The organism is Deltaproteobacteria bacterium (assembly GCA_015233135.1).
Classification (GTDB): domain Bacteria; phylum UBA10199; class UBA10199; order JADFYH01; family JADFYH01; genus JADFYH01.
Genome location: JADFYH010000002.1, coordinates 57,672 through 115,150 on the forward strand (window position 1 = coordinate 57,672; position 57,479 = coordinate 115,150).

The 57,479-nt window shown below is 43.7% G+C and carries 60 protein-coding genes and 2 tRNA genes (2 of these 62 cut by a window edge); 23 read left to right on the forward strand and 39 right to left on the reverse strand.

The window, feature by feature from the left end; translation table 11 throughout:
- Window positions 1–199 carry the start of a hypothetical protein gene (locus HQM15_01005; protein MBF0491345.1) on the reverse strand. 353 nt of this gene lie to the left of the window's left edge, so only the first 199 of its 552 coding nucleotides appear in the window; the start codon lies at window positions 197–199; its stop codon lies off the left edge, out of view.
- A 151-nt stretch (window positions 200–350) separates the two neighbouring features.
- Between HQM15_01005 and HQM15_01010 the strand changes: the two genes are divergently transcribed.
- Both HQM15_01010 and HQM15_01015 read left to right on the forward strand, forming a co-directional pair.
- A complete protein-coding gene (locus HQM15_01010) occupies window positions 351–1,169 on the forward strand; it encodes a YcbK family protein (protein ID MBF0491346.1) in 819 nt (272 codons plus the stop codon).
- A gap of 11 nt (window positions 1,170–1,180) precedes the next feature.
- Window positions 1,181–2,044 (forward strand): DMT family transporter, encoded by an 864-nt coding sequence (locus HQM15_01015; GenBank protein MBF0491347.1) that lies wholly within the window; start codon window positions 1,181–1,183, stop codon window positions 2,042–2,044.
- A gap of 239 nt (window positions 2,045–2,283) precedes the next feature.
- On the opposite strand, the gene HQM15_01020 is transcribed toward HQM15_01015, so the two are convergent.
- The gene (locus HQM15_01020) at window positions 2,284–4,200 is read right to left on the reverse strand and encodes a GMC family oxidoreductase N-terminal domain-containing protein (GenBank protein MBF0491348.1); all 1,917 of its coding nucleotides are present in this window, start codon (window positions 4,198–4,200) and stop codon (window positions 2,284–2,286) included.
- Between the two features lie 182 nt (window positions 4,201–4,382).
- Between HQM15_01020 and HQM15_01025 the strand changes: the two genes are divergently transcribed.
- The 4 genes from HQM15_01025 to HQM15_01040 all read left to right on the forward strand — a co-directional run bounded on the left by HQM15_01025 (window position 4,383) and on the right by HQM15_01040 (window position 8,240).
- Entirely contained in the window at window positions 4,383–4,544 is a 162-nt protein-coding gene (locus HQM15_01025; protein MBF0491349.1) for a hypothetical protein, read from the forward strand.
- A 14-nt stretch (window positions 4,545–4,558) separates the two neighbouring features.
- Window positions 4,559–5,833 carry a hypothetical protein gene (locus HQM15_01030; GenBank protein MBF0491350.1) on the forward strand — a complete coding sequence of 425 codons (1,275 nt, stop codon included), beginning with the start codon at window positions 4,559–4,561 and terminating at the stop codon, window positions 5,831–5,833.
- 278 nt (window positions 5,834–6,111) lie between these two features.
- Window positions 6,112–7,887, forward strand: coding sequence for a hypothetical protein (locus HQM15_01035; protein MBF0491351.1), 1,776 nt, complete (start codon window positions 6,112–6,114; stop codon window positions 7,885–7,887).
- 140 nt (window positions 7,888–8,027) lie between these two features.
- Window positions 8,028–8,240, forward strand: a complete 213-nt coding sequence (locus tag HQM15_01040) for a DNA-directed RNA polymerase subunit omega (protein ID MBF0491352.1) — start codon at window positions 8,028–8,030, stop codon at window positions 8,238–8,240.
- Between the two features lie 2 nt (window positions 8,241–8,242).
- Here the strand turns inward: HQM15_01040 and HQM15_01045 are convergent, their stop codons facing one another.
- Entirely contained in the window at window positions 8,243–8,449 is a 207-nt protein-coding gene (locus tag HQM15_01045; protein MBF0491353.1) for a helix-turn-helix domain-containing protein, read from the reverse strand.
- 451 nt (window positions 8,450–8,900) lie between these two features.
- On the opposite strand from HQM15_01045, the gene HQM15_01050 reads away from it, so the two are divergent.
- Complete coding sequence (locus HQM15_01050; GenBank protein ID MBF0491354.1) at window positions 8,901–9,905, forward strand: hypothetical protein; 1,005 nt, start codon at window positions 8,901–8,903, stop codon at window positions 9,903–9,905.
- Entirely contained in the window at window positions 9,902–10,225 is a 324-nt protein-coding gene (locus HQM15_01055; GenBank protein MBF0491355.1) for a hypothetical protein, read from the forward strand. The genes HQM15_01050 and HQM15_01055 overlap by 4 nt, the downstream gene beginning before the upstream one ends.
- A gap of 194 nt (window positions 10,226–10,419) precedes the next feature.
- Here the strand turns inward: HQM15_01055 and HQM15_01060 are convergent, their stop codons facing one another.
- The 17 genes from HQM15_01060 to HQM15_01140 form a co-directional block, all read right to left on the reverse strand.
- Window positions 10,420–10,938 (reverse strand): adenine phosphoribosyltransferase, encoded by a 519-nt coding sequence (locus HQM15_01060; GenBank protein MBF0491356.1) that lies wholly within the window; start codon window positions 10,936–10,938, stop codon window positions 10,420–10,422.
- A gap of 86 nt (window positions 10,939–11,024) precedes the next feature.
- Complete coding sequence (locus tag HQM15_01065; protein ID MBF0491357.1) at window positions 11,025–11,642, reverse strand: M23 family metallopeptidase; 618 nt, start codon at window positions 11,640–11,642, stop codon at window positions 11,025–11,027.
- Window positions 11,603–12,298: a protein-L-isoaspartate(D-aspartate) O-methyltransferase gene (locus HQM15_01070; GenBank protein ID MBF0491358.1), complete on the reverse strand. Its 696-nt coding sequence runs from the start codon at window positions 12,296–12,298 to the stop codon at window positions 11,603–11,605. The genes HQM15_01065 and HQM15_01070 overlap by 40 nt, the downstream gene beginning before the upstream one ends.
- Entirely contained in the window at window positions 12,261–13,001 is a 741-nt protein-coding gene (surE, locus tag HQM15_01075) for a 5'/3'-nucleotidase SurE (protein ID MBF0491359.1), read from the reverse strand. The genes HQM15_01070 and surE overlap by 38 nt, the downstream gene beginning before the upstream one ends.
- Before the next feature lie 157 nt (window positions 13,002–13,158).
- Window positions 13,159–13,232, reverse strand: a tRNA-Pro gene (locus HQM15_01080).
- 5 nt (window positions 13,233–13,237) lie between these two features.
- Window positions 13,238–13,621, reverse strand: coding sequence for a MerR family transcriptional regulator (locus HQM15_01085; GenBank protein ID MBF0491360.1), 384 nt, complete (start codon window positions 13,619–13,621; stop codon window positions 13,238–13,240).
- A gap of 96 nt (window positions 13,622–13,717) precedes the next feature.
- Window positions 13,718–13,993 carry an integration host factor subunit alpha gene (locus HQM15_01090; GenBank protein MBF0491361.1) on the reverse strand — a complete coding sequence of 92 codons (276 nt, stop codon included), beginning with the start codon at window positions 13,991–13,993 and terminating at the stop codon, window positions 13,718–13,720.
- Between the two features lie 35 nt (window positions 13,994–14,028).
- Entirely contained in the window at window positions 14,029–16,416 is a 2,388-nt protein-coding gene (locus tag HQM15_01095) for a phenylalanine--tRNA ligase subunit beta (GenBank protein ID MBF0491362.1), read from the reverse strand.
- A gap of 41 nt (window positions 16,417–16,457) precedes the next feature.
- Complete coding sequence (gene pheS / locus HQM15_01100; GenBank protein ID MBF0491363.1) at window positions 16,458–17,519, reverse strand: phenylalanine--tRNA ligase subunit alpha; 1,062 nt, start codon at window positions 17,517–17,519, stop codon at window positions 16,458–16,460.
- A gap of 71 nt (window positions 17,520–17,590) precedes the next feature.
- Window positions 17,591–17,947: a 50S ribosomal protein L20 gene (gene rplT, locus HQM15_01105; GenBank protein ID MBF0491364.1), complete on the reverse strand. Its 357-nt coding sequence runs from the start codon at window positions 17,945–17,947 to the stop codon at window positions 17,591–17,593.
- Between the two features lie 12 nt (window positions 17,948–17,959).
- Window positions 17,960–18,160, reverse strand: a complete 201-nt coding sequence (gene rpmI / locus HQM15_01110) for a 50S ribosomal protein L35 (GenBank protein MBF0491365.1) — start codon at window positions 18,158–18,160, stop codon at window positions 17,960–17,962.
- Window positions 18,153–18,683: a translation initiation factor IF-3 gene (locus HQM15_01115; GenBank protein ID MBF0491366.1), complete on the reverse strand. Its 531-nt coding sequence runs from the start codon at window positions 18,681–18,683 to the stop codon at window positions 18,153–18,155. Before HQM15_01115 ends, rpmI begins: the two co-directional genes overlap by 8 nt.
- Window positions 18,684–18,821: 138 nt before the next feature.
- On the reverse strand, window positions 18,822–20,567 hold the full coding sequence (thrS, locus tag HQM15_01120; GenBank protein ID MBF0491367.1) for a threonine--tRNA ligase: 1,746 nt from the start codon (window positions 20,565–20,567) through the stop codon (window positions 18,822–18,824).
- 92 nt (window positions 20,568–20,659) lie between these two features.
- A tRNA-Val gene (locus HQM15_01125) sits at window positions 20,660–20,733 on the reverse strand.
- Window positions 20,734–20,896: 163 nt separating this feature from the next.
- Window positions 20,897–21,859 carry a methylmalonyl Co-A mutase-associated GTPase MeaB gene (meaB, locus tag HQM15_01130; GenBank protein ID MBF0491368.1) on the reverse strand — a complete coding sequence of 321 codons (963 nt, stop codon included), beginning with the start codon at window positions 21,857–21,859 and terminating at the stop codon, window positions 20,897–20,899.
- Window positions 21,860–21,880: 21 nt separating this feature from the next.
- The gene (locus tag HQM15_01135; protein MBF0491369.1) at window positions 21,881–22,846 is read right to left on the reverse strand and encodes a nucleotidyl transferase AbiEii/AbiGii toxin family protein; all 966 of its coding nucleotides are present in this window, start codon (window positions 22,844–22,846) and stop codon (window positions 21,881–21,883) included.
- A complete protein-coding gene (locus tag HQM15_01140; protein MBF0491370.1) occupies window positions 22,833–23,645 on the reverse strand; it encodes a transcriptional regulator in 813 nt (270 codons plus the stop codon). Before HQM15_01140 ends, HQM15_01135 begins: the two co-directional genes overlap by 14 nt.
- 413 nt (window positions 23,646–24,058) lie before the next feature.
- Between HQM15_01140 and HQM15_01145 the strand changes: the two genes are divergently transcribed.
- The 4 genes from HQM15_01145 to HQM15_01160 are packed head-to-tail and all read left to right on the forward strand — an operon-like array spanning window position 24,059 to window position 26,607.
- Window positions 24,059–24,394: a hypothetical protein gene (locus HQM15_01145; protein ID MBF0491371.1), complete on the forward strand. Its 336-nt coding sequence runs from the start codon at window positions 24,059–24,061 to the stop codon at window positions 24,392–24,394.
- Between the two features lie 14 nt (window positions 24,395–24,408).
- Window positions 24,409–24,903: a GNAT family N-acetyltransferase gene (locus tag HQM15_01150; GenBank protein ID MBF0491372.1), complete on the forward strand. Its 495-nt coding sequence runs from the start codon at window positions 24,409–24,411 to the stop codon at window positions 24,901–24,903.
- Window positions 24,900–25,805, forward strand: coding sequence for a class I SAM-dependent methyltransferase (locus HQM15_01155; protein ID MBF0491373.1), 906 nt, complete (start codon window positions 24,900–24,902; stop codon window positions 25,803–25,805). The genes HQM15_01150 and HQM15_01155 overlap by 4 nt, the downstream gene beginning before the upstream one ends.
- Window positions 25,806–25,845: 40 nt before the next feature.
- Entirely contained in the window at window positions 25,846–26,607 is a 762-nt protein-coding gene (locus HQM15_01160) for a hypothetical protein (protein ID MBF0491374.1), read from the forward strand.
- A gap of 188 nt (window positions 26,608–26,795) precedes the next feature.
- On the opposite strand, the gene HQM15_01165 is transcribed toward HQM15_01160, so the two are convergent.
- The 8 genes from HQM15_01165 to HQM15_01200 all read right to left on the reverse strand — a co-directional run bounded on the left by HQM15_01165 (window position 26,796) and on the right by HQM15_01200 (window position 32,357).
- Window positions 26,796–26,996 carry a hypothetical protein gene (locus tag HQM15_01165; GenBank protein MBF0491375.1) on the reverse strand — a complete coding sequence of 67 codons (201 nt, stop codon included), beginning with the start codon at window positions 26,994–26,996 and terminating at the stop codon, window positions 26,796–26,798.
- Window positions 26,989–27,384 (reverse strand): LapA family protein, encoded by a 396-nt coding sequence (locus tag HQM15_01170; protein MBF0491376.1) that lies wholly within the window; start codon window positions 27,382–27,384, stop codon window positions 26,989–26,991. Before HQM15_01170 ends, HQM15_01165 begins: the two co-directional genes overlap by 8 nt.
- Window positions 27,385–27,441: 57 nt before the next feature.
- Window positions 27,442–27,726 carry an integration host factor subunit beta gene (locus HQM15_01175; protein ID MBF0491377.1) on the reverse strand — a complete coding sequence of 95 codons (285 nt, stop codon included), beginning with the start codon at window positions 27,724–27,726 and terminating at the stop codon, window positions 27,442–27,444.
- Between the two features lies 1 nt (window position 27,727).
- A complete protein-coding gene (sppA, locus tag HQM15_01180; GenBank protein ID MBF0491378.1) occupies window positions 27,728–28,630 on the reverse strand; it encodes a signal peptide peptidase SppA in 903 nt (300 codons plus the stop codon).
- Between the two features lie 79 nt (window positions 28,631–28,709).
- Window positions 28,710–30,356, reverse strand: a complete 1,647-nt coding sequence (locus HQM15_01185; protein ID MBF0491379.1) for a 30S ribosomal protein S1 — start codon at window positions 30,354–30,356, stop codon at window positions 28,710–28,712.
- 119 nt (window positions 30,357–30,475) lie between these two features.
- Window positions 30,476–30,928 carry a DUF4442 domain-containing protein gene (locus HQM15_01190; GenBank protein MBF0491380.1) on the reverse strand — a complete coding sequence of 151 codons (453 nt, stop codon included), beginning with the start codon at window positions 30,926–30,928 and terminating at the stop codon, window positions 30,476–30,478.
- 10 nt (window positions 30,929–30,938) lie between these two features.
- Window positions 30,939–32,069, reverse strand: coding sequence for a rod shape-determining protein RodA (gene rodA / locus HQM15_01195; GenBank protein ID MBF0491381.1), 1,131 nt, complete (start codon window positions 32,067–32,069; stop codon window positions 30,939–30,941).
- A gap of 9 nt (window positions 32,070–32,078) precedes the next feature.
- Window positions 32,079–32,357 carry a DUF3467 domain-containing protein gene (locus HQM15_01200; GenBank protein MBF0491382.1) on the reverse strand — a complete coding sequence of 93 codons (279 nt, stop codon included), beginning with the start codon at window positions 32,355–32,357 and terminating at the stop codon, window positions 32,079–32,081.
- A 135-nt stretch (window positions 32,358–32,492) separates the two neighbouring features.
- On the opposite strand from HQM15_01200, the gene HQM15_01205 reads away from it, so the two are divergent.
- The 10 genes from HQM15_01205 (at window position 32,493) to HQM15_01250 (ending at window position 41,265) form a co-directional block, all read left to right on the forward strand.
- Window positions 32,493–33,254: a menaquinone biosynthesis protein gene (locus tag HQM15_01205; GenBank protein ID MBF0491383.1), complete on the forward strand. Its 762-nt coding sequence runs from the start codon at window positions 32,493–32,495 to the stop codon at window positions 33,252–33,254.
- Window positions 33,229–34,296: a dehypoxanthine futalosine cyclase gene (gene mqnC, locus HQM15_01210; GenBank protein MBF0491384.1), complete on the forward strand. Its 1,068-nt coding sequence runs from the start codon at window positions 33,229–33,231 to the stop codon at window positions 34,294–34,296. Before HQM15_01205 ends, mqnC begins: the two co-directional genes overlap by 26 nt.
- A gap of 10 nt (window positions 34,297–34,306) precedes the next feature.
- Entirely contained in the window at window positions 34,307–34,915 is a 609-nt protein-coding gene (locus HQM15_01215; GenBank protein ID MBF0491385.1) for a hypothetical protein, read from the forward strand.
- An 84-nt stretch (window positions 34,916–34,999) separates the two neighbouring features.
- Complete coding sequence (locus HQM15_01220; GenBank protein MBF0491386.1) at window positions 35,000–35,557, forward strand: hypothetical protein; 558 nt, start codon at window positions 35,000–35,002, stop codon at window positions 35,555–35,557.
- A 13-nt stretch (window positions 35,558–35,570) separates the two neighbouring features.
- Window positions 35,571–36,767, forward strand: coding sequence for an amidohydrolase family protein (locus tag HQM15_01225; GenBank protein ID MBF0491387.1), 1,197 nt, complete (start codon window positions 35,571–35,573; stop codon window positions 36,765–36,767).
- The gene (locus tag HQM15_01230) at window positions 36,767–37,378 is read left to right on the forward strand and encodes a DUF421 domain-containing protein (protein ID MBF0491388.1); all 612 of its coding nucleotides are present in this window, start codon (window positions 36,767–36,769) and stop codon (window positions 37,376–37,378) included. The genes HQM15_01225 and HQM15_01230 overlap by 1 nt, the downstream gene beginning before the upstream one ends.
- Before the next feature lie 53 nt (window positions 37,379–37,431).
- Window positions 37,432–38,478: a phosphoribosylformylglycinamidine cyclo-ligase gene (gene purM, locus HQM15_01235; protein MBF0491389.1), complete on the forward strand. Its 1,047-nt coding sequence runs from the start codon at window positions 37,432–37,434 to the stop codon at window positions 38,476–38,478.
- Between the two features lies 1 nt (window position 38,479).
- The gene (locus tag HQM15_01240) at window positions 38,480–39,118 is read left to right on the forward strand and encodes a phosphoribosylglycinamide formyltransferase (protein MBF0491390.1); all 639 of its coding nucleotides are present in this window, start codon (window positions 38,480–38,482) and stop codon (window positions 39,116–39,118) included.
- Window positions 39,119–39,168: 50 nt separating this feature from the next.
- A complete protein-coding gene (locus HQM15_01245) occupies window positions 39,169–39,735 on the forward strand; it encodes an outer membrane beta-barrel protein (protein ID MBF0491391.1) in 567 nt (188 codons plus the stop codon).
- Between the two features lie 12 nt (window positions 39,736–39,747).
- Window positions 39,748–41,265: a hypothetical protein gene (locus HQM15_01250; GenBank protein MBF0491392.1), complete on the forward strand. Its 1,518-nt coding sequence runs from the start codon at window positions 39,748–39,750 to the stop codon at window positions 41,263–41,265.
- Between the two features lie 157 nt (window positions 41,266–41,422).
- Here HQM15_01250 and guaA read toward each other — a convergent pair whose 3' ends face one another.
- Both guaA and guaB read right to left on the reverse strand, forming a co-directional pair.
- Window positions 41,423–42,961, reverse strand: a complete 1,539-nt coding sequence (gene guaA, locus HQM15_01255; protein MBF0491393.1) for a glutamine-hydrolyzing GMP synthase — start codon at window positions 42,959–42,961, stop codon at window positions 41,423–41,425.
- Window positions 42,961–44,430, reverse strand: coding sequence for an IMP dehydrogenase (guaB, locus tag HQM15_01260; GenBank protein MBF0491394.1), 1,470 nt, complete (start codon window positions 44,428–44,430; stop codon window positions 42,961–42,963). The genes guaA and guaB overlap by 1 nt, the downstream gene beginning before the upstream one ends.
- A gap of 93 nt (window positions 44,431–44,523) precedes the next feature.
- Here guaB and HQM15_01265 point away from each other — a divergent pair, with 93 nt between their 5' ends.
- On the forward strand, window positions 44,524–45,093 hold the full coding sequence (locus HQM15_01265; protein MBF0491395.1) for a hypothetical protein: 570 nt from the start codon (window positions 44,524–44,526) through the stop codon (window positions 45,091–45,093).
- Here HQM15_01265 and HQM15_01270 read toward each other — a convergent pair.
- The 9 genes from HQM15_01270 to infB form a co-directional block, all read right to left on the reverse strand.
- A complete protein-coding gene (locus HQM15_01270; protein MBF0491396.1) occupies window positions 45,034–46,242 on the reverse strand; it encodes a hypothetical protein in 1,209 nt (402 codons plus the stop codon). The two genes, HQM15_01265 and HQM15_01270, sit on opposite strands and share 60 nt — an antisense overlap.
- Window positions 46,239–47,156 carry a protein kinase gene (locus tag HQM15_01275; GenBank protein MBF0491397.1) on the reverse strand — a complete coding sequence of 306 codons (918 nt, stop codon included), beginning with the start codon at window positions 47,154–47,156 and terminating at the stop codon, window positions 46,239–46,241. The genes HQM15_01270 and HQM15_01275 overlap by 4 nt, the downstream gene beginning before the upstream one ends.
- Window positions 47,157–47,199: 43 nt before the next feature.
- The gene (locus HQM15_01280) at window positions 47,200–49,641 is read right to left on the reverse strand and encodes an N-6 DNA methylase (protein MBF0491398.1); all 2,442 of its coding nucleotides are present in this window, start codon (window positions 49,639–49,641) and stop codon (window positions 47,200–47,202) included.
- A gap of 9 nt (window positions 49,642–49,650) precedes the next feature.
- On the reverse strand, window positions 49,651–52,206 hold the full coding sequence (locus HQM15_01285; protein MBF0491399.1) for a DEAD/DEAH box helicase family protein: 2,556 nt from the start codon (window positions 52,204–52,206) through the stop codon (window positions 49,651–49,653).
- Window positions 52,207–52,551: 345 nt separating this feature from the next.
- Window positions 52,552–54,939, reverse strand: coding sequence for a sodium-translocating pyrophosphatase (locus HQM15_01290; GenBank protein ID MBF0491400.1), 2,388 nt, complete (start codon window positions 54,937–54,939; stop codon window positions 52,552–52,554).
- A 94-nt stretch (window positions 54,940–55,033) separates the two neighbouring features.
- The gene (gene truB, locus HQM15_01295; protein ID MBF0491401.1) at window positions 55,034–55,966 is read right to left on the reverse strand and encodes a tRNA pseudouridine(55) synthase TruB; all 933 of its coding nucleotides are present in this window, start codon (window positions 55,964–55,966) and stop codon (window positions 55,034–55,036) included.
- Window positions 55,953–56,321 (reverse strand): 30S ribosome-binding factor RbfA, encoded by a 369-nt coding sequence (rbfA, locus tag HQM15_01300; GenBank protein ID MBF0491402.1) that lies wholly within the window; start codon window positions 56,319–56,321, stop codon window positions 55,953–55,955. The genes truB and rbfA overlap by 14 nt, the downstream gene beginning before the upstream one ends.
- 2 nt (window positions 56,322–56,323) lie before the next feature.
- A complete protein-coding gene (locus HQM15_01305; GenBank protein ID MBF0491403.1) occupies window positions 56,324–56,611 on the reverse strand; it encodes a DUF503 domain-containing protein in 288 nt (95 codons plus the stop codon).
- Window positions 56,608–57,479 carry the 3' end of a translation initiation factor IF-2 gene (infB, locus tag HQM15_01310; protein ID MBF0491404.1) on the reverse strand. 1,723 nt of this gene lie beyond the right edge of the window, so the window shows 872 of its 2,595 coding nt (coding positions 1,724–2,595); its start codon lies off the right edge, out of view; it ends in the stop codon at window positions 56,608–56,610. Before infB ends, HQM15_01305 begins: the two co-directional genes overlap by 4 nt.

Sequence of the window (57,479 nt, forward strand, 5' to 3'; positions counted from 1 at the left end):
AAAATTTTTCAAGCGGGGGAAAAACCAAATCCATCAAGACAAGGAGCAAACCCAAAGAAACGGAGTACCATAAAGGTTGTCGAAGAAAAAAAATGGATTTAAATTCAAGCAAACCATACTTCACTTGAAAAAATACCAACGGACTGAGAAGTAGTATTCCAACAATAAAGGAAATGATTATTTTTTTGAGTTTTCTCATTCTTTATAAATACGCAGAGCCACCCATGAAAGCCAATAAAAAACAGATTTCTCTACGACTTCTCATCTTCTCATTTTTCTTCCTTTTCTCACTTCCCTCCTCCCACTTCCTTCTTCTCACTCCCCCCCTTTCTCTTTACGCCTCACCCCTCATGCCTCACGCACCCCCCCTGCCCCACGATGGGAAACTACGCCTCTACAATTATTATCTGGGTGATTTTTTAGAAATTCAATACGAAGACCAAGGAGAACCTATTCCGGAAGCACTCGAAAAAATAAATACCTTTTTAAGGTCCCGTGACAGCGGGATCAGTACCCCCATCGACCTCAATATTTTAAGACTGGCCGATCATCTGCAAGATCATTTTAAAGTCGATACCGTCGAAATCATTTCTGCTTTTCGAACCAGGGAATTCAATAATAGCCTCAAAAACACAGGCCACAACGTCAGCCCGGTCAGTTTTCACACTCAAGGAAAAGCCCTGGATATCCATTTGGATGAAATAAGAGAAGAAACTCTAAGAGATTATTTACTCTCTTTAAAACTGGGGGGCGTAGGTTATTATGGCCCTTTGGATTTCGTGCACATGGATACTGGGCCTGTACGCGCTTGGAGTGAAGGGTCGGAAAAAAGTAAACGCAAGTTGATTGGGGTGCTAGAGCCCAAAGCAGAGTGGCAATTAACTTCGGACAAGAATGAATATTTATTGAATGATGTAGTTTTACTCCATTGGAATACTTCTCCCTCCCCTTTGACGGGGGAGGGCCGGGGAGAGGGTGAACAATCACTTAAAATAACACTTCAACATTTTTTTCGCGGCAAGTGGGAGAATGAAAAAAAAATGGAATTCGAACCCTCTTTTAAACTGGAAGCCAAAAATCTGAAAGCGGGCAAATATCGTATTCTATTTGCTTTAAAGGATGATTCTAAAATTTACTCCAGCAATGAATTTTACGTAAAAAACAAATAGATTAACCACACATGAACCTTCCCCAACACAAACTGCTCAAAAATGGAATCTTCTGCATGCTGCTTTCTTGCGTCTTTTTTTCCTTCATGGGTGCCTTTGTTAAAATTGCACTGCAACGGGTGGGTGTGGGTCAGGCAATTTTTTGTCGCTCCATTATTACAGCAAGCATCCTGGCTATTTTCATGTTCAAAAATAAAATCTCTTTTGTGGGCCAACATCCTCTATTGCTTTTGGGTAGAGCCTTGGCGGGATTTACGGCCTTAAGCCTGAATTTTTATGCGGTCTCCAAAATCCCTTTGGGAGATGCCGCCATTCTGAATCAGACTTCACCCATATTTGTCGCCCTGCTTTCAGCATTCCTCTTGGGTGAGAGGCCCAGCGCTTATTCGCTCTTTCTGAGTGCCGTCTCCTTGCTGGGGGTGGTACTGATTATCAAACCCGTCTTTAGCCATTTGAACATTGCCTACGTCGCCGGTTTGCTGAGTGGTTTTATGGCGGCGCTGGCTTATCTATCCATTCGACAACTGCACAACACCGATTCTTCGTTTACCATGGCCATGTACTTTGCGGCGGTGAGCAGTGTTTTTTCATTCCCCTGGATGCTGCATCATTTTAGCGCTACTTTTCCCTTCATCTGGATATTGCTTGTTTTATCTGGATTAGCGGGCACCTTGGGACAACTTTTTCTAACCGTCGCCTACAAATACGAAGAGGCCTGGGTAATTGCACCCATCAACTATAGTGGTGTTTTATTTTCTTTTTTGTGGGGGATCTTTCTCTTTAAAGAAAGTCCGGATTTGTATTCGCTGATGGGGTCTGTGCTTATTATTGTCTCTTGTATTCTGCTGACACGAAGACCTTCCCCTCTCCCTTGAGGCATAGGTATCTACACAAGTCAGCAAGATACTAATTTTGTTACTCTTGCTGATCCCTCCCCTTAAGCTAAGGGGAGGTTAGGAGGGGTTATGAAAGATTTTGCAAATTAGAGAAGCCCTGAATTTTGCAAGGTTTTCCATAACTCCCCCAACCCCCTCTTAGCTTAAGAGGGGGCAATACCAAAAGATGTGTAGATACCTATGCCCTTGAGGGGAGAGGGTCAGGGAGAGGGTGAAACTCAAATATTCTTTTTAATATAATCCGCAATCCGCAGCGAAAAAGCCATGATGGTCATTTGAGGATTTACTCCCAGAGAAGTGGGAAAGATGCTGCCATCGCTAATGAACAAATTGTCCATCTCGTGAACTTTTCCAAAAGAATTGACGACCGAATCTTCCGCCTCTGTCCCCATGCGGCAAGTGCCCAAGGGATGAAAGGCCAGCACCTCCATATCCTTTTTTGTCACTTCCAATTTTTCAAAAATTTCCAGGTCCGCTCTGCTTTTCAAGACAGGCATGGGATGGAAGGGCGTGTAAACTTCTTTTGCGCCCGCTTCAAAAAAAAGCCTGCACAAGAGGCGAGTACCCTGAATGAATTTTTTCACGTCGCTTTTTATCAGGTTATACAAAACCATCGGATAATCTTTGGGGCCCAAATAAACACTGCCTCGCGTGTCATCGCTAATCATGAAACCAAAACAGGCCAGATGATCGAATTGCTCCATCACCGTTTTATGCTCAAGCCCCATCAACAAGATGGAAGGCCCTCCGATGGGAGGAGTGAAAATTCCTTCAAACATGATGCCTTGGTCATTGTAGTCTTCACAATAGTAGCTTTGTGGTACTCCTTCCCAACCCCGCACTTCCTCTTCAAATAAAGCGAAGGCCTTGCCCGCAGGATGCAGCGTTAAATTCTTACCCACCTCGGCCAAATTCAACTTTGATTTTTTGAGCAGTACAGGAGAAAAAATACTGCCGGCAGCAAGCACAAACACCTTGGCCTTCACTTTGACCATGGCCCCTTTTTCAGCCGTCAGAGGATCTACAAATTGTGCCCGCACTTCCCGCACCTTTCCTTTCTCATGAACAATTTCTTCCACTCGACATTGAGCCAACAGGCGAGCCCCTTGTTGCAGGGCCTGAGGAATGAAGTTGAGTTGCACACTTTGCTTGGCATCCGTGGGACAACCTAAAGTACAAACACCACTTCCCTCGCAGTTAATCACATTTCGAAGCAGAGGCTTTCCCTGCATGCCCATTTTTTGAAAACCGCGCTGTATGATTCTGGCGCTATTCCCTAAAAGATGTTCGGGCACGGGGGTCACATGCAGGATAGACTCAATTTTTTCAAAATAAGGCCGCAAACCCTCGGATGAAATATCTTTCAGGTCATATTGGGAATTCCATTTTTGGATCACTTTATCCGGTAGGCGAAAACAGGTCCCGGAGTTGATGGTCGTGGTGCCCCCCACGCTACGTCCAAAAGGTAAAAGGACAGGAGGAAGACCCAAGGCCGCAAAGAGACCCGACTCCCTCCACATCTGACTGATGCGCTTTCCAATAGGCTCTTTAAAATCATTCAGATCATAACGCCCACCTTCTTCCAGGATCACCACTTTCAAACCCTGGGCACTCAGTTCGGCAGCTAGAGGAGCTGCCCCTGCGCCTGAGCCAATCACGCACACCTCGCAATCGAGGGATAAATCTTTATCCGAATGAAGAAGCACATTCTCGGAATGAAGTGCGGGAGAAGCGGGAATCCGCGGCTTTTTAAGATAAAAACCCAGGGCCTCTTCTACCTTTTTTTGGCTGTAATATTGAGAGATAATTTTGGCTTCCAGCAGTCTGAAAAGGATCTTTTTGGGATAAAAATGAGAATAATAAAAAGATTGGACAACTTTTTCTTGCTGAAGAGGCTGAAGTTTTAAAAAAGGTTTTAAAAATCGAAGCAGCCCCCCCCACTCCAGCCATTTTAATCCAAGCCTGAAGGACTGTTGCATAGTGGCTTGGCAACACTGAAGAGATCTCTCCAAAGAATCGACGAGTTGTAAATCTTCACAGCAAAAGGGAAGTTTCTCTGTCTTGGGAATCAGCAGATCCACCAAAGCCTGAAGTATTTTTCTCTCCTTTGACTTGAATTGAAAGAGTTTACTCATAATTGAATATCCCCGAAAACGTTCGAAAATCGAACCCCCGTTTTATTTTCAGACATCTTGATTATGAGCGATTCTTTTCAAGATCTCAAATATTATCTCCTAATCTCTATGGAATAATTTAATTAATCAAAAATTAACATTGTTTAACATTTTTTGGCATCGCTTCTGCATTTTCCTCGGGCATGGAAACTACACAAAAAACAAGGTCACCCAGTGACAGCCAAAAAATAGTTCAAAAACTTCATAAAGAGCTGCTGGAAGGAGTAAAGCGCGGCGAATTTTACGGGGTCGATCAAAAAATAAAAATTTTGCAGCGCAGTATTTCAATTTCTACCCGCATCTAAAAAAGGGGGAAGTGATGAATATCATCAATTTCAATCAGATCTTGATGGGAAGAGCTTATACAGCCACCTTTCCAAACCTCTGCACAAATTCAATTTCAAATGAGCTGAGTCCAAATTATGCTCAGATCCTTTCTAGAAACTTTGCCAGAAGCTTTACCAAACGCCTTGAAAATCTTTTACAAAGTGGACAAGCACAGCCTTCCTCTGCTGCCACACAAAACCAAGTGACTCAAGGAGTTCAAGGTATTCAAGGAGAACAAGGCTTTGTCGCCCAGGTCAACAACGAGCTGCAGCAGCAAATTTATACCCCAAATGTGGAAGAGCAAAAAAAGTTGAATGACATCAATGCCGACCGGGCCAAAGACGGCAAGCCTCCCATCAATTTTCAGCAAGTCACCCGTGAAATTGAAAACATCATGAATGATCCCAACCTGGATGAAGGGAAGAAAAAGGATCTCGTTGGAAAAATAAAGGATCGTTTGGGCCTTGGGAAAGGCGATATGAAGTTTTTATTTACCAAGCGCTTGGCAAAACTTCATGAACAAGCAGCTGATAAATTAAATACCCGTTTAGAAAGTTTGGAAAAAAATGCAAAAGAGATGGAAAGACTCTACGGCAAGAATAGTCCTCAAGCCTTGCAAGCCAATCAGGCCCTGGAAACCTCCAAAAGTGTTTTAGAACCCCAAAAACAGCAATGGGAGGCCAAGGCAAACTCTTACAGTAAAATGTTCCCTAGTTTTTGGAGTAAACTGGGAGGGGCATTTAAAAAAGTGGTCTCTGCTGTCACCAAAGTGGTCAATGCAGTCGCGCCCATTTTAAAGATGATCCCCGGCATTGGAACGATTGCTTCCCTAGGTTTGGCGGCCATCAACGGGCTCAACAGTATCGTCCATGGAGATTGGAAAGGTTTTCTGAAAAATGTGGCCTCAAATCTCGCAAGCGCTGTTCCTGCCTTGGGATCTGCAGTTCAGATGGGCATGAATGCCTTCAACACCGTAAAATCCTTTGCAAAAGGGAATATCATGGGGGGCCTCGGCGGGCTCATGAATTTCACTGGGGCACTCCCTGAAAAAGTGGGGGACATTCTCAACAAAGGCTGGTCTGCCTTTGGAAGCATTTACTCGGCGGCCAAAGGAAATTTTATGCCCCTCTTCAATACGGCCCTCAACTTTGCTCCTCAAATTCCTGGTGTTCAAAAGCTGCAAGAGACTTGGAATAATCTCCAGCAAAAAATACCTGTCCCGCTTAACCAAGGAATACAATGGCTTTCGAGTTGCTTTCCCTTCTAAAAAATTTCACTCGGTGAGTTATAACCGATGTGGAAGGCGCAGTGAGAGCCTTGTCCTGATTAGGGATGAGGCTCTCCTGTTTTTGGCGTTTCATTTTCAAACCCCAAAAACACTCAAGCGTCCGAAATTCGAACTGGAAAAAAACGACTTAAAGAACATCAAAATATAACCCACTAAAAAGACAAAGTTTTTTTTCAAAAAAAACACAGGACGAGTTGGCATCTTCTTGGCATTTACAAGAAAGCGTAAACATCAACAAATTTAAAAAGGAGCCTAAAATGATTTCATTAGCCAACCGAGACGGAAGCCAAAACCTCTACAACGATTTAAGTTCAGGCGAGGCCATTCAAGAATTGAAAGACAAACACGACTTTTCAACCAAGATGCTGCATCCTCTGATTAGTGGAGAAGAAATGATGCAGACTATCTTTAAGGGGATTAGCGATTCCGACAACCATGCCGCTAGCAGCGAATACATCGACCTTAAAAAGTTTACGACAGACAACAACTACAGAATGACCCCCGAAGCTAGAAACGAATTCAACATTTATGAACGTTATGTACGGAATGCTCAATCTCAGGGCAGAACAGGACTCAATCCCTTTGAAATGAAAGGCATGTACATGGAGATGAAAAATGCAAATGTGAATTTCACAACTCCAGCTTCTTTTGATAGCCCTGCTTTCAACCAGATTGCAGGAAGCACACTCCCTCAATACAACGTCATCGGCATGAATACTCCCATTGTTCCCAGTAATAATGGTTATGTGCCTTCTTTTCCTGGAACAAATTTTGTGGGACAAACTCCCAGCTGGGCTCCCACGGCAGGAATCGCTGCCAATGAAACGGCCAAGGTATGGGGTGACCCTCATTTTGTAGATCCCGATGGTGGACACTTTGATGTTCAGGGTGAAGCCGGAAAAACCTACAACATGCTGGACGATAACAATTTGAATTTTAATGCCCGTTTTGATGATGCCGGCAAGGGCACAACGGTGATTGGACAAACAGGGATTACCTTGCAAGGCTGGCGTGGCACTTCCCAGATTCAATTTTCAAAAGAAGGAACAGCTTCGATCAATGGGCAAATCCTCCAACCCGGTGCTATGGAAACTCTGGCAGATGGAGGTCATGCCCTTCTCTCTGAAGATGGAAAAACACTCACCCTCAAAACAGGTGAAGGCTATACCATCACCCAACGTTTAGTGGATGGACGCATTGATGCTGACGTTAAAAGTCCTGCTGAAGGCATAGACACAGATGGCCGTATGCCTGGAGGTTTACTAGGTCAAACTTTTGATGCGGATAATGTGGCCCGTAATTCCAGTGGGCATCAAGGAGAAGGAGCTATCGCGGGAACAGTCGGTGACTACGAAGTTCCAGGAGGGGTATTTGGATTTGCAAATTCAAACAACATTGCCAGCTATCCTAATCTGGTCAATCCTTACCCCCCCACCTATTCGAATTTTCCTGTGGCAAGCGCTCAAGCGCCTATGAGCATACCCACTTATACCCCTGCCTTCACAGCCTCTTCTTTGGCCTCTGTGATTCCCCAAGTTATGCCTCAAGCCATCCCTCAAAGCGATCAAAGTCTGGATTTTATGCTTTCTCAAACTCAACGCGGTGAACAACAGGCAAGCCTCAACGACAGCAATAGTCAGACAGATAAAATCTTGCAGCAGCTTCTGGTCGCACTGAAAACTGGAAACATCGATGTAGCAATGCTGCTTTTCTCCGACTTAGAAAGCAAACAATCCACTCAAATGACCGGCATGCTCACTCAACAATTAGTGCAACTCCAACAATCACGTAAACAAATGATGATGCAAATGAATCAGAATCAAAACCAGACAGCAGGTCAAAATGGAGTAAATCCACAATCTAACACCGCAGCACTTCAAGCAAATGTTCAAGAAGTAAATGACAGTATTCAAATGTTGACCAGCTTTATTAAAGATATCAGCGAACAGAAAAATCGTGTGGCAGAATTTGCAAACAACTATCTTTCCACTGAACATCAGACCAGCATGGACATCGTTCGGGGAATGAGATAACATAAGAGGAGATATAAAAAAAGAAGGCCTTCCGCTCTCGAACTCGGAAGGCCTTCTTTTTTTTGGAGAAGAAAACTAGTTTTGACAAGCATCACTTCTTTTTGCTACAAACTCAAACCGCATTCAACCTAGGAGAAAATATGGCTCGCGTAACCGTAGAAGACTGTTTAGAAAATGTTGATAACCGTTTTGGTTTAGTTCACCTGACCGCCCGTCGCGTCAGACAAATTGTAAAAGGCTCCGAAGTTCTCGTTGACTGTGACAACAAAGATATCGTCACGGCCTTACGCGAAATAGCGGAAGGATATGTACGAGTAGACTCGGACACCCTTCCTCAAAACATCGACGAATAGACCTAGTCCGTAAGGGTGTTGGTATGGGAAGTCAGCCAATTTTCTAAATACTGCTGCTGAATCCTCCATTGCCCACCCACCTTAAAAGCAGGAAGATTTTTGCTTTTGATCAACCTATAGATGGTCATCTCATGCAAACTTAGCCTATTGGCCACTTCCTTAATGCTTAGGAACTCTTTCCGACTTTGGTCCACTACAAAATCCGCCATCTTATCCATAAAGAACCTCCCTTGTGTACCCTGTTTATGAAGCAAGAGATATACCAATTTTAGCCATTTTTGCGTTTTCTACTAAAATCAATATATTTTAAATAGTTACACATCTTAATCGGACTGTACTTTCCAAACATTTTTTGAATAAAAGGCATTTTTTACCCACATTGCTGACATTTTTTTGACTCGAGCCCACTTCCCTGGACAAACAAGACTATTCTCTCCCGGCCCCTCTGAAGAGGGGTGATTATTTTTTACCTCCCCTCTTTTTGACAGGGAAGAAAATGCGAGAGCATTTTCGGGAGTTCACATTATTCAACGCATTCCATTTTTCCTACACTCGTTCGATTCCCATACGCTCCATTTTTTCACAAATTCAATAACCCCTCATTTTTCATCAACTCTTTCTTTTCAGCAAACAAGCACAGTTCCTGCTTTGTAACTAAGCATGGAAACTCAACTCTCTTTTAAAGACCGTGCCAAGCAAGCCTTCTATTTTTATGCCGGGATAGGGCAAGGAGTTGTAGACACCGCCAAAGGCCTAGCCAAGCTCTCTCTGCTCCCCGCCACACAAGGCTTGGATGCCTTGGGAAAAGCGGCCGATTTTATTTCTCATCCTCAAGAAAAAGCAGAAGCCGCTTATCAGGAAGCAAAGCAGGGGTACAAGGATCTGCAAAGGCTTTGGAGTCAGCCCAAAGAAGAGATTTCAAAAGGGACAGAAAAACTGGGCAACGCTGTTCAGCACGAGTGGAACGAATTCACAAAGCCTTTTGAAAGTAGTGACCCCAATGTGAGGGCCAAGGCTTGGGGCGAGACAACTTTTAACGTTGCGTCCTTATTTTATGGTGCGGGGGAATTGAAAGGTGCAAGCGTTGCCACAAAAGAACTTTCTGTCTTTAGCAAGGCAGAAATTGCGGAATCGAAAATTGTTTCTCAATTAGCAGAAACGGGCGCTGAGATCGCCTCACCTTCTTCAGCTGCAAGCAGCACCTTACAAGCTTCAGTTCAGTTGTATGAAAGAATTCCAGCGGGTTTTAACAACAGCAAAGAATTTGAAGAATTTGGAAATCTTTTTAGAGAAGGCCTCCAAAAAAGTGCTGACCCTGAAGCAATTGGAGTGTTAAGAGGGAGTTCGGTCACTGGGGTGAAACATAAAAATGGTTTACCCTTTGATACGGGAAAGAGGAGTGATTTGGATTTGACGGTGGTGAGTCCGAAGTTGCTCAAAAGGGCTGAGGAAATGGGAGTGAAATTGAGGGAGGGGAAAACTAGGACTGGGCCTTTGGATCCAGATTTTTTTAGACAAAAACAAATTCTAAAAAAATTAAACCTATTTGACAGCATTCAATCATTGCGAAGCTTTTCTAATAGAGATGTAAGCCTTATGATATACGACAGTGAAGCTTCCGTTGCAGGCAGAGGCGAGTATATAAAATTTGGAGATAAGAAATGAAAAATTCTCTGGTCTACGGTCACAACTCGAAAGATCAAGTTGAAGTAAAACAAATGCTAGAGCCCATTTTAGACCTTCAATTTGCGGAACACGAAACAGCGGATGAACAACCTTATTACTTTGCTGGTCAAATTTCGGGAGAGAGATTTTGCATTTATCTTAATTATAATGACTCTGATAATTACTGGAACTATCCCGAACATCAACAATATAAAATACTGTTATTAATTAATGAAACTACTCGAGCAGTACCCCTCCAAAAAATGCTCGCCGAAAAAATCCCTGAGCTCGTTTTGTTGGAAGTTTATGAAGAGTGTTGAATATTTCATCCTCGATTTTTACGCTCCCTCTCTTCGCTTGGGGATTGAATTGGAAAATATAGCACTCCGTCCCCGGGTGGACGAAGCTATCTTCAAACAAAAATAAAATCTAACTTATTGATTTTTAACGAGATATATACAGATTGAATTAGGGAACCGCTGCCCTATCCCCTGAGCTACGGAGGCGAAAATAATTAGGCGTACTGCAGGAGAGAAAAAATTTCTTTTCCTTTCAAATTATCCCTTCCCTTTAAAAAGCCCAACTCAATGACAAAGGCCACCTCTAAAAGCTTGCCCCCCATTTTTTGAATGAGCTCGCAAGACGCATTGGCGGTGCCCCCTGTGGCGAGCACGTCATCCATTAACAATACCTGGTCACCAGGTAAAATCGAATCTTTATGAATTTCAATATGATCTTTTCCATATTCTAAAGAATAGCCTTGCTTGATGGTTTCTGCCGGAAGTTTTCCATTTTTGCGGATGAGCACCACGCCGGTGTTCAGGGCATAGGCCAAAGCCGAGGCGAAGATGAATCCTCGAGACTCCACACCCACAATCGCCTTCAGTTTTTGATTTTTATAGCGCTCTACAAAAGAATCAATCACTTGCTTGAAGGCCTCTGCATTTGCCAGCAGCGGGGTGATATCTTTAAAGAGGATCCCTGGTTTTGGGAAGTTAGGAACGTCGCGAATAATTTTCTTTAAATCGATCATGGGGGGCATCCTTTCTGTGGGATTAGGAGAGCTTCTCCTAGCTGAAGCCAATAATTTCGCAAGACAAAAAACTTTTGCGCCTCATTTCAGCGATCCGGCAAAAAATCGAGGGGGTCCATAGGCGTGGATTCATAACGAATTTCAAAATGAAGATGAAAACCCGTGGCATGGCCCGTCTTTCCTACTTCGCCTATCACCTGGGCTTGTTTTACCTGATCGCCTTCCTTGACTTTCATTTTTGAGCAATGGGCGTACGCAGTAAAATAATTATTGGGATGTTTGATTAAAATCAGATTCCCATAGCCCTGAAATACAGCAGCAAACACCACCTCTCCCGCAGCCGCGGCTTTAAAGGGAGTGCCTTCCGGTGAACGAATATCAATGCCATCGTGCATATGACCACTACGATTTCCAAAGGGAGAACTCACTTCCGCTTCCAAAGGCCAAATGAAATATCCGGACAAGACCTTGCCTTTTTTACCTTTACGATTGGGAGCAGCTATTTTAGCTTTGTCTGCTTTTTTACCGGAACTTTTTTTGGAGTAACCTGCATTTTTTTTGAAGATGCTGGCAAAGTCGGAGCAGGCGCTCAGAGTGAGGCTAAAAAAGAGGAGGAGGATAAAAGATTTGATTAGAGGGTGTTTCTGCAGAAATACCTCGAAAATTAATAAGCAAAATTTCCCACCATTTTTACAAATCGACATTCTTCGATCATCTGTTTTTTTAAGTGCCCCTTTTCTTTTTTGATATAAACCAAAAATTGTTTCCCCTGGTGGGCAATCGGCATCACCAGACGTCCTCCTTCGCAAAGTTGCTGTACTAAAGGCTCAGGGACTTCGGGAGAAACTGCCGCTGCGACAATCGCAGCAAAAGGGCCTTTTTCAGGCCAACCCAAAGAGCCATCTCCTAATTTTAAAATAATATTTTGCAGGCCCAGTTCTTTGAGATGCTTGCGGGCCTTGAGTAACAAGGGGCTTAAGCGTTCTATCGAATAGATTTGATCGGCGAGTTGGGAGAGGACTGCACTTTGATAACCACAGCCGGTGCCTATCTCTAAAATCTTCTCATTGCCCTGGAGTTCCAGGGCTTGGGCCAGCAAAGCCACGGTATAAGGTTGAGAGATGGTTTGTCCCCATCCGATATTCAGGGGGGAATCGCTATAAGCCTGGCTCACCAGGGCTTCTTCCACAAAGCGATGTCTGGGAATTTTTGCCATCACTTCTAACACTCGTTCATTGTGGATATTTCGGGATATTAATTGTTCTTCCAGCATCTTACGGCGAGCAACCGCATATTCGTGACTAAAGGAATGAAGGGAGTGCCTAGATTTTCCAGTTTTTAAATTCTTTAATAGCCGCATGATCGGTCATGTCGATCTGGAGTGGAGTAATTGTAATTTTATTTTCGTGAATTGCATTGCAATCAGATCCTGGAATATTCACGAAACCACTTTGATCGCCCCCCACCCAATAATAGGGCCTACCCCGTGGATCCAGCTTTTCAATGAGTGCTTCTCCGTAATTTCTCTTCCCCAGTTTTACCCATTCAAAACCGTTTATTTCTTTTTCATGAACATTGGGGACATTCACATTGAGCACCATTCCCCGAGGCAAACCCTCTTTTAAGACTTTTTTGGCCAACTTTACCGCAAAACGGGCGGCAGGGTTAAAGAGAAAACGCTTCCCAAATATTTGCGATATAGCGATCGCAGGCACGCCCATCAAACAGGCTTCAACCGCGGCAGAAACCGTACCTGAATAATGAACATCATCCGCCATGTTTGCCCCCTTGTTAATTCCTGAGACCACAAGATCGGGTTTCTTTTTCAAGAGAACATTGATTCCCAAATTGACACTATCGGTAGGAGTTCCGTCAACCGCATAAACCTGTGGAGAAATTTTTTGAATACGCAGAGGCCTATGAATGGTCAAAGAATGGGAGGCCGCACTGCGTTCACGATCGGGTGCAACGATCCAGACTTCGCCTATTTGCTTCAGCGCTTTGGCCAAGGCGCGAATCCCTGGGGAATAAACCCCATCATCGTTGGAGACTAAAATAAGCATAACAAAAAAGGGAATAGGTTCAAAACCTACTCCCAACAAATTAATCGGGGCGACTGGATTTGAACCAGCGACGGTTTTCACAGGGGCTCGCGTCGCCCCTCACTCGGCAAAGCCTCGTGAGCCTCCCCTCTCGCTCACCTTGTTCGCTATTTACTAATCGGGGCGACTGGATTTGAACCAGCGACCACTCCCACCCCAAAGGAGTGCGCTACCAGGCTGCGCTACGCCCCGAAAAACTACTGTATCATCTCCAGCATCTGATTTAACTCTGTCTTGAGCTTTACAAAGAAATCCTTGTTTTCAGGGGCAGCAAAAAGAGGCATTTGCTTTGCTTCTTCTTCAGGAACCACCATCCCTCGCTCAATGTCTTTCAAACGCTTTCTCGCTCCACTGATGGTAAACTTTTCTTTGTAGAGCAACTCTTTTATCTTAAAAACAGTTTCCACCTCTTTGCGCTTGTATAAACGCTGATTCGTCTGACTCTTCCCTGGCCTGATTTCCGGAAACTCAGTCTCCCAATAGCGAAGGACATAAGGCTTAACACCTACCAGTTTTGCCACTTCACCAATCTTGAAATAGAGTTTATCGGGAATTTGAACTTGAGTATTTTCAATCACCATAGAGGACTAGTTGCTAATTACCAGTTCCCAGTTATCAGTGGCTAAGCGCTCCCACCAAGCTCCACACACTAATAACTAATAACTGCTCACTAGTAACTACTTGTTGAGTGCTGCTTTCAGCACCTGGCTAGGGCGGAAAGTCAATACCTTCCTTGCCGAAATTTCTATTTCTTCACCCGTCTGAGGATTTCTACCTACCCTCGGACGTTTTGCTCTCACCACAAAATTTCCAAAACCAGAAATTTTAATTTTCTCACCCTTTTCCAAAGTTTCTTTCATCCCATCAAAGACCAACTCCACGATATCCGCAGATTCTTTTTTTGAAAATCCTATTTTCTCATAAATGGCTTCTACGATATCGGCTTTGGTCATGGTCCCTTCGGGGACTCTTTCTTCTTGTTCCATAATCATCTCCATTCCAAGGGTAAAAGGGCAAGCAGTTTTCTTACTGCTTTGTTGTGAATTTCATTCACTTCTTCATCGGTTAAGGTGCGTTCTTCATTTTGATAATACAAATGATAAGTCAACGCTTTTTTTCCTTCGGGGATAGGCGCTTTGTCGAAATAAGACACCAGATTCGCTTCCTTTAAGTACTCTATTTTTATTTGATCCATGGTTTCCAAAAGCTTGTCCGATCTTAATTCCAAAGGAGCCTGCAGGGTTAGATCGCGCCCAATCCCAGGAAAGCGGGAAAGCTTTTTAAAGCCCACGGATGCTATTGGAAATCCCAGCATTTTTTCAAAATCCAGCTCGGCCAGAGATACGGCCTCATTCAAAGAAAATGCCTCCGCCACTTGAGGATGCAGCTCCCCAAACACTCCAAACATCTGTCCTTTTACAAACAATTCTGCGGATTTCCCAGGGTGAAAACTCCCACGCCTGCTTGTTTCTAGGGTGAAGGCCGGCAAAGCCAGAGAAGTCCAGAGGGCTTCAACAAATCCTTTCAGATCATAAAAATCCATTTTCTGTCGGCTTCCTCGCCAATGAGCTTCCCGCTTATTCCCCGACACTAATAGGGCCAAAGAAAGTCTCTCTTCCACTTCTCCCTGACTATTTTTTTGATATATTTTACGAAGTTCAAAAAAACGAAGATCAGAATTTGAAAAAGAAAAATTCTTTTTTGCCGAAGCAAGCAGACTGGGAATCAAAGAAGGGCGCAGCGTAGAGAGTTCATCTGAAATTGGATTTTGCAGAGATAAAATATTGCTGCATTCAACAGCACTTTTTTGAATCTCCTGATGGGAAATAAAACTATAGTGGATCAGTTCGCTAAATCCCTGGGCGACCAGAAAATTTTTAGCGGCCGTCAGGCGAGGGGAGCTCATGTAATCTCTGCCCGCTTTGTAACCACTGACAGGCAAGGTTTCAGGAATTTTATCGTAGCCATAAAGACGCGCAATTTCTTCGATCAAATCAACTTCACGTTCCAAATCTTGTCGATAGCTTGGAATTTCACATTCCCAAACTTGAGAAGAAATTTTACAGGGAGAAAATTCCAGGGCATTTAAAATGGAAACGATACTTTCAGCAGGGATCTCCACTCCCAAAATTTTATCCAATCGCTCTTTGCGCAAACTTACTTTTCTAGATGCATAATTTTTGCTTCTTTTTTCAAGCGCCTGGGCAGAAGCTTTTCCCCCCGCCCAGGCCAAAATCAGTTCCACTAATCTTTCGGATGCAGCAGCCACGGACGCAGGATCTACCCCTCGCTCAAAGCGATAACTCGATTCGGAAGCAAGGCTCAAACGCTTAGAAGAACTGCGGAGGGTCGCTGGATCAAAATAGGCGGCTTCCAAAAGCAGATTTTTGCTTTGCTCACTCACCCCAGAATTTTGACCGCCCATGATTCCCGCAATGGCCAAGGGTTTCGAGCTGTCGCAAATGACCAAATCCTTTTGAGTCAACTCAGGAATTGACCCATCTAAGCTCGTTATTTTTCCTAAAGAAGGATTCCATTTTTGTACGCAGATTTTGCCCCCTTCAATTTTGTCCAAATCAAAGACATGCAGAGGCTGACCTCGTTCGATGAGGACATAGTTGCTCGCATCTACTATATTATTAATGGATCTTAGACCTACCCATTCGAGACGCTTCTGAACCCACAGGGGAGAGGCGGCAACCGTCACATCCAAGAGGACACGCCCAATATAAAGAGGACAGGTATCGTCTTTCAGTTCAATCTGGATGCGACTTTCACTGCTAAAATCAGCCACAGGAAATTTTGGATTATTTTTCTTTAAGGTCTTTCCCGTCAAGGCAGCAATTTCTCTGGCAATGCCTAAAATAGAAAGGCAATCGGCACGATTGGGAGTAACATTAATTTCAAACACTACATCCGAAAGGGGTAGTTGTTTCTTTAATGCAATTCCAGGCCTTAGATTTTGAGGGAGAATCAACAGACCCGAAGCAGTTTCCGCCAAACCCAGTTCGGTTTCCGAACACAACATCCCTGCACTCACGACCCCGCGAATCTTTCCGGCCTCAATTTTTTTACCATCAGGAAGGACAGTTCCCGGTAAGGCCAGAGGGACTAAGTCTCCCTCTTTCATATTCTTAGCGCCACACACAATCGTGCGAATTTCTTCCCCCAAACTCACTTCACACAAAGCAAGCCGATCGGCACCCGGATGTTTTTCAATTTTTAAAATTTTAACAACAACGACAGTTTCCGGAAAATTCCCTACTTCCTGAATCCCCTCTACTTCAAGGCCGGCATAGGTAAGCCGCGACGCTAAATCCTTGGCGCTCAGATCAATCTCGACAAATTCTTTTAGCCAGTTGAGGGTGACTTTCATAAGTTACTTCAAGGAAGCTCTCCCTCCCTTGAGGGGACTTTTCAAAATTGTTTCAAAAACCTCACATCGCTTTCAAAAAAAGCTCTCAGATCATCAATGCCAAATTTCAGCATGGCAATGCGTTCTACGCCCATTCCAAAGGCAAACCCGCTATATTTTTCACTGTCGTATTTCACATGAGAAAACACGACGGGATCCACCATGCCGCAACCTAAAATTTCAATCCAACCCGTGTTTTTACAAACTCGGCAACCGGAACCTTTACAAAGAACACAAGAAATATCCACTTCTGCGGAGGGTTCGGTGAAGGGGAAAAAACTGGGTCTGAATTGCAATTTCACCTCCTCGCCAAACATCTCTTTCAAGAAAAGTTTCAAGAGGCCTTTTAAATCGGAAAAATGAATCTGTTCATCCACCACCAAACCCTCTACCTGGTGAAACATGGGCGTGTGCGACAAATCGGAATCACGGCGATAAACCACGCCGGGCGCTATCATACGGATGGGAGGCTGCGTTTTTTCCATCACCCGAATTTGAACCGGAGAAGTATGAGTACGCAAAAGCAAATTTGACGAAGCAGAATTTTCGGCTCCGCCAAAATTCTGCGCGGGGGTTTGCCCCAAATAAAACGTATCTTGCATGTCTCTTGCGGGATGATTGGGAGGAAGTCCCAAGGCCTCAAAATTATAAAAATCGTTTTCCACTTCGGGCCCGCCAAAAACATCAAAGCCCAGACGCATGAAAAAATCGGAGATCTGTTTCAGGATAATACTGACTGGATGAAAGCTGCCTTGAGCGATAGGAGTTCCCGGAAGACTGATGTCCAATTTTTCCTTTTCCAGACTCTCGGCCAAGGCCTGTTGTTTTTTAAACAACAAGAGCAGCCCAATTTTTTCCTCCAAGGCCTTCTTGAATTCATTACTCGCCTGTCCAATTTGAGGCCGTAGAGCAGGATCCAGCAGTCCCACATCCTTGAGCAAATTGGTAAGCAGTCCCTTTTTGCCCAAATATTTTACCTTGAGGGAAAGGATTTCTTCTTCCGAATTCAAGGGAAGAAGTTCGGCAAAGGCAGATTGTTTGAGGTCAGAAATTTTTTGTAGCATGGAGGCACAAAAAAACAAAGAAGGGCAGCTTCTGAAAAGAGGCTACCCTTAATTCAATTTAATCTTTAACATTAAGCCAAAGCTGCCTTGACTCTCTCAATCAATTTACCAAATCCCAAGGCATCTTGAATGGCAATATCGGAAAGCACTTTACGATCGAGTAGAATGCTGGCCTTCTTTAATCCATTGATGAATTTGGAATAGCTGAGTCCCGCTTCTCGAACTGCCGCGTTAATACGCATAATCCAAATCGCACGAAAATCACGTTTTTTGAGACGGCGATCTTTGTAGGCATATTGCAAACCTTTATCGACCGCCTCCTGTGCCGTTCTAAACAACTTCGAACGTCCTCCACGATATCCACTAGCCTGTTTTAATACTTTTTTTCTTCTTCTTCTGGCTTTAAAGCCCCGCTTAGCCCTTGGCATAAAGATCCTTTCTTAATTTCCGTAAGGAAGTAAATCACGAATACGATTTTGATCGGCCTTCGCAAGTACCGTTGTACCCTTCGCCTGACGTTTTCGCTTTTTTGGTTTACTGGTTAAGATATGGCGTTTATTGGCTCTGCCAATCAAAACCTTACCCGTTTTGGTAATTTTAATTCTCTTCTTGGTTCCTTTTTTTGATTTTAACTTAGGCATGTTCCTTTTTCCCCTTTGGTGAAACGATCATGAACATATTTCTCCCCTCCATTTTGGGAGGGCTTTCCACTTGCACATGATCTTGAATCACAGCAAGCACACGTTTGAGCATTTCCCTACCTTTATCGGTATAGGCCATCTCTCTTCCACGAAAAGTCACTGTTACTTTGGCTTTGTCTCCCTCTTCGATAAAACGCAACACATGTTTCACTTTAAAATCGAAATCATGCTGATCGGTTGCCGGTCTCAGCTTAACCTCTTTGACATGAATGACCGTCTGATGCTTCTTGGCTTCCTGAATTTTCTTGGCTTGCTGATATTTATATTTACCGTAATCGATGATCTTACAAACCGGAGGATTCGAATTCGGCGACACCTCAACCAGATCCAATCCTTCATTCTCGGCAAGTTTCAAGGCCTCTGGAGTAATAAAAACCCCCAACTGAGATCCATCTGAACCAATTAAACGAACCTGAGGGGCACGAATACGGCGATTCACATTCACACGAGCTTCTTTTGAAATACAACACCTCCTGTTAGAATTTGCTGTTAGTCCCCTCCCCCCTGGAGGGGGAGGGTTAGGGAGAGGGGGACATCTAACGTACACTCGAGATCACCCTCTCCCTGGCCCTCTCCCCTCAAGGGAGAGGGGAAAGAGCGATCACTGTTTTAATTCCATCTGCTGACTTAACTCAAGCAAAAACTGCTCCAAATCCATCTGCCCCAAATCTCCCTTCACGCGAGATCTCACACTCAAGCGCTCCGCCTCTACTTCTTTGGCGCCCATCACAACCATATAGGGAATCTTCTGCATTTGCGATTCTCGAATCTTCAGACCTAATTTTTCAGATCGGGCATCCACCTCTACACGATAGCCTTTTTCCAAAAGTCTTTCTTTCACTTTTTCCGCATAAGCCACTTGATCGGCCGCAATGGGAATGAGATTCACTTGCACCGGTGCCAACCAGAGTGGAAATGCCCCTGCATATTGTTCGATTAAAATCCCGAAAAATCTCTCCAAAGAACCCATCAAGGCCCGATGAATCATAATCGGCTGATGCCTGTTTCCATCTTCACCCACATATTCAATTTTAAAACGATCGGGTAAATTAAAATCCACTTGAACCGTAGAACACTGCCACATACGCCCCAAAACATCTTTTACCTTCACATCGATTTTAGGCCCGTAAAAAACACCTTCGCCGGGGTCCACTTCGTACTTGAAACCCTTTTTCTCCAAGGCAGAGCGAAGCGATTCCGTGGCAATCTTCCAGTTTTCATCAGTGCCTACGTATTTATCAGGTTGGGTAGAAAGGAAGACCTCATACTCTTTAAACCCAAAGGTCTTCATAAAATAAACCACTAGGTCCAAAACATCGGAGACTTCTTTTTCAATCTGACTGGGGGTACAAAAAATATGGGCATCGTCTTGAGTAAAACCGCGCACCCGCATCAATCCGTGCAGAGTTCCACTGCGCTCAAAACGATAGACCGTACCCAGTTCTGCCATGCGTATGGGTAAATTTCGGTAGCTGTGGATGCGCGACTGAAAAATCATGATATGAAAAGGACAATTCATCGGCTTGATTTCATAGTCTTGTCCTTCCACCTCCATGGGCGAGTACATACTGTCTTTGTAAAAATCCACATGCCCGCTGGTGCGCCATACATCTAGCTTTGCCATGTGAGGTGTAAATACCAACTCATAGCCGCGTTGACGGTGTGTTGCACGCCAGAAATCTTCAATCACCCCGCGAATGCGCGCCCCTTTGGGATGCCACAAAATGAGACCTGGCCCCCGTTCTTCCAAAGTAGAAAATAAATCTAAAGCCACGCCTAACTTACGATGATCGCGCGCCTCCGCCTCTCGAAGCTTCTCCAGATAGGCTTCCAGATCTTCTTTCGTCGTAAAGGCCGTTCCGTAAATACGCTGTAGACGTGCATTTTTTTCATCCCCGCGCCAATAAGATCCCGAGCTTGTTAAAAGCTTAAAGGCCTTGAGTTCACTCGTTTTGCTGATGTGGGGGCCTCGGCATAAATCCACAAATTCACCATGCCGAAACAAGGAAATTTTTTCTTGAAGATCAAGACCTTCAATAATCTCCACCTTGTAATTCTCACCCATCTTCTGAAACAAGGCGATGGCCTCCTCGCGGCTCACTTCTTCTTTGGTAAACGATAAATTCGCATCCGCAATTTTTTGCATTTCTTTTTCGATGAGTTCCAGATCTTCGGTGGAAAAAGGCTTGGGAGAATCGAAATCGTAATAAAATCCGTTTTCGATGGTGGGGCCAATCGTAACTTTCACACCCTTAAAAAGCCGCTGCACCGCATCTGCCATAATGTGGGCGGCCGAATGGCGTAAAATTTCATTTGAATCGTTTTCTTTTCCTTCTCTGCATACCATAAAATCAATTTGCTCCAATTTGGGGGTAGTCAGGGGGAGAGGGTCTCCCCCTGACTAGAGCTTTGCATCTGGCTTTGCCAGTGCAAAGCGGATAGGCACGAGCGGGATCGAACCGCTGACCTCATCCATGTCAAGGATGCGCTCTAACCAGCTGAGCTACGCGCCTAAGATAAACTTTATCCCTATTCTCCTCCTCTTAAGCTAAGAGGAGGTCGGGAGGAGTTATGTCAATTGCATCCAATTGCTACAACTCCCCCCGCCCCCTCTTAATGTAAGAGGGGGTGTACTCGGTACTTGAAGATCTATGCATAGGTCAAGCCAAATTTAAGCTAACCCACAGAAATCTGTATCTTTTTTTCTAATTCCATTAAATTTTCAAAAGGATTCTTGGCTCCCTGCTCGACTTCGCTTTTCAACTGGGCCAGGCCTGAATCTTCTTTTAAAATTTTCTGCAGGCGATGATGAAGAAGCTCACGCAACCCCTCTTCCCATTCTAACAATCTAATTTTTTGAAGTTTCTGTTGGAACAAGGGACTTTGAATCACCTGCTGATAATGCTCGTCTATCTGTTGACGGAGTTCGCTTATCCCTATGTTTTTCAATGCCTGAATTTGTAAAACAGGAATCTTCCAACCCTGCACCTTGGGTTTCGTGGAGGAACCCATTTCAATCATACTGAGTAGTTCCTGATAAATCTTATGGGCCCCGTCCCGATCCGATTTATTGATGGCGAACACATCCGCCGCTTCGAGCAGGCCGGCCTTCAGGGTCTGAATCGTGTCTCCCGATTCGGGGGTTAAAACCACCACCGTCGTATGGGCCACTTCCAACACATCCATCTCGGTTTGCCCCACCCCCACCGTCTCCACAATCACCACCTCATAACCAAAGGCATCCATCAAACGCACAATATTGCGCGTCGCCCGAGACAAACCTCCCAGAGCCCCGCGAGACCCCAGACTGCGAATGAACACCCCTTCGTCTTCCGCATGGTCCATCATCCGCACTCGATCCCCCAGCAAAGCCCCGCCGGTAAAAGGACTGGAAGGATCCACCGCCACCACCCCCACTTTTTTCCCCAAGGCCCGATAATGCGCAATCATCTGATCCACCAAGGTCGACTTCCCTGCCCCAGGAGGCCCCGTAATCCCAATCACTTCCGCCCTGCCTAAAAATTGATGAATGCTGGCTAAAATTGCCGAAACCTGCTCAGGTCTATTTTCAATATAACTCATGAGTCGCGACAAGGCTACTCGGTCACCGGAAAGCTTTTTTTGAATAAGATTTTGCATAGGAAATTCCGTCATTCGAAATCATTTGTTTTTATTTTTTTGCACACTCATTGATTTCCAATGAAGCAAGGGATGAGTTTGTATCAACTGAATCAGCGTTTGATTCTCTGTTAATAACTCAGGCCGAATTTCTCCGTGGTCAAGTATTGCATTTAGAAATTCGATTTCCAGTTCAGTGAGAGGCAATACAATCTCGAGTTTTGTTCGACATTCTTTAATTAGGCGTTCTATCCAGGAATTTACTTCTTCTTTCGGCAAAAAACCGTTTCTGAGAACGGGGATGAGCTGATTTTTAAGTTCATGTACGTTGTAGTCGAGATCATCGGTAGAAATTTTTCTCCAATCGCGTCGGTTCATAGCGCCATATAAAACAAAACCCAAACGAAGTTTATCCCTTTGAAGATTGCCTTGGGTAAGAAGCAAATGAGCATCAAAGAGATCACGACTTGCTTGACGTGCAAGTAAGGCGGCAAGCTTACCTGCCGCCAGCTCATGTAAATCAAGCACCGGGATTTTCTTGCTTGAATAAGAACAGACTCGTTTGGATTCCAGTAAAAGAGGAGACCACAAGGGAACGCGAAATACAAAATTGAGATCTACTTCTATATTACCACCCTCTCCCAACGAACTGTCGTATTGCAATCGCCATTTTCCACCTGCATGCTCAGTGGGTTGTCGGGTAACACGCATCCCCTCGCGGGAACAAACTGCTTGCACTGCCTGTTCGATCTTAGGGCGTTCAGCAAGCATTACTTCGCGACTGGAGCCTCCAATATAATTCAGATCAATATCCACAGACAAACGAGGTAAGTCGAAGAAAAAAAGATTGAGTGCGGTTCCACCCTTGAGAACAAAGCGATTTTTAAGAAAAGGATGACTTTGAAAGCCATCGAGAAGATTCAGCAAATGGATGACCTTTTCCAAAATTTCAGGTCTAAATCCTGTGGCTTGAGATTCAGTAATCAATTTTTCTTTAGAGATTTTTATAGGATTCCTCCTCCCAACTGCGCTCGACAAGACTCAGTGGAACTATGAGATTCCATTTACTGATCAGTTTACTTTTTTTGTTTCGTTTCAGATAGGTTGGCTGCTTTGGACAAAATTTTTGAAGCCTTCGCAAGTATTTATCCTCTACCATCAATGTTTCCCGATGTTGTTCCAGAAAGTATCCCACCTTGGCAATAGTTGTAGCGTTGCCTAGTAGCAATGCATATTCAATTACCAATTCGAGATCAAAATATTCTACAGATTCTAAGGAACGCCAGATTTCTTCCCAGCCACCCCCCAGCTGAGGTCGATCGAGCACATCCACAAGCGTTCGCTCGAGACTTGTCACATGAATTTCAAGCCCCAAGCGTTCTTCTGTCTTTACGCCAAATAATTCTTTATTCTTTTTAACTAAACTTTTTGGAAATGAAAGCCCTACAAAATGACAGCCACGAAATACAGTAGGGTGCACAATCTTACTTGTTTGATAGTAATAATGATTGAAAACCGAATAAGCCTTGGCATAAAATTCCAAGGCCGTGTGATACGCAAGCACTGCGTCTTCTTTCATCTTAGCCGTTAGCAGGTAGGGATCAACCGAGTAATTTTTTGGATCTGCTCCCAAAGGCACACTGGCATACAGACCTCGGCGTATAGATAAAATGTGCCCTTGCTTACAATGATGTGCAAGCAAGGCCTTTCGCGTCCATCCGCTAGTCACCCCATTCTGCTGCTGCCAAGTAGCAAATTCAGTGCTAGTAAAAACAGGATGCTTCTCTAAAAAATTCGTGACCTTCATAAACAATACCTGATATTAAGTGTCAATAGGGCTAATTTAATTAGCCCTATTGTAATAATATATCAAGTAAATCACTTATTAACTTAACAACCCTGTGCTCATTTATTGATATTTGACTAAGAAATCAAATTCAGCATATTCAAGAACTGAATCACGATCAGAGGCTACCCTCAGGGTTCCGTCCCTTTGGCGATGCCTCTTTTTTTATTTCCCGGTCACCCAAAAAAAATGCAGTTATTCTTAAAAAAAATTCTTTTTGAAGAAACTTTAGGCTAAACTGATACCGATAAGCTAATTGGTATTGATTATTTTTCGATAGAAAGAAGGAGATTTTTATGGCTATTAGTGCAGGTGTTCTTGCTGCGATTGCTCTTGGCGCTAGTGCTATTGTCGGTGCAGGAGTTGCAACGGGCATGTATTTCTCTGGAAGTGCAGCAGCTGAGGCAACCAAACAAGCCTCGGAAAATGCGATGAAAGGGACTATTGAATCCTCTCGACTTCAAGCCGATGCGCAAATCCACATTTCGGATAACGAAAGACACAACGCCGATGCCGATCGTGCCATTCGTGAAAAAGAAAACGCACACGACGCTCAAATGACTGATAGATGGTTTTCCTATCTCGACAACATGCGCGGAGATGATAACAGCATTGATCAAGCCACGCTTGTGACCCGTCAGGATGGGGTACAGCAATCTCGTCGCATCGATTTAAGTGAACGTCAGGTCCCCACAGGGTATTCCATTTAAAAAAAGCGAGCCAAATGACCTCAGCCTCAACTCCCATTGAAGTGCGCTTTGCTCGGGCAGGAGATCGACAAGTGTTGATTGAGCTTTGCTTGAAATTGTTGCAGCATCTTGACCAATTTGAGCATGACATATTGCCCAGCCTTGAAAATGCCGAATGGATGGTAGACGTTCTTTTTTTACCCGCTGCCACTCGAGAAGAAGGCATTCTGATTGCTTGGGATAAAGACAAAGCCGTGGGTGCCATCTTTTGGGCCATACAAAATCTCCCTTATCAAATGCGCTTTAAAACCGCCTATGGCTATGGCACCTATGTAGATCCAAATTATCAGAACCAAAAAGTAGGGACCTTACTGCGACAAAAAGCCATTCAAGCCCTAAAAAAACTAGGCGTACAAAAGCTTTTGGGAATGGTGCATTTTGCCAATGAGATTTCTGTAAAAGCAAGCGACAGGCTGGGCTTTAAACCTCATGCGCGCCTGGATCTGCTGGATCTTGAACAATTTTTATGAATCAAATTTCTACTGACCTATTTTGGATATTGCTCACTTACAGCGCCAACCCTTTTTCAACGGCGCAGAGCCTCCCACATCCCAATTTTAAGCTTATCCCTTCCGAACTCGGAATTGATCACTTTGATGAAATTTGGAAACAAACAAGGGCCTACAGTCTACTTGATATTCATCGCACTCATCAAATATGGAAATTAATGCATGAAGTGGAAACACAGCCAGGCGATATTATAGAATGCGGCTCACACAGGGGAGGATTGTCTTTTTTCATTGCACTTTATATTCAAGAAAAAAAAATCAATAAGAAGGTTTTTTTGTGTGATAGTTTTCAGGGTCTACCGAAGCCCTCGGATAAAGATAGCTTTTTTACAGAAGGCATGTTCAATGCCAACCTCGAACAATGCAAACAATTAAGAACTCATTTTAATCTTGATTCAATTATTGAAATTGTCCCCGGCTGGTTTGAAGAAACGCTTCCAAAATTAACAAAAAACAAAAACCAAAAATTTTGTTTGGTTCATCTGGATGCAGACCTCTACGAAAGCACTGAAACAATTTTAGAATATATTTACCCAAAGGCAATAAACAATACCCCCTTCATTGTTGATGATTATCTCATCCCGTCATCTGGTGTGCGTCTCGCCTGTTGGAAACAGCTAGATCAAACAAAGGAAACCCTCGAGCAAGGCCCTTGCAGCCAGGCCTATTTTAGAAAAGGGAAAACTTATGATACGCCTTTTACACACAAAGATCCTGAGGGAAATTTACTTTCATTTAAGGATCTGCGCATGAATTCATTTTATCAGAAACACCTCAAGAGAGTGCTGAGTGATATAGAAAATCACAGGCAAACCCTGATATCTTTTTACAAGGCAATTAATGATCTGCCCCTTGAGAATTAGAAATAGATTTCTGCCTTTAATTTTTATACAATGGAAGCTTATGACCTCAGAAAAATATCCTAACCAAAAAGAGATGGAACTCATTTGGGCTCAAATCCCCAAAGAGACCCAATTGCCTCCCGGACTGGAAGGCGAATACATTCGCTACCTTTCCACCGACCCGCGCTACCTCTACAACACGGGATTTGTCGACAATGTGCTGCATAAACTGGAAGATTGGGAAGCGGCTTTCCTTCCCTTCAAACAGCCGGATGCAAGCTTTTTACTTTCTAAAGATAATTTCTTAAGCCTTGGAAAATTTCGATATACAGGTTTTATCCGAAGACCTGTCGATGTAATGAAAATACGAGATGGATGGTATGACCTGAAAATTTGGAGGGAATTTCTCGTTCGAGATATCATTCCCTCTACTACAAAACTTAGTGAAGAGGATTTGGATAAAGGGACTCAAGAATCGTTAAAACAAGGCCGAATTAAAGAGGATCGAATATTAGTGGATGAAAGCACTCGCAGAAATCTTAAATTGTTAATGGATCAATTTCCTTCCCCCACTCGAATGAGGGAAATGGCCCTGGAGAAGGCCTACCAAGAAATTATTAATAAAGCACAAACCACTCAAAATAAAGCTAAGGTAAGCACCACCTATGACCGAGGGCCTAAAGTGGGAGATGTGCAAAAGAAAGATCTCAAAGAAATACTGGTAAAAAGTTCTAAAATCGCCAGCAGCGCTGAGCAGAAGCCTACAGTTTCACTCAAGGATTTACAAAAACAAAGCCGGGGCAGTGGAAAAATGAATGGCTAGAAGCAACTCTAGTGAGACTGAACTCGATAATAAGTTAAGGGAGCCAGTGGAAATTGAATAACATCAGTTATTAAAATAAGGAGGTTTTTATGTCAGTAGGTGGTGTAGATATGAGTCAGAGAGTCTTAGACCGCGCTCAACAACAAAGTGATGCAGCCGCTAAAGGCACTGAGCAAGCACTATCCGGACTAGCTCAGAGCATACCCGCATCCTTGGGTAAACTGGGCGGTGCTGGTGGAAACGAAAGGCCAGGGGCTGTAAATAATAACCACACTGACATCACTCGCAATGTCACTCAGCAAGTAACTAATGTGGGTGCTGGTGCAAGCGCGACGGTTAATGCTAGCACTGTAAGTGCGACTGGTAGCTCCCGAGTAGCTACTAGTCAATCTTAGCAACCTCAACATCCGAATTTGTCCCCAAACGCCCGTAATCGGGCGTTTGATTTTTGTGCTGCATGCTCGAATATAAAGTACGCATCTCTTCGATTTCTTTTTCCAGTTCCCGAATAGTTCTGTTCTTGGCCTTAATTTCCCGCGAACGATAAAAGATACTGATGGCTCCATTAAAAGCCGCAAAAACCATCCCCAAACAAAATGAACTTAACAAAAGTAAGCCTACAGGAATTGCCGAAGATTCAAGAAAATAACGAGGAGGAATAAAAAGCCGAAATTGGATATTATACGATAAGGCCTGGGAGTTTGAGTTGTAATACAAAAAATCCCCCAGAACAAAAATGATCAAGGCTAGAAAAATAATTTTGAGAAATCGTAGCATCACCCTCTCCCTAACCCTCTCCCCTCAAGGGAGAGGGGATTTCAGAGGATTTCAAGATTATTTACTCTGGTTAATTCTTTCCCTTAATTCCTTTCCTACCTTAAAAAAAGGAACCCGGCGAGTGGTCACAAATACCGACTGCCCTGTTTTAGGATTTCTTCCCTGGCGAGAATGGCGAGTGCGCACTTCAAAGGTACCAAAGCCGCGAATCTCAATTCGGTTTCCAGTACTCAGATGTTCGGTCATTTTATTAAAAATAGTATCTACGATTAAATCGATTTCTTTCTGAGAAAGATGCTTGATTTTTTCAACCAATGAATTGACCAGATCACTTTTTGTCATATCAATTCCCCCAAAAATAAAGTGCACGATAAGTTTTTATAGAAGCCATCCATTGCAACAATTTGGTTTCAGAATCTTCTTCTCCAAACAAGGCTTTTAAGAGTGGGCTCCCTTTGTCTGGACGTATCACTTTTGCCTCACCTGGAATTTTGGCTAGAACTCTCGCCACTTCGATGGCATCTTCCAAGCCCCCTAGTTGATCCACCAACTTCAATTGTAAGGCCTGCTCGCCGGTATAAACCCGTCCATCAGCCAATTTATTCACGGTTTCAATGTCTAAATGCCTGCCTTCTGCCACTGCCTTTTTAAACTGTGCATGCATATTAGACAGTAAATCTTGCAGATAGGCGCGTTCCTCCGGCTTCATCGTTCTGAGGGCAGATCCCGCATCTTTCATCTCACCCGCTTTTAATATTTCAGCCGAGACTTTCGCCCATTTGAGCAGATCATTCACTTCGACATGCTCCATCAATACACCAATGCTGCCGGTGATGGTTCCTGGATTTGCCAAAATTTTATGTGCCGGAGCGGCAGCATAGTAGCCGCCCGAAGCTGCTACAGAGCCCATCGAAACGACAATCGTCTTTTTTTGAGCAACTCGTTTTACCTCGTTGTATATCTCTTGAGAAGGCCCCACCGCCCCACCCGGAGAATCAATGCGAAGCACAATGGCCTTCACCTGCTCAGATTTCAAATATTTTTCAAGTTTCTCATTCACCTTTTCCGATTCAAAAATAGCCCCCTTAAGCTCTACCACCGCAATATTTCCCCACGAATCTTTCCAATTTGAAGAAGGAGAAAACAGCAAGGCAAATCCAAAAAACAGAGCACCCCCCATGCAACTAAAAAGCAACACGATCACCAGGACTATCCACCAAATTTTTCGACTGGGTTTATTTTCCATCGTTCCCGATAAGGGGTGTAGAAAGGTTCAGAAAAAAAAATCCCCCCGTGTCTCATCGAGGGGATTATCCACTATTCTTTTATTCCTTTTTCATCATGTCCGCCAAAGTCACACGAGACTCTCCCTGCTTGGCCTTGAAATCTGCAAAATCTCTCTTTTGAGAATTTTTCAGGTATTGCTTATAAGAAAGCAGAATGCGTCTTTCTTTTTCGTCATGACCCGAAACTTCAGCCTCAAATTTATCCCCCACCTTCACGCCTTCTGCCACAGCATCCTTCAACATCACCGAGGCTTCCACGTCAGATCCCAAATCTAAAATGAGTAAGTTCCCTTCAATTTGTTTTATGGTTCCAGAAGTAACAGTCCCCACCGAATATTGATTACAAGCCTTGGCAAAAGGATCTTCTTCCAGTTGTTTTATCCCCAGAGAAATTCTCTCGTTGCCCTTGTCAATATTTAAAACCACCGCCTCAACCATATCCCCTTTTTTGTACAAATCAGAAGGATGCTTGACCTTGGTGGTCCAGGAAATATCAGAGATATGCACCAGGCCATCGATGCTGTCATCGATTCCCACAAAAATACCAAAGTCGGTAATATTCTTAATTTCACCTTTAATTTTAGTCCCCGCGGTATACTTTCCTTCCAGCTCTTCCCAAGGATTAGGTTCAATCTGCTTCATCCCCAAAGAGATTCTTCGGCTGGGAGCATCCACATCCAGCACTACAGAATCAATCACATCCCCCAGGTTAACAATTTTGGAAGGATGCTTCACTTTTTTAGTCCAGCTCATTTCGGAAATGTGAACCAAACCCTCTACGCCACTTTCCAACTCAATAAACGCGCCATAATCAGTAATGTTGACTACCTTACCTTTTACGCGGGTGCCGGGAACATAGGTATCTTTCACTGCTTCCCAAGGATCTGAAACAAGTTGTTTATAACCCAGAGAAATTTTCTGGGAGGCCGCATCATAACGTAATATAAGAACGTTAATTTTTTGACCTACCTGGAACATTTCGGAGGGATGACCAATGCGTCCCCAACTCATATCAGTAATATGAATGAGTCCGTCTACGCCACCCAAGTCGACAAAGGCACCATAATCGGTAATGTTTTTTACAACTCCTTCTACAACCTGTCCTTCTTGCAAATGGGCAAGCAGTTCATGTTTCGCGGATTCACGTTCTTGTTCAAGCACCGAGCGACGAGAAACAACCACATTTCCTTTGGCACGATTGAGTTTTAAAATTCTAAAACGATATTTCTTACCCACGAGCTTATCGAGACTTTTGACGGGCTTTAAATCGATTTGAGATCCGGGAAGAAAGGCCTTTACCCCGCCAACATTCACGACCATTCCACCTTTAATCTTGTTCACTACCAAACCTTCGATGGGGGTACCATCTTGCTCGGCTTGAGAAAGCTTATCCCAGGCAGCCAGTGCATCTGCTTTTTCTTTGGAAATAACAACAAGACCGTTATCGTCCTCTACGCTTTCAAAAATAACATCCACTTCATCTTCGGCCTTCACGGTAATATCGCCATCCAGATTGCGAAATTCCTCTATAGGAATCTGCCCTTCGGACTTGAAGCCAATGTCCAAGAGAACATAGTCTCTTAAAACCTTGACGACGCGACCTTTTACCAATTGGCCTGGATTGAGTGCTTTTTGTTTTACGCTTTCTTCGAAAAGTTTTTCGAAATCTTGGGTTGTAACATTCATGCGAACGACGAAGCCTCCTTAATATGTTTATTTTTCCCGTGCTTAGGGAGGGTGGCTTATGACCTAATCTGTTTAGATTGTCAAAATGTTTTTCTTTCGCCTCTTTATTTTTAAAGCCCTTATTTTTTGCGGATATAAATCGTTTTAGTCACCCGAGCACAAAGCCGCCCTTCTTTATCTATAAGATCGATGGGATAGTTTCTATCAATAGAACGCTCGGTTTTGAGCAGCCTTTTAATGGTTTGGATTTCTTCTTCGCTAATCAGCAGACATGCTTCCAGAAAGTTTTTCCCAGGCTTCAAAAATTCCACCTGAGCACTTTTATCCCAAATAATATATTCAGGTCCCAAAATTTGAATCAACATCAACATATACTGAGGATCCACCGAGGCGTAGATACTGCCGCCATAGAGAGTTCCTACATAATTTTTGGTTCTCCAGGTCAAAGGCAAGCGTACTCGCATTTCTCGAAAATCAGAAGCAATGTAAGTAATTTTGGCCCCTGTGCCCCAATAGCAGGGCCAGAAGTTAAAGCGATAACGGAATAATTTTGATTTTAGGGATTCAGGCATTTTCTACTTTCTAAAACATGTAACGTCCCATCCGAATATTCATCAACAAACCCACCGCCATCATCATGGTGAGTACCGAGGATCCTCCATAAGAAAAAAAAGGAAGAGGAACTCCAGTAAGAGGAAGCAAACCCAGTACCCCTCCCAAGTTAATCACCAGATGCCAAAAAAATAATCCTACAATCCCCAGGCTCACCAGAGAACCAAAGGCATCTTTCGTTTGATAGGCGGCCTCGATGCCTAAAAGCAAAAAAATAAGCATCACGGCCAAGCTCAAGGCAGCCCCCGCAAACCCCCATTCTTCGGCCAAGACAGGAAAAATAAAATCGGTATGTCTTTCGGGTAAAAATTTAAGTTTGTTCATGTTGCCTTTTAAATATCCCTTGCCAATCAGACCCCCGGAACCCACCGCAATCTTAGATTGCATCAAATGATAGCCACTGCCTCGTGGATCTTTTTCAGGATTCATGAAAATTTTTATTCGATCTTTCTGATAAGGCTTCAAGCCCCATTGATACAAAGCAAAACAAGCGAGGGCCCCCACGCAAAATATAAGAAGCACATAACGAATTTTGAAGGGGGTGAAAAAAGTAAGGGTAAAAAAGAGAAGAATGAAAAACAAGGAACCTCCCAAATCTTTCTGCAAAAGAATCAAACTGGTCGGCAAGATCAAAAGCAACAGCGCCAGCAGCAGCACTTTAAAAGAAAGCCCTTCGCGAGGAATCTTTTCGGAATAAAAACGCGACAAGGCCAAAATAAAAGCAAGCTTGGCCAATTCGGAGGGTTGAAAGGAAAATTTACCAATCACAATCCAGTTTTGCTGACCCGCAACGCTGCGTCCAAAGAAAAACACAAGCAACAATAAAAGTATGGAAAATCCATATAAAAGATAAGAGTATTCAAAGAAAAAATGGGTATCCATCCACAATAAAAAAAAGAGCAATCCCAGCCCGATACAAATCCAAAGGAGTTGGGAACGAAACAAAAGTGAAGCCCCAGGCTGATCAAAACGATAGGTGGCACTATATAAGTTGATCAGCCCCAAAGACACCCAGAGAAGAATGATAAAAAACACTCCCCAGGGAAAACGAAAAAAGAGTTTTTTTCGGGAAGAAGATGAAAATAAGGGGAGTTGTTGCATAATACTGGTCTAATTCACCATTCCTCGTGGTGCAATTTCCTCTTCGGGAATCGCTCCAAATTTTTTTTCATAAAGCCCAATATTTTGCTGCAAGGCCTTCAAAAAACTTTTCGCATGGGCCGGCGATAAGATAATGCGCGAAGCCAATATTCCCCGGGGTTGAAAGATGCTTAAAAAATCCAGGACAAACTCGCCTTGCCCGTGTTGAATCATCACGTTGTTGGAGTAGATTCCTTTCAAATCTTCATCTTTTGCACTAATCTGAATGGTGTTCTCTTGCTTTTCCATGCTTATTTTCTCCTGATTTTTTTGTGAATAATGGGAATCGTTTCTTGCAGGAGTCACAGGGCTTCAGTCAATATGAATTATTCACAGAGACCTCGATGCCATTGACAGCCTAGGTCCGCCATGTTTGTAAAATGCATGCTAAAAATTGCCTGCGTCCCTTATCTGAATGCGAAACCTCTCATTGCGTCTTTGGATTCCAAAGAATTTGAATTATTTTATCAGCCGCCAGCCCAGTTGGAGAAAATATTGATGCAAGAAAAAGCAGACCTGGCCCTACTCCCCATCTTGAATTATTTCGAAAATTCCCGGTTAAAATTGGTCCCGGGTCTCTGCATTGGATGTAGGGGCACCGTTGAAAGTGTAAAACTTTTTTCCAGCAAGCCCATCCAGGAAGTAAGACATATTTATTTAGATGTAGAATCCAGAACTTCACAAAATTTATTGAAAGTAATTTTGAAGGAAAAATATGGGCGGGATTTGGAGGGGATTTGTTTTTATGGAAGTTTGGAGGAGAGGGAATTAATAGAAGCCTACCTTCTCATCGGTGACAAGGCAATGATAGATCCTCCTCAAACTTCCTATGAATACGATCTGGGAGCGGAATGGACCGAATGGCAAAAGCTTCCCTTCGTTTTCGCAGCTTGGATGAGTACTCGAAATTTGGAGACAACTATCGCTCAAGTGCTGCAAAAAGCCTTAAATAAAAGTTTTAAATATATCGATTTACTATTGAATGATTTTGAAAATGGACTGGGAAGAGAACGCTTAAGACATTACTTCACAAGCTCCATTCATTATATTATGGGCGAAGAAGAACTGAGAGGCATCACTCGTTTTTTTGAACTCCTAAAACCGATTCAAGGATATACCCATGAGCTCCATTTCCGCTTTGTATAAAAAAATTGAAAGCAAGCAACGCATCAGTCCTCAAGAGGCAGTAAGGCTTTTTAAAGATGGGGATCTGCTGCAACTGGGCCGACTCGCTGACACCCTTAATAAAGAAAAAAATCAAAACGTCATTGGGTATGTGATCGACCGCAATATCAACTACAGCAATGTCTGCATGTTACGTTGTAAATTCTGCGCCTTTCGCCGTGACAAAGGCGAAGAAGGAAGCTGGGAGCATCCCCTGCATGAAATCGATGAGAAGATTGAAGATCTTTTGACTTACGGTGGCACTCAAATTCTGATGCAGGGAGGACACCATCCCCAGTGGAAAATAGAAGACTACACCCGCATGCTCAGTCACATTCGTGGCAAGTATCCACAAATTCATATTCACGCCTTTTCTCCTCCCGAAATTGATCATATCTCGCGCCTGAATAAAATTTCCTACGAAGAAACGCTGCGTCTTTTTAAGGAGGCAGGCCTGCACTCTTTGCCCGGAGGCGGTGCAGAAATTCTGGTCGATCGAATCCGTAAAAAAATTTCTGCCGGAAAGGTAAGCTCCGAGAATTGGCTCAAAGTGGCGCAAACAGGTCATGAATTAGGAATTCGAGGTTCTGCTACCATGATGTTTGGACACGTAGAAACTGTAGAAGATCGCGTGGAACACCTCGCTAAAGTGCGCGAGTTGCAAGACAAGACCCAAGGATTTTTTGCTTTTATCCCTTGGACCTACGTACCCGGCAATTCCCCCATGGGAGGCGAACAAGTGGGTGGTCACGACTATCTCAAAACGTTGGCCATTAGCCGAATCTTTATGGATAACTTCCAAAACATCCAGATTTCCTGGCTCACCCAAGGCATCAAAATGGCTCAAATTGCCATGCAGTTCGGGGGCAATGACATGGGTTCCACCTTGTTGGAAGAAAATGTGGTGCGATCCACCGGAGTACCGAATCATACCAATGTACCGGAGATCCATCGTGTGATTCAAGAGTGGGGCTATACTCCGCGACAAAGAGACACTTTTTATAATACCCTGCAAATGCATTGAGGAAAACAATATGCCTACAAAAAAACAAACACCACTCACTCTTGAACAACTTGAAAAGTTTTATCAAAAAAGAATTGAACCCAGATTTGACAGTCTTGAGAAGGACGTATCGATTCTCAAGACCGACGTATCCATTCTCAAGACTGACGTATCCATTCTCAAGACTGACGTATCCATTCTCAAGACTGACGTATCCGTTCTCAAGACTGACGTATCCGTTCTCAAGACTGACGTATCCATTCTTAAGACTGAGGTAAATCTGCTTAAAATTGAAACAAGAGAAATGAAAAATGACTTGAGTAATCTCAGTCAGAATTTCCAGGAGTTTAAATCAGAATCCAGTTCAAGCTTTGATGCCATTGAAAAAAGATGGGATACCATGGATCACGAATACACAGTCATCAAGCATCAATTGAAGGAAATGGACCATAAAATGGATAGGATCCAAAATGATACGGCAAAAACAAATTATGACACGATAATTATCCGCCGTGAAATTGAGGAAATAAAAAACAAAATTTATGCCACCGAACTCCATGCCTCCACTTATGTAGAGTTACGCGACCATGTTAGAATTCTGGAACAACGTATCCAGGTTTTGGAACAAAATAGGATTTGAATCAAACAAACAAATTGCCACTCCAACATTTTTTTAAAAAAAACTTAGCAACTTTTCTCTCCTCAAATCGATAAAGCCCCCGCTATGGAGATTAATTTTGAACAACTGGCGCATTTGTTTTTTGATCCAGCAGACCCCTTTGAAAGAAAACTCGGCAACTTGGGGATATTGCCGCAAAGCAGCAAGTTTTGTCAGACTTTGCGGGGTCGAATCCTTAACGAAAGAAGTACTTGGGAAAACTTGAATCCTGAATTTCCTTTGCCAAGAAGTCTGGGAGTTACCGAGCTGCTCTTCTTCGACAGCAATCACGACCATTATTTGAGTGATCAAGAGAGAAATTCTGGACCTAATTTATTTAGAGATATTTGTCCTTCTCCACTTGAATTGGCTCCAGCCAGTACCACATTTTGGTCGCAGGTCGAACAAGTAAGCGAAAGATTGGAATTAGCAAGGCAAACCCCTCCTCCACAAACTGTAAGTGCAACTAAAAAGGCGGTTTTTGTTCTTACAGGCTTTACTTGTTTGTTTGGAACATCCAGCCTGGTTCTAGGTTTATTTGGCCATATTCCTCTTCGATCCGCAACATTTGCTGTAGTAGCCTCTTGCGCAATAGGAATTGCCTTGCTCGAGTTATCGGAATAATATTTTCCGAATTATGTCTTCCTTTAAACTAATCCGCGTTCCCTATCTGCTTCCTATTTCTGCTGACCCAATCCAAGAGGCTGCCTTGCTTATCGAGGACGATATCCTCGTCTCAATCGGTAGATTTGAAGAGGTCTGGAAACATCCTCAAAGTAAAACCGCTATTCAAATAGAACTCCCAGATACTGTGTTGTTGCCTGGTTTTGTCAACGCGCATTGCCATCTGGAACTGACAGCGCTGCAGGGCCTTCAATATCCAGGAAGTTTCAGCGCCTGGATTACAAAGTTAATCCGCGCAAAATCAGACTTGAGTGTAGAGCAGATTCAAATGGGTTTTCAAAGAGGCCTGGCCTGGCTGTTACAGACCGGTACCACGACTGTTGCGGATCATGTCAGTGTGGGGACCGATTGGAGTCTGCTGAAAAAAAGCCCACTTCGTTATCAGATTTTTTTGGAAAGTCTGGGAGTAAATCCAGAATTGGCAGAACAGATTTATGAACTGGGTGAAAAAAGTGAAGTCCCTCACATTCACCTTTCCCCTCATTCGGTGCACGCCCTGCATCCACCTCTTTTGGAAAAGTTATTGAAATCTTCACGCCCTCTTTTCTCCATTCATCTGGCAGAAAGTAAAGAGGAGGAAGAATATTTTAAAAGGGGATCTGGAAAGTTGTTTGAGTTTATTCGGGAGAAAAATCCAAAGTCATGGTTCGAGAACCTCACCATGTCCAGTATTCAATATTTAAACAAAAAAAAATTGCTCTCAGATAAAATCCTTGCGATTCATTGCAACTACGTGGATGACGAAGATATTCAACTGCTTCAAAAACATAAGATGAGCGTCGTCCATTGTCCCAGCTCCCATGCCTATTTTGGACATCAGCGTTTCGAACTGGAAAAGTTAAGACAAGCCGGACTCAATATCGCCTTGGGAACGGATTCTCTCAGCTCAGGGGATTCTCTTTCGATGCTCGATCAAGTGCGTCTGGCCCGAAAAAATTATCCGGAAATTCCGGCCAGCGAATGGTTGAGAATGCTGACCCTGAATGGAGCCCGAGCCCTAAAAATGGAAAGAGAAATTGGAAGTTTGGAGCTAGGAAAAAAAGCCGATATCATTGGTTTTAAATTTTCAAATTTTTCTGGTATTCTGGAAGATCTGGCGGAGAATGTTTTGGAAAAGAAACAAGTGGATTTTATATTGGAGGACACATGATGACTCAACTTTGGCACGACATGATGAGCCTCGACCTCCCTATTTTGGAAAAAATTCTGCGCGCTGTTTTGGTTTATGCCTTCCTCATTGTCGCACTGCGACTTGCCGGAAAACGCGAGTTGGCGCAGCTCAACCCTTTCGATTTGGTGGTACTGCTCACCCTTTCCAATACGGTACAAAATGCCATTATCGGCAATGACAATTCGGTGAGCGGCGGATTAATTGGTGCAGCCACTTTATTGGGCATCAACTACATCGTGATTCGTTTTCTTTACAGCCATGATAAAATCGATCGTTTTGTAGAAGGTTCTCCCAGTTTACTGATTGAAGACGGAAAAGTTATCTATTCTACCCTTAAAGAGGAACTCATTACTCTGGCCGAACTGGAAGCCGCAGCCCATAAACAGGGCTTTGGATCCTTAAGCCAGATTGAAAGAGGGGTGTTAGAATCAGGGGGTTCTATTTCTTTTATCGGAAAACAGCCTAATCCGGATGAAATCCGGCATCAGGAATTAATGCTTCAGCTTCAAGATTTAAAAAATGAAATTAATAATTTAAAAAACCGACTTGTTCCCAAAGATTCTGTTGAGTTGATTGACAAAAAAAGGTGAGCCCGCTAATCGAGCGTCTGTTGTCTCTGGTATTTTTTTAAAAAAAGGATTCCATTTTGGCTCACTCTATTACCTACAAAGACGCAGGCGTCGACATTGATGCAGGCAACCAGTTTGTCCAGCGTATCAAACCCTTAATTCAAAAAACGCAGCGCACCGAAGTGATCTCCAGTCTGGGAGGTTATGCGGGGCTGTTTTCCATCAATATCCTGAAATATAAAGATCCTGTTTTGGTTTCCACCACCGATGGCGTAGGCACCAAACTGAAGCTTGCCTTGGAGTTGGGGCGCTACAAGGGTCTGGGTCAAGATTTGGTGGGAATGTGTGTGAACGATTTACTTTGTGTTGGGGCCGAACCCCTTTTCTTTCTGGATTATTTTGCCACCGGTAAATTGGATATTGATATCGCTGTCGAAGTCATCGAGGGCATCACGGAGTGTCTGAAAAATATCAACTGCACCCTCATCGGCGGTGAAACGGCTGAAATGCCGGGTTTGTATCAAACGAAAGATTTTGATCTTGCGGGCTTTGCCGTAGGCATCGTGAACCGCGGAGAAATGATCGATGGCTCCAGTATTTCTATCGGTAATAAAATTATTGGCTTGGCTTCCAGTGGAGTACATTCCAATGGTTTTTCCCTGGTGAGAAAACTGATTCAGGAGGCCCAGGTTAATCTTGAACAACACGATAACGATTTGAAACAAAGCCTGGGGGCAGCGCTCCTGGAACCCACTCGCATTTATGTCAATTCCATCCTTGCGCTCAAAAGACAATTCAACGTGTTGGGTTTGGCGCATATCACGGGAGGGGGCCTGCTTGAAAATCCTCCCCGCATCTTTCCCAAACAGTGCAAAGGCATTTTTAATTTAAAATCCTGGGAAAGGCCGCTGCTGTTTAAAAAGCTTCAGGCCTGGGGGAATATCAGTGAAGAAGAAATGTTGCGCGTCTTCAACTGCGGAATTGGAATGATTCTGGTGGTAGAGGCAAACCAGGCTGAGGAGGCGGTAAGCCGCCTGGCGGGCTTGGGAGAACAGGCCTGGATTATTGGGGAAATCGCAGAACGTAACGCGGGAGAAGGAGCGGTCTCTTTTGTGGGGTAAAATGTCTCGACTCAAACTCGGAGTATTAGTTTCAGGAAATGGCAGCAATCTTCAAGCAATCCTGGATGCCATCGGTTCAGGCTTGCTGCAAGCGGAGCTGCGGCTTGTTGTATCCGATAATCCAAAAGCCTATGCACTAGAGCGCGCCCAAAAAGCAGGAATTCCTTTTGCGATTATAGAAAAAAAGAATTTTGAAAATAAAACTTTATTTGAAAAGGCACTCATCAGTTTTCTCAAAAAAGCAGAAGTCGATTGGGTGGTACTCGCCGGCTTCATGAAAATTTTAAGCGCAGATTTTTTGAATGAATTTCCTTCTCGAATAGTCAACATCCACCCTTCCCTACTCCCCACTTTTCCGGGTTTGAATGCGATTGAACAGGCCTGGAATTATGGAGTGAAGGTGACGGGCTGCACGGTGCATTTAGTGGACGAAGGTTGCGATACAGGCCCGATTTTGGGACAAACTCCAGTGTTAGTAGAAGCTGAAGATAATCTGGAAAGTTTAACAAAAAAAATTCATGCAGCGGAGCATGAGCTTTATCCGAGAGTACTGCAAAATTTAGTAATAAAGAATTCGGAATCCTGTAGGGGCGGTGCCTCTGTGCCCGCCCGCACTCAGCCGTACTTTGAGCCAAAATGAAAGGCCAAATTACGGGCGACCACGGAGGGATCGCCCCTACAAAAAAACACATGAAGAACATATTATCACTACTCCTTTTGTTTTTAACTTTATTAATTTTTTCTCAAAATGTCCAAGCCCGCCACGGCTATGCCTTCTCCGCCTATGGTGGCGGGGCATTCAGTTTAACAAACACCTTTCCAGATTTAGATATGGGGGCAGGAGGAGGCATTGCCCTCGATTGGCGTTTCAACCAGCGCTGGGCCCTCAGCACACGCCTGGCGGTATTTGAGCATGACGGCGAAGGGCTTTCTAAAGGCAATAACGGGATGTTGTTTTTGAACTTGCCGGATGTGCTCTTGAAATTTCATTTTTTTGGGGATGAAAAAAGATTTGATCCTTATGCCTTGGCGGGGATTGGCTTGGGAGTACTGACGGGTGGCAGCAAAGGCGACAACTCCGCCGGAGCGGGGCTTACTGCAACGGTAGGAATAGGTGCAGATTATTATCTCAGTGATTCTTTTTCTTTGGGTCTCTCCGGCGAATTTAAAACCTTTGGTTTGATTCGTAGTGATTCGGAATCTTCGGCCCTCATCTTCATCTCGGCTTTGGGGCATGTGAGTTGGCATTTTAAATAAATAGAGGTTCTCTTGGCAGAAAAATTTTGTGACATTTTAATTGTAGGCTGTGAACTCCCTGGTCTTATTGCGGGAGCCTTCCTCGCAAAACGAGGCCTGTCCGTGACTGTTTTAAATACAGATCAGGATGTAGGAGTTCAGAAAAAAAACATCCAGCCGAATCTGATTTCCCATTTGGACAGTCGGCTTTTCAAAACTATTTTAGGAAGACTTTCCATTTCTGATTCCGAACTTGGCATCGTCAACCGCTACGACACGCCTTTTCAGGTGGTGATGCCCAAGCATCGAATTGATGTCACTGTTCAGCGCGACGCCTTTTATCACGAATTGAAGCGGGAATTTGTTCATCAAGCCGATGCCATTCGTTCTTTTTATTCAAGTTTGGATGAATTGGATATTTCGCTGGATGACGAAAAACTTCAATCGCTTCTCTTACCGCGTGGTCCCTTTCAACATTACAAACTTTATAAGTACATCAAGGCAAATCACCTCGATTTAACCATCGAAGATTGGATGCAAAGCCTGAATCTCAACCAGGAGATTGCCTGTTTTCTACAAGCTCAAATCAAAACCCTTTCCAATTTACACGTAGAAAAACCCTTTTCTTATTTGTTGGCGAAACTACTCGCTAATCAAAACACGGTGCTTTTTGATGTGAAGGGTGGCATCGGGCAGTTGAAAAAAATATTTTTGAACAAGATCGAAGCCTATTCTGGAAAAGTAAAAAATGATGTGAAGATTGAGAACATCCTCATCGAAAAGCAACGCGCAAAGGGCGTAAAACTGGGTGGATTCGAAGGGCTGATTGCCTGTAAATATCTTTTATGGAACGAACCTTCCGCGCAAATTGAACCCTGGTTACCCAAAAATTTTCTTTCCAAATGGCTCATTCGAAAAATTCAGAAAGTAAAACCCCAATATTATCGTTTCAGCATCCAGTATGATGTCGATCCGGATATCATTCCCGTGGGCATGAAAGGCAATGTGCTGCTGGTGCAAGATCCTGACAAAGAATTGCTGGCTGAAAACTTTTTGCACCTGCATTTTTATTATCCCAAAGAGGCGGAAAGCCCTTCTCCTTACAAGACCCTGCTCGTTACCTATTTATTGCCGGTTGGCGACCACACACAAAATGAAGAGTGGTTTGGCAATCTGCATCAGCGCATCACGGAACAGCTTCAGGATTTGATGCCCTTTAGCCAGGGCCGTATTCATCTCCGCTTTCCCAAGTCGGATGAAAAGATTGAATCCAACGATTTGCTCTTCCCCCTCGAAGACCCGGATTTTGTGGTGTTTAAATCCAATGCCTTGCAAAATCCGGTCTATGAAGTGAAGGCCCATCGTTTTCAACATCTCTTCCCTTTCCCCAATCGAAGTTTCATCCGGGGGCTCATTCTTTGCGGCTCAGAAATCCTCGCCTGCCTAGGCTTTGAAGGCGCATTTTTATTGGGTTTGAAGACCACCGATTATGTCTGGACCGAATTTGAATTGCGCAAGAAAAAGGGATTAAAGCAGAGGAGGATTGCCTGATAAAGCAGATTAGACTTCTTGCATAAATCGCTGCACAACCCAATTGCGGCGTTGCGGTATCCAAAAAATCCTCATTTGCAGTAGCAAACTCCGGTATTTTAGACCCTCCGCGCCTTGCACTTGGGTCGTTCGCTGATTTATGCAAGAAGTCTAATATTTATTCCCACTCAATCGTAGCCGGAGGTTTCGACGAAATATCGTAGACCACACGATTCACGCCCTTCACTTCATTGATGATTCGATTTGAAATTCTCGAGAGCAAATCTGTGGGCAAGTCTACCCAATCGGCGGTCATGCCATCGCTGCTGCTCACGCAACGCAAGGCGATCACGTTTTCGTAAGTACGTTCATCCCCCATTACTCCTACGGTTTTAATGGGCAAAAGGACGGCAAACGATTGCCACACCTGGGTATACCAGCCTGCCGCACGAATTTCGGACACTACAATTTCATCGGCGTTGCGCAAAATTTCCAAACGCTCGAATGTAACATCCCCTAAAATACGAATGGCCAAACCTGGCCCTGGAAAGGGCTGGCGGCTGATGAGCTCTTCGGGGATACCCATTTTTCGGCCCATGACGCGCACTTCGTCTTTAAAAAGCTCTCGCAAAGGTTCTATCAATTGGAGTCCCATTTTATCCGGCAAGCCACCGACGTTGTGATGAGATTTGATCACGGCAGACGGGCCTTTGAAGGAAACGCTCTCTATCACATCGGGATATAAAGTCCCCTGAACCAAAAACTGTGAACCCCGAACTTTCTTGGCTTCCTCTTCAAAAATGTAGATGAATTCGTTTCCAATCCGCTTACGCTTTGTCTCAGGGTCTTCTACGCCACTTAACACTTTTAGGAATCTCTCAGAAGCATCAATGTATTGCAGAGGGATGTGCAGATGCTCTCTAAAAAGTTTTTGAACTTTTTCACCTTCATTCTTTCGAAGCACGCCGTTGTTGATAAAAATACAGGTGAGCTGGTCGCCAATCGCTTTATGCACAAGATGCGCCGCTACCGTAGAATCGACGCCACCTGAGGTCGCACAAATCACTTTAGCCGACCCTACTTGTTTGCGAATGCGTTCGATTTCACCTTGCGCAAAATCTTCCAGATTCCAGTCGGGCTTGCAGCCGGCAATTTTAAACAGAAAATTTTTGAGGATTTGTTCTCCCCGTTCCGTATGCGTTACTTCGGGATGAAACTGAACCGCATAGTGTTGAGAAGCGACAGATCCCATAGCAGCAACAAGACCATTGTCGGATTTGGCAAGAATCTCGAAACCCGCTGGCACTTGAGTAACATGATCTCCGTGGCTCATCCAAACTTTCATCCTCCCCTCATCTACCCTATCTGAAAACAACAGGCCCTCTTTCAAAATCTCAATCCGGGCCCGACCATACTCTCGTGTCAAACCCGCTTCCACTTTTCCACCTAAAGTTTTCCCCATCAACTGCATGCCATAACAAATCCCCAGCATGGGAATTTTTAAATCAAAAAACCCCGCGGGCATTTGCGGGGCATCTGCAGCGTAAACGCTGGAAGGTCCACCAGACAGGATAATGGCTTTTGCGTTAAAATTTTTGATTTTTTCGAGAGAAATATTGAAAGGATGAATCTCGCTATACACCCCATTTTCACGGATGCGGCGGGCGATGAGTTGAGTGTATTGGGAACCGAAATCGAGGATGAGGATTTTATTCATTACTTTTCCAAACGATAATTAGGTGCCTCTTTCGTAATCGTCACATCATGCACATGCGATTCTCTGAGGCCCGAGGAAGTGATGCGCACGAAGCGTGCTTTCTTTTGCAGCTCATCCATATTTTTCGCGCCGATGTATCCCATCCCCGATTTTAATCCGCCGATGAGTTGATACAAATTGTCCGCCAGAGGCCCTCTGGACGGCACCATGCCTTCGATGCCTTCCGGAACAAACTTGGATAGCCCAACATTCACATCCTGAAAATAGCGATCGGCAGAACCGTCTCTCATGGCAGACAGCGAACCCATGCCCCTGTAGGCCTTGTAACTTCGCCCTTGATACAGTACCAAATCGCCCGGCGATTCTTCGGTGCCTGCCAGTAGGCCCCCCAGCATCACCACATTCGCTCCTGCAGCCAGTGCCTTGGTAATATCACCCGAAAACTTGATTCCCCCGTCTGCAATCACAGGAATTTTCAGTTTGGAGGCCATGCGCGCCACATTCTGCACTGCTGTGAGCTGGGGAACACCTATCCCAGCCACAATACGAGTGGTACAGATAGAACCTGGGCCAACCCCCACTTTGACGGCATCGGCGCCGGAGGCAATGAGATCCTGTGCAGCCTCTGCGGTGGCAATATTTCCCGCTAAAATCTGAATTTTTGGATATCGTTTTTTAATTTCTTTGACCGTGTCTAATACCAATTGGGAATGTCCGTGCGCGGTGTCCACCACCAGCAGATCCACTTCTGCCTTCACTAATACTTCAGCTCGCTCCAGAGCCTTGGGACCGGAACCTACTGCAGCCGCCACCAAAAGCCTGCCCCGCGTATCTTTTACGGCATTGGGATTTTTCAGCGTCTTCTCAATGTCCTTGATAGTGATAAGGCCCTTCAGCTCTCCTGCTTTATTGATGACCAGTAATTTTTCAATCCGATGTTTGTGTAATAAATCTTTGGCTTCTTCCAGGGTCACTTTTTCGGAAACCGTCACCAAACGCTCTTTGGGAGTCATGAGTTGTGCCACACTCAGACCCATATCTTTTTCAAAACGCAAATCACGGTGGGTCAAAATACCTACTAATTTCTTCTGCTCTATGATGGGAAAACCGGAGATGCCATGTCTATTCATCAAATCGATGGCGGTTTGAATGCTTTCGTTGGGGCCTAAAGTGATAGGATCCAAAATCATTCCACTCTCACTTTTTTTCACCTTTTGAACTTCCAGCGCCTGCTCACTGATGGAGAGATTTCTATGGATAACGCCAATCCCGCCATTTTGGGCCATCACAATTGCCGACTTGGCTTCGGTGACGGTGTCCATGGCGGCAGACATGATGGGGATGTTGAGTTCGATTTGACGCGTTAACCGGGTTTTCGTACTTACTTGGTTGGGCAACACACTGCTGGGCCCTGGAAGAATTAAAACGTCATCAAAGGTAAGACCTTCTGGTATTTGTTGGGCTGTCATGATGGGCTTTTATAGGGCAGCTTTGTGGGTGTCAAGATCTGTCAGATCAAAAGCTCGACTTTTTTAAAAAAGTCAATAAAGCTAATACGTAAGATGATACTCAAGTTCAAATCTAGAGACCCAAGAAGAAATTTACCAATAGACCTCTACCGTAAAAGAGGCGAATCCAATTTTGTTGGCTTATTTGAACGTGCATTTTTGCAAGAAAACAAAAAAGGCGTCGGTGGCCGCCAATTTGCTGTGTCTGGTTTTGGTGTTGCTGACTTTATCTGGCTCAACCTTTCTGGTTTATCGTCTTTTAAAAATAACAAAGATATTAATCCAATTGATTTTTTTAAAAATCACCCTCTCATGGCTTTTGAAATGAAGCTTGGTGATTGGAAACGGGCTCTGCATCAAGCTTACCGATACTCTTATTTTGCTGACCACGTCGTTGTGGTCTTACCAATGAATAAAACTACAGCGGCATGTAACAATCTTGCTCTCTTCAAATATCTGGATATTGGTTTATGGGGTCTGGACTCTGATAAAACTATCACTAAATTTTTCACTTCCCATTCTTCAGTCGCAAAAAGTGAAAATGCACGCAACAAAGCTGTTGATTTAATTGGTCGGAAAATCAATTTCCGCATGTTTGCGGAACAAGCGCAAAGCTTCCTCTAACGGTTCGAGGTGCTCATCATTTGATTTCGTATCTAATGCAGAGGGCACTGCTTTTATCTGATCGTAAGTTTCCTTAGCCTTGTTGATGAGTTGTTTCATGGCTTTAAGCCCCTCAATCTGTGTGCCTGAAGCAAGCATGCCATTAAGTTTTTTCAATGACTGCCAAGACTGCAATACTTCTTGATTACGAGCGGGCTCATCTTGTTGATAAATTTTATCAGTTTCTAGCCCATTAATAATGCTTGGAACTTTTCCTTTCAAAGCACTGAGTTCAAAATGCGTAATACGGTTTAAAAGATTAATACTCAAGTAGCGTTGAATGGGTAAGCGACCACCACTATTTAAAGGATTAAATCGATCGATCGAAAAATTCCTTAAATTCGACCACCATCCCGTGGCACCTGCACTGCCTCCAGCTATTCCTAAAAATGGAGTCAAAATATCAGAATATCCATTGATTACCTCAAAGCCATTCAGTTTCAAGGTATGATTGAGCATCATCCAAGCCGCAATAACATCAGGGTTATAAATGTCGGAGCGGGCTTCATTACTGCGAGCTGCTACCAAAAGATAAAACCCACTGGGAGGGGTTTCTAGCATGGTCACTTCATTGAGAAATTCAAAGAAATCATTTTTATCAGTTAGCGCTTCACGAGAAACAGCCAACGTAACATACAACGGTTTGTTATCTTTAATCTTTGTATGATGGACTTCAGCGGCTTGTCGGATAAAATCTTTTGAGATGCTAGCTTCGATGGAATCGAACGATCGATGAATGAGAATATTCGGAGCAATATAAGCAGTCAGATTAAGTTTTTTTTGGAATTGAAGAGCCAAAGAAATTATATTTACGACTTCACTTTCTCTTTCAAGCTGGCTGCGTCGTGTGTGTTGAAAATATTCTGTATAGTCATCTTCAAGGTACCCAAGCTTTGCACCATCCTGTTTTATTAGAAAGGAAGCATAAAATTGCGGATCAAAATAAAGCTCAATGCTGGGTGAGCTTTTGGAAATATCTTGAATTTTTTTTTCGAGCTTTTCAAAAGAAACATCGCGCGGGCTGTATATCACACCATCGATTAATTTTTGTGAAATTCCTTCGTTAATTTTTTCACCCTCTTGTGAGCCGTGTTGTGCGAAAAGTTTCATAGTGAACCCTCCAATTTTTTAATCATCACCTGAATATTACTTGGTCTGAGTGCCGGTTTCTTTTTAAGCATCTGGTCAATTATCTGGCAAAGAGCCTCTGTTAAATCTGGGCGTTCATCCCTGAGCGGAACCGGTTTTTGACGAATGGCCCTTGAAATTGTATTTACCAAATCATCTTGCGATTGTGCCAGTGGATGCTTGAAACAGGCATATTCATAAATACTCAAAGCTGCATTATAGAGATCACTTCTGTAATCGATGTTCTGACGAAAATTTGGATCCATCATTTCAGGCGCAAGATATCTGTATGTTGCTGGGGGTAATCGATTTTGTGCGTTAAAGGTCAAAGCTGTATCGGTAGTGGAAAACGCAATTCCAAGATCGAGGAGAACAAAGGGTCTTTTTTTATCTCCGGTTTTGATGATGTTACACGGTTTGATGTCACGATGAATATAATCATGTTCCCAAAGATTTTTAATTGCCCTCAGTAAAGCCACAAACAATTGCTTTAATTCTAACTCGCTCGGTTTAGGCCCATTAGATTTGAGTGATTCTCTGATCGAATCAAAAAGGTTTTGACCTTGAATGAATTCTTCTGAATAAACGAAATATTCCTGAGCACCCAAATGGGTGAGTTGGTGTGTTATTGATCCAAGTTTGACAAGTTCGTTTACCTTGCATTTACCTAGCGCTAAAACCTCACGCTCAATTCTACCAATAAATTCTTTGCGAATTCCATCAGCTTCTTCTGAATTTTCTAGCATTGGAATTTGTACAAGTTTTACGGCTTCAATAATACCGGAAACTTTAGCCTTATAAACAACTTTGAATCCACCAGTGGCAATGTGCTCCAGATCAGATATTTGGGAAAACTTTTGTTTGATCAGTTCTTTGTTGGGTAATTCAATTGCCATACACATCCCTTCTATAAAATAAGTTTTCTAATACATTTTGTGATCATGGTTCACCCCACACTCGTGCAAGTGTGATTTGTATTTTTTTCTCAAAGCGCTCTATCAACTCGTTGTTAGCATTCACTAGTCTTTGCTCGGCTTCGATCTCGGCGACAATTGTTTGCTGCGTGGCGAGGGGTGGGAGGGGGATTTTAATTTGCTTCAAGTGTGATGGCCCAAAATTTGGCTGTGCCGCGCCCGTAATTAGCCTGTCTATTTGTATCTTAAAGAGTGGGCTGTCGAGAAAGACCTTGATGTAGCCTTGAAGAATACGTGTAGCATCCTTGGGATGAAGACGAATATTGCTCGTATTCACCATGACCGGGAATCCATGGTTTTTGAAAATCGCATTTTTTCCGTAGGTTGCTCCCGAACTAGCCAAGATAATGTCACCGTCCTCAACTAAGAAGTGACTATATTTTGCTGTGAACTCCTCCTCTGAAACATGCTTGTCGGAATTATCTAGAATGACTCTGTCCCCAACGATATTTTTTACGTTTAGCAGCTTGATACCGCTTGATGTGAACTGCCAATTGCGAATACCAGGCCCTTCTTGGAAGAACACAATTTCATCAAACGACACCATCGGCCAATCAGGATGAATAGGTATATGCGGACGATAGTTATCAAGCACAGCACGAGCACCATCAATCACTTTCTGATAGCCCTCGATCTCTGCCACAATCTCTTTCTGCACCTCCAGCAGCGGTAAGGGAATTTTGTATGGAGCAATGCTCTGCCTTGTGATTTGAGGCTGCGCAGAACCAGAGATCGTCGAAGATAGGTCAGAATATTTTAGGATTTGGAAAAGGTACTCTTTGAGAATCGATTCAATTTTTGGAGCAAAGACCATTGCGTTGCCTGTAATCCATGATTTTGCTTTCGAATAGTTTAGAGTTCCGCAGGTTGCTCCGCGACAAGTTACGATTACTTCTGGAAACTCATGATTGAATTTATCATACCTTCCAATGACACCATTCGCTCCGTAAACAAGATAAGCACCATCCTCCTTCATATCCTGTTGAGTAATGGTTTTTGGTTGATAAATTTCACATAAATCACCAAGCGCCACGAATGGATGAATTAAATCTGCTGCTCGTTTTTCCCGATACCTTTCCCCACTCAGATTATAATCCCCACTCGCAGCAATCTTTTCTTTCGCCACAATCAAACCACAACCCAGCTGAAGCTTACTGATATCTTGCCGATTGTGAAGAGCTTGCAGATAAGCCTCAAGTTCAACTTTTACCTGCGGAAGATCATTCTTATCAAAAGAACGACGCTGAGCACCTAATCCAAAGCCATCATTTTCCACTTTGAAAAAGGCGATACTATCACTTTGCCGCGCGAGAGATTTGTCGAGAATAAGAATAGAAGTTTTCACTCCAGAGTAAGGATTAAAACAACCCGCTGGGAGTGAGATCACTGCGACGAGTGAATTTTCTACCAGCATTTTTCGCAGCTCTTTATAAGCACCCTGACTTTGAAAAATAATTCCTTCAGGAACAATGATACCCGCACGTCCAGTGGGAGTAAGATGTTCAGCGATATAATCGACAAACAACACTTCGCTGCGTTTAGCCTGAATTGAAAATCGTTTATGTGGCTTGATGCCGCCTTTGGGTGACATGAAAGGTGGATTGGCGAGAATGACATCAGCAAATTCGTTCCATCGATCTTCAGAAGTGAGTGTGTCATATTCAAAAATGTGAGGATCAGTAAAGCCGTGTAAGTAAAGGTTCACCAGCGAAAGGCGTACCATGTCGGGTGAAATATCGTAGCCCTTAAAGTTTTTCGAGAGCTGCCCTTTTTCATCGGGTGTTAAAGTGCTGGAATTTTTATCGTCGCTATTGCTACGCAAAATATGTTTATAAGCGGAGATGAGGAAGCCTGCAGTACCGCAAGCTGGATCAAGAATCATTTCGCCTTTTTTGGGGTTTATTACTTCGACGATGAAATCAATAATGTGTCGTGGGGTGCGGAATTGGCCTGCATCACCTTGTGAGCCGAGAACAGAAAGTAGATATTCAAACGCATCACCTAAACTCTCACTGTGGTCGTAGCTAAACTCGTCGATAATTTTGAGAAAACTTTTGAGGGTTTCGGGATCACGATAAGGCAAATAAGCATTTTTGAAAATGTCGCGAAACAGTGGAGGAATTCCCGCATTCTGAGGCATGGTGCTGATACCTTCACCGTAAAGGCCAATCAGTTCATAGCCGCCAATACCAGCGCTCATCAGCTTTGCCCAGCCATAGCGTGCGAAATTGCCTGTAAAGAATTTTCGCTTTCCACCTAATTCCTCCGCTTCTGCATCCATGTCATCCATAAATTTATAAATGAGTGCGATAGTAATTTGTTCAACTTGAGATTTAGGATCAGGAACTTTGCCGACGAGAATGTCACGGGCGGTATCGATTCGGCGTTTGGTGTCGGTATCGAGCATGGTTTTCCTTTATGCAGCAAATTGGTTCAAAGACACGTAGTCTTTAATGTAATTGGGGATGAGTGTGCGATATTGCTCTGGCACTGCTTTCAGATCACGAGTGGAGAAGATCGGATTTGTAGCGAGATCGGTATAGTGCTTGGTCTCAATAATGTGGCGTATTTGATTACTCGTAATGTAAGCTTTGAAGTAATTTTTCATGGCGGGTATTGCCTCGGCTTGTTCGGGTTTGTAATCTGCAACAAATTTGGCAAACTCTTCTTCGAGTAATTCATCTTTCGATTTAAAGCGGGGAATTAATCCAAAAATTTTCTCAAGAATTTCTCGCAACGTTAGGCGACGATCTACAGCTGCGGCTTTGCGTAATTTATCGAGAGTGTAGAATTCGTTAGGTTTATCGAAAACTTCTTTATTCACATAATCGATAACCCTATCCCACTGACCCGCTTCGACAGCGGCGGCGATAACGGTATTTTCGCGAACAGTTTCCTCGAATCTTTCGTAAAACATACGGTCAACTTTCATTCCCTCCGCGCCGATGGCTTCTTCTTTAATAGTAGAGAGAATATCTTCTCCAAGATGCTCGTAATTTCCTTCTTTAACAACTTGCCCTCCACCGCCATCACGAACTTCATCTTCACCTCTTTGCTCTTGTGGTTTAGGAAGTTTAATTACTTGGTCGTAGTTGTATTTTTCTTCAAAATATTCACAGTTAGCAAAAAAATCAAAGAGCTTGTAGGCGGTTTTGTGCGGTTCTTTCACGCAGGCTTTGAGAGTGTTATCAAAGAGCTGTTCAAGAAAATTGTGCTTTCGCGTACCTCGGCCTTTAATCTGAATAAAATCTGTGGGGGAAAAAATGGGACGAAAAAGTCCAATATTGAGAATGTCCGGGCAATCGTAACCTGTGGTCATCATCCCTACAGTCACGCAAATACGGGCTTTGCTCGTTTTATAAGTAGGGATGAAGTTCGCTGTTCCGAGAAGATTATTGTTGGTAAAGTTAATGGTAAATTGCTGTGCTTCTGGAATTTGAGAAGTTACCTGAATGGCAAAATCGGATTGATACTTTCCCGGAAACATTTTGTCGGCCATGAGATTAAATATCTGAGCAAGTTTTGCAGCATGTTTTTGACTCACAGCAAAAACAATAGATTTACCGATCTCACCGCTTACGGGATCACGATAGGCATTTTCAAGAAAGGTTTTACAAAAAAGCAGATTGGTCTTTTCAGAAAAAAAGCGTTTTTCAAATTGGCGTTGCTTGAAAGTTTCTGTTTGGTCTTCACCTTGGTCATCTTTGAATTCGACGATAAACCCTTTTTCCGATAGAAGCTGTGTACTGATTTCACTACGGGCATCTACAACAGTAGGGTTAATAAGAAACTTATCTTTAACACCATCTAAAAGAGAATAACGAAATGTAGGCTGACCGTCTTCACATCCGAAGGTTCGATAGGTGTCGAGCAACATTCTCTTCTCGAACTCTCGCGGATCTTTTGTTGTAGGCTTTTCTTTTTCAAACTTCTTTAGATAATCGCGCGGGGTCGCAGTGAGCCCTAGTTTATAACCGATAAAATAATCGAAGACAGAGCGAGCATTACCGCCAATAGAGCGATGTGCTTCATCGGAAATCACTAAATCAAAATCTGTCGGTGAAAAAAGTTGTCGGTATTTATTATTGAAGAGTAACGACTGAACAGTTGTGACAATAATTTCAGCACGACGCCATTCTTCGCGGTTTTCTTTGTAAATAATTGTTTTATAGTCATTTGCCAAAACTTTTTTGAATGCCTTCTCCGCTTGGTCTTCAAGTTCCAAGCGATCTACAAGAAATAACACACGTCGTGCATTACCCGTGCGCAGAAAAAGTTTGATAATGGCAGCTGAGGTGAGCGTCTTTCCCGTACCCGTTGCCATTTCAAAGAGAAAGCGGTCTTTGCCCTCTTTGACTGCAGCTTGAAGAGTGTGAATGGCTTTCTTTTGATAGGGACGAAGGAAACGTAGACCGTTTGCCTCGATGAAGCTTGAACGTTCATCCTCATTCTTCCAAGCAGCATCCGTTAAATAGTTTGGGCGCTGTGTGAGGACAATGTAGTCGTCATTAACATTCTCTTCGACAAGGCGAGTTGGATCAGGAATGATTCTCTGATAACCCATTACGGACGCGGGTGTTGGAAAGCTTGTGATGAGGGCAGGGTTGCCACGTTCAAGATCCCAGAAGTAATGTAAATTGCCATTGGAAAGAATGATAAAACGGCAGTTCTGGGAACGCGCATATTTGCGGGCTTGTTCCTTACCTACGAGTGGATTTTTATCTTCAGCCTTTGCTTCTAAGACGATAAAGGGAAAGCCTTTTTCATTGAGCAGAAGAAAATCAATAAACCCCTTAGATGATTTTTCAAAGTTTTCGCCGAGGGCATCTAGTTCCTGTGTCTTGATTGTGACGCTAGGTTCAAGTTGAATATTTGCTGGGTTTTTACCTTCGGCAAAGAAGCGCCAGCCAGCTACTTCAAGCAGCTTATTGATTTTGATGCGAGCAGTTGCTTCTTTCATGTGGTTATCCATTTTTGATTGTGTGTTTTCACCCCTCCGATTTTATAGGTAAAAATTCAATCAAAAGAATGAATGAAACATGCATTGTTGCTCATATATGATCGCGGGTTGTTGTGACTGGAAAAAATATATTCTCGGTTTCCACTGTGAAGTATTATTTGTTGAAGAATTTCTAAAGTCTGCTTCGAAAGAGGGACAAAAGCACAGGGCCGCCAATGCAAGCTTGGCACATTTTCATGCGTTTAAATACAACACAATGGACATGGTGAGCCCAGTCGAACCATCACTCAAATTCACCCAATCCCCATGGATTCGATGAACTCACCATGTCCCAATTGGGATCTTCTGTTACCTGAATTAATCATTACTTTTAATCCGCATTCCGTAAAAGGAACGATGGACAAAAAAAGCAGAGATCGCAAAGAAGACCACAAACAAACCCATATTCACTCTAGGAGGGAGTTCCAAGGCCAACTCCAGGGCAAGCAATCCAAATAAAGTCGTGAATTTAATCACCGGGTTCATGGCCACGGAAGAAGTATCTTTAAAAGGATCTCCCACCGTATCACCCACTACACAGGCGGCATGCAAAGGAGTTCCCTTTTGCTTGAGTTCCACTTCTACCACTTTCTTCGCATTATCCCAGGCTCCACCGGCATTGGCCATGAACAGGGCTTGGAACAATCCAAAGAGCGCAATGGAAATCAAATAACCAATGAAAAAGAAGGGCTCCAGGCAGGCAAAGGCCAGGCTGGAGAAAAACACGGTCAAAAAGATATTGAACATCCCTTTCTGGGCATATTCAGTACAAATTGCGACCACCTTTTTACTATCCTCCACCGAGGCCTTTTCCGCTCCATCCAATTTCATATTTTTCTTGATGAAGGCCACCGCGCGATAGGCTCCGGTACTCACTGCTTGGGTAGAGGCCCCGGTGAACCAGTAAATCACGGCTCCACCGGCAATCAGCCCCAGTAAGAAAGGAGGATGCATTAAAGAGAGTTTATCCATATTTTGAACCAGGCCATTGGTCAGAATCAAAATGATGGAGAAGATCATGGTGGTAGCACCTACCACCGCAGTTCCAATGAGAACAGGTTTGGAAGTGGCTTTAAAGGTGTTCCCTGCCCCATCGTTTTCTTCGAGCAGATCTTTGGCCTTGTCAAAATTGGGTTCGAAACCAAATTGCTTTTTAATATCTTCTTTAATTCCAGGCCGGGTTTCAATGAGAGAAAGTTCGTAGACAGACTGGGCATTGTCCGTGACAGGGCCGTAGGAATCCACCGCAATGGTCACAGGCGCCATGGCTAAAAATCCAAAGGCCAGCAAACCGAAAGAAAAAATGGCGGGGGCTTTCATCAAGACACCTAGGCCTTGCTCGCTAATAAAATATGCCGCGCCCATCAAGGCGATGAATAGAAATCCCATCCAATAGCAACTAAAGTTTCCTGCAGTTAAACCGGCGAGCACGTTGAGAGAGGCCCCACCTTCACGAGAAGCTTCCACCACTTCTTTTACGTGACCCGAGTTGGTGGAGGTGAAGACCTTGATCATTTCAGGAATCAGCGCACCCGCCAGGGTTCCGCAACTAATGATGCTGGCAAGTTTCCACCACATCGTCCCATCCCCCTGAACACTGGGAATCAGAAAATAAGAAACCACAAAGGTTAAGGAGATTGAAAGGATGGAACTCACCCAAACCAGAGAGGTGAGAGGGGATTCAAAATTTATTTTATCGACATTTTGAAACTTGGATTTTACCCAGGCAGCATTCAGATAATAGGCCAGTACGCTGGCGAACATCATCACCACGCCTAGCACAAACATCCATACCAAAAGCTGAATCTTCACTTCATCCACGCCTACGGCCTTCAAAATAAAGGTAATCAGGGCCACAGCGGTAACACCATAGGTTTCAAAACCATCGGCCGTAGGACCGACTGAATCTCCGGCATTATCCCCCGCGCAATCCGCAATAACACCCGGGTTACGGGCATCATCTTCTTTAATATTGAAGACGATTTTCATGAGGTCTGATCCAATATCGGCAATCTTGGTAAAAATACCACCGGCAATGCGCAACACCGAGGCCCCCAAAGATTCACCAATGGCAAAACCCAGAAAGCAATTTCCTGCATATTCGGAAGGAATGAAAAGAAGAATACTCAGCAAAATAACGAGTTCAAGACTGACCAATAAAATACCAATGCTGATGCCTGATTTTAAGGGCACCAGCAGAACCGCGTAGGGCTTGCCTTTCAGACTGGCAAAAGCAGTTCGAGAATTGGCGTAGTTGTTGATTCGAATACCAAACATCGAAACAAAATAGCTGCCGGCAATACCCACCAGGCTGGCGATAAGAATAATGGAAATCTGCGGGATGCCATAGCCTCTGAATTTCATGAAATAAAACACAACAATGGCGGCCACCAAGAGCCACAATTGAAGAATGAATTTCCCTTGGGTCTGCAAATAAGTTTTGCAGGTTTCGAAGATGAGTTCAGAAATTTCGGTGAGAGTGCTGTGGACGGGAAGTTTTTTCACCTGGGAAAAAATACTCAAACCGACCAGGATGCCCAAGGCAGAAACAGCAACGCCTGCCATCAAAAGTTGCTGGGCCGTAAAACCAAAAAAGTTACCTAGTGCCAAATTTGGAATGACCAAATCGGCCTCACTTGCCCAAGCCAAAGGCGCCATTAAAATTAGCGCTACAAACACCCCTAACGGAGCTAAGATCTTCTTCATTTTTCCCCTCCAGAGTTCATTAGTATTTGGGTTTAAAAGGTGTGACACCCTAAAAAAGTGAGGCGGCCCTAACATGGGTTATTTATCCTGTCGACTAATTAATTCCACGCAGCGGGGCCAAATATTTTTTTCCGTTTTTTTCTTTATACTCGGCAATAATGGCAAGTTTCCCCTCCAGATAGGCAAAACAAATTAAACCGGATTGGTAGTCATTTTGTGAATCCAAAGGCAGTTCACTGATTTTGATCCACTGCCCTTTCAACATCCTCTCGAGCAGATCCGGGCTCAATTCCAAATGTTGCACCTTGGAATACAATTTTTTTAGGGGAATTTGATGGGACCGCAAAAAATCAGCATCGGCATTTTGAAATAATTCGGGAAGCAAGGCCTGTTCTTCAGTAAACAAACCACTTTGAGTTCGTCTTAAATTACAAAGGTGCCCTTTGGTGCCTAACAATTCGGCAATTTCCAGGCCCAAACTTCTCACATAAGTTCCCCGAGAGACTTCACAAAAAAATCGAAGCAAAGGTTTCTGGTAATCCAGAAGTTCCAGTCTGAAAATTTCTACTTCCCGCTGACGCACTGTTTCACTGCTTTCTGGCGTCTTGTCTTTTCGGGCATAAGAATACAAGGGTCTGCCGGCGATCTTGATCGCCGAGTACATCGGTGCTCGCTGAAATCGCCTGCCCTGGAGTTTTTCTAGGCTCGCCAAAATTTGTTCGACCTTTATTTCGGGAATTTCCGTTCGCTGAATAATTTCGCCTGTGCAATCGAGGGTGTCTGTTTCTTCACCCAATTTCAGCTCGGCCACATAACTCTTTTTACTATCTTCACAATAAGGAATGAGCTTGGTCATCTCCCCTACAAACACAGGAAGAACGCCAGTCGCAAAGGGATCCAACGTACCCAGATGACCAATGCGTTTGGTTTGAAAAACTCCTTTGAGAGAATTCAACACTCTTTGGGAGCTTAAGGACTTGGGTTTGTCGAGGACGTAGATACCATGCAAAGGATTATTCAGGGCCATTATCACTCGGAGTTTTTGGAGAAATTTGCTCAAACAGCTGATCCATCTTTTGCTGAAGCTCTAACGATTCATCATAGAAGAATTCAAACTGCGGCATGTATTTGAGGGTCACCGATTCAGACACTTGATGACGAATGTGGCCGGCGGCATGTTTTAAGGCCTTCAGCGCCTCATTCTTATTTTCGGGAGGGTCTAAAATGCTGAAATAAACCCTTGCCAAACTGAGGTCAGCTGTGACTTTAACGCTGGTGACGACTACTCCGTCTACTCGAGGATCAGACATTTCAAATTGAATTATTTCGGTCACTGCTTTTCGAATTTCTTCAGCGATGCGTTCAGTTCTACCTGTTTTCATATTTAGAATTGAAGGACTTCTACTTTATCGTAAGTAATTTTGATTCCTTCATGCTCTTCGATGTAGTTTGTTATTTTATCAATCAAATCGCGAATAAAATTTGCGTCGTTTCCTGCCAGGGCAAATCCCAAAACCGCGGTGTTTAAATCTTCCAGCGCCTCCACTTCGGAAACAAACACCTTAAAGGTATTCATTATTTTTTGTTTAATGCTGGAAACCACACTCCGTTTCTCTTTTAAATTAAACACCGCGGAAAGCTCTAAAGTGAATTTGCAGGCCCCGACGATCATAATTTTGTCGCTGAACTTTCAACCAGGAAACCTTCAATCACATCTCCCACTTTAATATCATTAAAATTTTCGATGGAAATACCGCATTCGTAACCTTGTTGAACTTCCTTCACGTCATCTTTGAAGCGTTTCAGGGAAGATATTTTTCCCAAATGGACCACGACGTTGTCTCGCAGCAACCTTAGCTTTGCCGCACGACTCATCATTCCATCCACCATAAAACATCCGGCTACGGTTCCCACTTTGGTAATGTTGAACACAGAGCGCACCTCGGCGCGTCCCAAATATTTTTCAGTCAGCGTGGGGGCCAGCATTCCTTCCATGGCCTTGCGGACATCGTCGATCGCATTGTAGATGATATTGTAGAGTTTGAGTTGAACGCCTTCTTGACGAGCCAGGTCATTCGCCTTGATCTCAGGCCGCACGTTGAACCCCACCACAATGGCGTTGGAAGCGGCGGCCAGCATGATGTCGGATTCACTGATTCCACCGACAGCAGCATGCAAAGCGGTCACCTTCACCTTGTCTGTACTCAATTTGAGCAAGGCATCCCGCAAGGCTTCTACAGAACCCTGAACATCGCCTTTCAGGATGATGCGCAATTCATGCGACTCACCTTTTTGCAATTGACTAAAGACATCTTCCAGTTTGGCACGCACATTGGAATTCAGTCGGGCCTGCTTTTCTTTTTCTTCACGATGTTCGGCCACAATTTTTGCAATTTTTTCCGCGGTCACCACTTCAATGGTATCTCCGGCATTGGGCACACCGGCCAAACCAATGATTTCTACGGGAATAGAAGGCCCGGCCTCTTTCACTTGCTGGCCTTTTTCGTTGAGCATGGCGCGTACTTTTCCATAATGCATTC

Coding starts and splice junctions, on each gene's coding strand:
- HQM15_01010 (MBF0491346.1), top strand. CDS start 351: ATGCCTCACGCACCCCCCCTGCCCCACGATGGGAAACTACGCCTCTAC.
- HQM15_01015 (MBF0491347.1), top strand. CDS start 1,181: ATGAACCTTCCCCAACACAAACTGCTCAAAAATGGAATCTTCTGCATG.
- HQM15_01020 (MBF0491348.1), bottom strand. CDS start 4,200: ATGAGTAAACTCTTTCAATTCAAGTCAAAGGAGAGAAAAATACTTCAG.
- HQM15_01025 (MBF0491349.1), top strand. CDS start 4,383: ATGGAAACTACACAAAAAACAAGGTCACCCAGTGACAGCCAAAAAATA.
- HQM15_01030 (MBF0491350.1), top strand. CDS start 4,559: ATGAATATCATCAATTTCAATCAGATCTTGATGGGAAGAGCTTATACA.
- HQM15_01035 (MBF0491351.1), top strand. CDS start 6,112: ATGATTTCATTAGCCAACCGAGACGGAAGCCAAAACCTCTACAACGAT.
- HQM15_01040 (MBF0491352.1), top strand. CDS start 8,028: ATGGCTCGCGTAACCGTAGAAGACTGTTTAGAAAATGTTGATAACCGT.
- HQM15_01045 (MBF0491353.1), bottom strand. CDS start 8,449: ATGGCGGATTTTGTAGTGGACCAAAGTCGGAAAGAGTTCCTAAGCATT.
- HQM15_01050 (MBF0491354.1), top strand. CDS start 8,901: ATGGAAACTCAACTCTCTTTTAAAGACCGTGCCAAGCAAGCCTTCTAT.
- HQM15_01055 (MBF0491355.1), top strand. CDS start 9,902: ATGAAAAATTCTCTGGTCTACGGTCACAACTCGAAAGATCAAGTTGAA.
- HQM15_01060 (MBF0491356.1), bottom strand. CDS start 10,938: ATGATCGATTTAAAGAAAATTATTCGCGACGTTCCTAACTTCCCAAAA.
- HQM15_01065 (MBF0491357.1), bottom strand. CDS start 11,642: ATGTCGATTTGTAAAAATGGTGGGAAATTTTGCTTATTAATTTTCGAG.
- HQM15_01070 (MBF0491358.1), bottom strand. CDS start 12,298: ATGCGGCTATTAAAGAATTTAAAAACTGGAAAATCTAGGCACTCCCTT.
- surE (MBF0491359.1), bottom strand. CDS start 13,001: ATGCTTATTTTAGTCTCCAACGATGATGGGGTTTATTCCCCAGGGATT.
- HQM15_01085 (MBF0491360.1), bottom strand. CDS start 13,621: ATGGTGATTGAAAATACTCAAGTTCAAATTCCCGATAAACTCTATTTC.
- HQM15_01090 (MBF0491361.1), bottom strand. CDS start 13,993: ATGACCAAAGCCGATATCGTAGAAGCCATTTATGAGAAAATAGGATTT.
- HQM15_01095 (MBF0491362.1), bottom strand. CDS start 16,416: ATGAAAGTCACCCTCAACTGGCTAAAAGAATTTGTCGAGATTGATCTG.
- pheS (MBF0491363.1), bottom strand. CDS start 17,519: ATGCTACAAAAAATTTCTGACCTCAAACAATCTGCCTTTGCCGAACTT.
- rplT (MBF0491364.1), bottom strand. CDS start 17,947: ATGCCAAGGGCTAAGCGGGGCTTTAAAGCCAGAAGAAGAAGAAAAAAA.
- rpmI (MBF0491365.1), bottom strand. CDS start 18,160: ATGCCTAAGTTAAAATCAAAAAAAGGAACCAAGAAGAGAATTAAAATT.
- thrS (MBF0491367.1), bottom strand. CDS start 20,567: ATGGTATGCAGAGAAGGAAAAGAAAACGATTCAAATGAAATTTTACGC.
- meaB (MBF0491368.1), bottom strand. CDS start 21,859: ATGCAAAATCTTATTCAAAAAAAGCTTTCCGGTGACCGAGTAGCCTTG.
- HQM15_01140 (MBF0491370.1), bottom strand. CDS start 23,645: ATGAAGGTCACGAATTTTTTAGAGAAGCATCCTGTTTTTACTAGCACT.
- HQM15_01145 (MBF0491371.1), top strand. CDS start 24,059: ATGTATTTCTCTGGAAGTGCAGCAGCTGAGGCAACCAAACAAGCCTCG.
- HQM15_01150 (MBF0491372.1), top strand. CDS start 24,409: ATGACCTCAGCCTCAACTCCCATTGAAGTGCGCTTTGCTCGGGCAGGA.
- HQM15_01155 (MBF0491373.1), top strand. CDS start 24,900: ATGAATCAAATTTCTACTGACCTATTTTGGATATTGCTCACTTACAGC.
- HQM15_01160 (MBF0491374.1), top strand. CDS start 25,846: ATGACCTCAGAAAAATATCCTAACCAAAAAGAGATGGAACTCATTTGG.
- HQM15_01170 (MBF0491376.1), bottom strand. CDS start 27,384: ATGCTACGATTTCTCAAAATTATTTTTCTAGCCTTGATCATTTTTGTT.
- HQM15_01175 (MBF0491377.1), bottom strand. CDS start 27,726: ATGACAAAAAGTGATCTGGTCAATTCATTGGTTGAAAAAATCAAGCAT.
- sppA (MBF0491378.1), bottom strand. CDS start 28,630: ATGGAAAATAAACCCAGTCGAAAAATTTGGTGGATAGTCCTGGTGATC.
- HQM15_01185 (MBF0491379.1), bottom strand. CDS start 30,356: ATGAATGTTACAACCCAAGATTTCGAAAAACTTTTCGAAGAAAGCGTA.
- HQM15_01190 (MBF0491380.1), bottom strand. CDS start 30,928: ATGCCTGAATCCCTAAAATCAAAATTATTCCGTTATCGCTTTAACTTC.
- rodA (MBF0491381.1), bottom strand. CDS start 32,069: ATGCAACAACTCCCCTTATTTTCATCTTCTTCCCGAAAAAAACTCTTT.
- HQM15_01200 (MBF0491382.1), bottom strand. CDS start 32,357: ATGGAAAAGCAAGAGAACACCATTCAGATTAGTGCAAAAGATGAAGAT.
- HQM15_01205 (MBF0491383.1), top strand. CDS start 32,493: ATGCTAAAAATTGCCTGCGTCCCTTATCTGAATGCGAAACCTCTCATT.
- mqnC (MBF0491384.1), top strand. CDS start 33,229: ATGAGCTCCATTTCCGCTTTGTATAAAAAAATTGAAAGCAAGCAACGC.
- HQM15_01215 (MBF0491385.1), top strand. CDS start 34,307: ATGCCTACAAAAAAACAAACACCACTCACTCTTGAACAACTTGAAAAG.
- HQM15_01220 (MBF0491386.1), top strand. CDS start 35,000: ATGGAGATTAATTTTGAACAACTGGCGCATTTGTTTTTTGATCCAGCA.
- HQM15_01225 (MBF0491387.1), top strand. CDS start 35,571: ATGTCTTCCTTTAAACTAATCCGCGTTCCCTATCTGCTTCCTATTTCT.
- HQM15_01230 (MBF0491388.1), top strand. CDS start 36,767: ATGACTCAACTTTGGCACGACATGATGAGCCTCGACCTCCCTATTTTG.
- HQM15_01240 (MBF0491390.1), top strand. CDS start 38,480: ATGTCTCGACTCAAACTCGGAGTATTAGTTTCAGGAAATGGCAGCAAT.
- HQM15_01245 (MBF0491391.1), top strand. CDS start 39,169: ATGAAGAACATATTATCACTACTCCTTTTGTTTTTAACTTTATTAATT.
- guaA (MBF0491393.1), bottom strand. CDS start 42,961: ATGAATAAAATCCTCATCCTCGATTTCGGTTCCCAATACACTCAACTC.
- guaB (MBF0491394.1), bottom strand. CDS start 44,430: ATGACAGCCCAACAAATACCAGAAGGTCTTACCTTTGATGACGTTTTA.
- HQM15_01265 (MBF0491395.1), top strand. CDS start 44,524: ATGATACTCAAGTTCAAATCTAGAGACCCAAGAAGAAATTTACCAATA.
- HQM15_01270 (MBF0491396.1), bottom strand. CDS start 46,242: ATGAAACTTTTCGCACAACACGGCTCACAAGAGGGTGAAAAAATTAAC.
- HQM15_01275 (MBF0491397.1), bottom strand. CDS start 47,156: ATGGCAATTGAATTACCCAACAAAGAACTGATCAAACAAAAGTTTTCC.
- HQM15_01280 (MBF0491398.1), bottom strand. CDS start 49,641: ATGCTCGATACCGACACCAAACGCCGAATCGATACCGCCCGTGACATT.
- HQM15_01285 (MBF0491399.1), bottom strand. CDS start 52,206: ATGGATAACCACATGAAAGAAGCAACTGCTCGCATCAAAATCAATAAG.
- HQM15_01290 (MBF0491400.1), bottom strand. CDS start 54,939: ATGAAGAAGATCTTAGCTCCGTTAGGGGTGTTTGTAGCGCTAATTTTA.
- truB (MBF0491401.1), bottom strand. CDS start 55,966: ATGGCCCTGAATAATCCTTTGCATGGTATCTACGTCCTCGACAAACCC.
- rbfA (MBF0491402.1), bottom strand. CDS start 56,321: ATGAAAACAGGTAGAACTGAACGCATCGCTGAAGAAATTCGAAAAGCA.
- HQM15_01305 (MBF0491403.1), bottom strand. CDS start 56,611: ATGATCGTCGGGGCCTGCAAATTCACTTTAGAGCTTTCCGCGGTGTTT.